Raw genomic sequence first — 57,671 nt, 5'->3', positions numbered from 1 at the left:
TTCCCCTCACAACTTGCCAATACCAATACAAGTATTGCCAGGTATATCAGATTTGCTTTTCTTAGTAAACTAGTTCTCATCATAGCCTTTATTTTGCTTTAATAGGTTATTGCCAGCAATGGCAGAGCGTGGTATTGGCAGCGTTAACAGATTGTCGGACATCACATAATCTGGTGCAATGGTAAAGCCATCAATCATGTGATAACGCACCAAGTCGTACCATTCCTCATTATTTTCTGTATTGAGTTCGAGCCATTTGTGCTTTAAAATTTGTTCGAGCACCTGTGCGTCAGGAATGGCTGCAATAGCCTCTTCACTATAGCCTGCCCGCACACAAATCTGTGCTAACGCCATACGAGCTTCATTCCAGTGTGCCTGACGTGCTTCAGCTTCAGCCAGAATATAGTACATTTCAGCCAGTCTTATAAAAAAGTGTGTATTGGACGGCTCGCCTGAAGCATAATCGTTTTGAACATATTTGCTTGCTGCGTTTTGGTAGGCTTCAACGTAGCGGTTGTCGTAAACCATCTCGCCTTCAACCATCTCATCTGCAATACGTGTCAAGGTACTACCCACTTTAAGCGTTGTGGTATTCATGCTGGTTGGCTCATTAGGGTAGCTCGCAAAAATGGCAAAAAGTACTTCTGATGAGTTAAAACCATTTCGGAACACATCAAAATAGGCCGGCTCCAACATATAACCTGTTGCAGCACCTTCTGTAATTACCTCGGAAGCCAACTGAGCCGCCTGAGCATACTCGTTGAGGTACAGCTTAACACGGGCTAGAAGGGCCTTACCAGTGGTTTGACTCACATAGTAATTTGCTTTGGGATACACTGGTGCATCGCTCACAACAACATTCAAATCGTTCTCAATCAACTCGTAAGCTTTGGCAACCGCGGCTCTCGCCTTGGGCGTATTATCTCTTACAGGTACATCATAAGTCACAATTCCGTATTCAGATGTGATGTCCCAGAACTCACCAAACTGGCGAAGCAAGTGAAAATGAGCCATAGCGCGATGAAATTTGATTTCCGCAATCATTTCTGTCTTGCGCTCATCGGTCAATCCATCCACACTTTTGCCTTCTAGCTGAGCTAGCACCGAATTGGCCATATTAATGACCCGGTATAAAGTTGTGTAGTTTTTCTCGACAGCAATGTTATCCACTTTGATATCATTTTCAGCAAATCCCTGAAATCCACCAATGTAACGCATATCCTCTGTTCCTGTGCGCATAGACATTAAACTGGTGAACCAACCAATCTCTATAGATCGCCAGCTGGCGTACACGCCATTCAAAGCCGTCTCAGCCGAATTCTTATCCGTAACCAATGTTTCATCGGTCAGTACATTTTCAGGCTGAATATTTTCTATATCTCCCATTAAATCGCATGACGTGATTAAAATGAGCAATAGTCCCAATAGTATATATTTGTTATTCATTGTCTTTCAGTTTAAAGTTGAACTTTAATGCCAATCGAAAAAGTTTTGCTTAACGGATATGGGTCATCATTAACCGACATACTCGTTACTCCGCCCCCTAATAACTCTGGGTCTAAACCAGGCCATTCAGTAATGGTGAACAGGTTGGTAGCAGACGCAAATACTGAAGCATTTTTAATGCGCATATTCTTTAACAAACCGGCTGGCAACTGGTAAGATAGGGTGATGTTTTTCATCCGGATGTAAGAAGCATCAAACACATACTTATCTGAATAAGTGTAATTATAATACCCCATAGATGAGTTAATTAACTGTGCATACTCAGCATCCGTATTTTCTGGCGTCCAGGTCTTACCGAACATTTCGCGGTTAATTCCAAGCCCTAGGTTACCGCCGGCATCCGTCATCAGATTCGACCATAAGGCTTCAACACCTTGCGAAAACTGCATGATAAAGGAAAGCGAGAGGTTTTTGTGGGTGAGTGTATTACTCCAACCACCGAAGAAATCTGGTTCAGGATTAGTGATGACCACTTCATCAACTTTGGTAATACGACCATCACCATTTACATCTTCCATCAGGTAATCGCCAACTGCGGTACTTGACTCCTGGTAGTAATTATAACCATTCTCCATGGCTGTCATGTTTAATTCATCAATAACAGCCTGATCCTGTATAATTTCTTTCACTTTATACCCCCTCTTTGTTCCGGCTGGATGACCTTCCAAAAAAGAATCCTGCATGTAGGGGTTGATAGAGGCGCTATTCAGCTTTTCAATGTTATTGCGGTTAAATGCGATATTGAAATTACTGTTCCAAACAAAGCTATTGCTCCTGATAATGTCTCCACCAAGAGATAGTTCCATCCCTTTATTACTCACATCAATAATGTTGGCGTAGTAGTTTTTCATTCCCGACTCGAGAATGTGTGGCGCTGGAGCCAATGCCCCTTCGGTGTAACGGTAATAGGCATCGAAACTACCATACAGACGGTGCTTAAAGAACGAAAAGTCGAAACCACCATTGTATTCGGTTGTCATCTCCCACTTAATACCTTCGTTAGGTAATAAATCTTTGATATCAATGCTCAGCTCACCACCGTAATAGTCTGAACTATTGCGCAGGAAGTATTGTCTGTATGAAAAGTCGGCCACATTGGTTGAACCCGTTTGTCCGGCACTTAATCGTAATTTCAAATCATCAATTTCCGCCACGTCCTTTAAAAAGGATTCGTTATTGATGCGCCAGCCCAAAGATACAGCCGGGAAATAGCCCCATCGGTTATCAGGACCAAATTTTGAGGATTCATCAGCACGGATGGCTGCTTCAACCAGGTAACGGTGATCATAGCTATAAGTGAAACGACCGTAAATAGAATTCAGACCAGTGTTTAGCTCATCGTCGCCAAACATAGTAATTTGACGGGCCGAACCGGGATTATGCATGTAGCGGTCGCTTGGGAAGCCCTCGTAAGAGATATAGCCACTTTTGCTAAAAGTACGATCGGCACTGTAACCAAGCATGGCGGTTAATTTGTGCTCATCAAAATCCTTCTTATAATCCAAGCGGAAGTTTAAAGCCGTGCTGGTTGTATTACTGTTATTAACATCTAAAGATGAATAAGTTGGAATACCAAACATGATATCTTTACTCACAAGAGGAGAAAAATACTCATTATTAAACAGGTAGTTAGCTACATTGACATCCGTATGAAAGCCCAAGTCCTCTGTTAATTCAATATCCAAATAGGCATTACCCATAAACTGGTTATTGTTAAAAACTGACTCTTTTTCTCTCAATGCCACCGGGTTGGCCATATCATTTGGCATACCATAGTATAGGATAGAACCATCAATGCGCTGGAAATCGCCTGTTTCGTTATAAACGGGCACATCCGGACGAATTAACCAAGGCTTGTAAAGCGACGCCATGTAATCCACTTCATCTGCGCTATTACGCTCAGACACCGAATAGTTCATCATGGCTCCCATCTTCACCCGATCACTCAATTCTGTATCAACTGATAAACGAGCTCCATAACGATTCATTTGGTCATTTATAAAAAGGCCCTCCTGATTGATGCCGTTGAAAGAAAAGGAGTAATTAGTACGCTCTGTACCGCCACGCATGGCGAAATTATACTGGTGCGTTGCCGCATTTTTATTTTTCACTTCATCCACCCAATTGGTGTTCTCTGTTCCAAAGGCTTCTTCTTTCAATCCGTTATAAGCGTATTGCCAGGTTTCCCAGTCCAACTCTACATTTCCCAGTTTTCCTAAGGTATATTCATCAGCAAAACTGCGCCACTCATTCATGGCCGTTACCGTACTGCTGAGTATCATGTCCTGCAGCTCCTTAAACTCCTCGTTGTTCAGAGGTTCATACTCTTTCACCGGATTACCAATAGAGAAGGTATAGCCCGCATCGATATTTACGTTATCGCCTTTATGGCCATTTTTGGTATTAATGATAATTACACCATTGGCACCACGAGACCCGTAAATTGCAGTTGCGGCCGCATCTTTCAATACATCAATTGATTCGATATCGTTAGGCGCCAGCGCCAACAGAGGGTTCATGGCATTAGACTGTACAAACATTGGAATACCATCGATAACGAATAGAGGAATGTTATTCGCCTGACCAGAGGTCATGTTCGGATAAGGCGTTGTGATACCACGGATATTTATACGTGGTGTAGCTCCTGGTTCACCACTGTTTTGTGTCATCATCACCCCTTTCATGGTACCACCCAACATGTTGTCCACGCTGGTGCTTGTGGTAGCCAATCGCTCCATCTCTTCCTTGTCCATCGACACAATCGAACTTGTTAAGCTCTTTTTGTCCTTACGACCAAAACCTATGACCACCACCTCGTTTAGATCAGTCGCTTCTTCGTAAAGTGTTACATTAAGCATTGTTTGGCCATTTACAGGCTGCTCCTGTATATCAAATCCGATAAACGAGAAAGTAAGCACTGCTTGTGCTGAGCTAACCTCAATGGAATAATGCCCGTCAACATTGGAAATTACCCCATTGGTTGGATTCGTTTTCTCAAAAATATTGGCCCCTGGTATCGGAATCCCTTTACTATCGGTTACACGCCCCGTAACAGTTACTCTTTGCTGCTGCAATTGATGCTGCCTGTCGCGCGCTGCTTTACCGGGTGAAGGACTAACAATAATCACGTCATTAACAACCTTAAAGTCCAGATCCTTACCCACCAGGGCTTCCTGCATTACTTCCGCAATGGAAGTTGACTCCAGATGCAAATCTAAATCATTAGCCACTGCAATCTCTTCGAGGTTATACAGAAAACGGTAATCACTCTGCTTTTTGATCTGCTGAATCATCTGCTCAAGCGACCCGCCGTTAATATTAATGACTAATTTTTGGTTTTGTGAATGAGTAAGTGCACTCGCCTGAACAGCAAAGAAGATACTGAGTACAACGTAAAGCTTCATAAACAAGTACATTTTTTTGCGGAAACGTATAGGTATACGCCACCCATCAATTCGATTTTTTTTCATACTTTTGATTGATTATAAGTTGGTACAACAAACTGATAATTACAGAAACGGGAAATGTTGGTCGCATTTTCCGTTTCGCTTTTCCTTATCTCACATATACGATATGGTTTTTAATTTCAAATTGAACATTGGTGGTCAGGCTAATCATATCCAGATGCGTGTTAATTTCGGCATAACGCTTTAAGTCGCCAGTAAAACGTTTGGTCTTCATAGCCTGGTTTTCATATACAATCTCTACATCGTACCACCTTTGCAGACTCTCTAAAATCTCTTCCAGTGGTTTATTCTCAAATCTGAATTCACCGTCCTTCCAAGCCGCATAAAGAAGTGGGTCCACCTGATTAATAACTATTTTTTCCTGCTCAGAAATAATGCTTTGCATGCCGGGCTGAAGAATAACCTCCTGGTGGGCCTTATTTAATTGCGACTCCAACATTACTTTACCAGTCACTAAAGTGGTTGTAACAGTATTTTCCTTCCCATAAGCCTGCACATTAAAAGAGGTACCCAACACTTTCACGGCTACCCCCTTAACATTAACGATAAAGGGACGTGCAGCATCTTTTGTTACCTCGAAAAAAGCTTCTCCGGTTAAATTGACTTCTCGTTTATCGGCACCAAATTGTGTCGGATACTCCAAAGTTGTTTCGGAATTCAACCACACTTTAGTGCCATCCGCCAGCGTTAAGGTAAACTCCCCTTTTCGAGGTATAAATATGGTATTTTTCAGACTGGAGCCCTGAGCGGCCGTTTGGCCCCCGGCTTCATTGTATTTAATTTCCTGGTTGGTTGTTTCTATGAGCGTTCCATCGTCTTCCTCAATTACTTGATTGCCCACCATGTCCAGTTCAATTTGGTTGCCATTGGCCAAATACAGGACTGCTTTGCTGCCTCCGGGTTGAATGCCGGACTGCTCTAGCGCAACACCACCTTCAATTGGGGCCTTGTTTGACCAATTATAAGCACTCCAAACAAGTAATAATGGTAAAACTATGGCAGCAGCATAGGCCACCCAACGCATTACAACGCGTTTGCCGGAGGGTTTATTTGCTGAGCGGCTGTACACACTATTCAAGGCCTGCTCAACATTTATCTTCTCAGTTTTTGCTAAGTACGCATCGAACTCTGCCGAATTCTTTAACTGTTCAAACAACAATTCATTTGCTTGATCACTTGAAATCCAATCGTTAAACCGTTTCTCTTCGTCATCGTTTAACGTTTGTCCTTTCAGCAATTTTGCTACAATATCCGCAACTTCAAATGGTGTGCTATTTTTCATGTAATAATGCTTTCATATACTTAGACGCTCAAGAATGAAAAAGTGGGTAATAAAAAATTAACTTTTTTTCTCTAAGCCTAGGCGCCCATAAAAAGAAGTGAGAACAAATTTTTCAACTGCTCTTTCAGAATTTTTTTTGCCCGCTTGCGGTGAGTCTTAACCGTTTCGACTGAGATTCCCAAATCTTCGGCAATTTCAATAGATTTCAAGCCTTCCAGCGAAAGCTTATACACTGTTCGGCATTGCTGAGGCAGATGATTAAGGGCTTGTGCCAATTGCCTATACACCTCTGCACTAATCAGGTCGCTGAAGAAATCCTTTTCCTCCTGATTGTAATGAATAATTTTTTCCTGATGCTTTTGCTTCACCTTTTGATGCCGAATATCATTGAGGCATTGATTTCTAACGGCCTGGTACAAGTATGAACGAATATCTTTATACCGATCCAGGGTTTCGTCTTTTTGAAGTAACTGATAAAACACCTCCTGCACAGCGTCTTCGGCCTGGTATTGATCCTGCAGATACTTTTGGGCATACAAACACAATGCTGAGTAGTAGGTTTTGAAAATATGGTCAAAACTTTCATTTCTAACAACACCGGATTTAATATCTGCTTTTTTCTCTGTCATGAGATGCCGAAAATAAGATAAAACGCCTTAATTAACCAAATTCAGGTTTAAGAAGTGGATAAACAATGCAAAAAAGTTCAACTGACCAGCCTGCAATCACGAAGCTATAATCAGTTGAACTTATTAACTAAACCTTTAATTAATTATTGTGTGGCACGCCAATACAAAAAACGCTGCCTATAGTCAATCGTGACTATCTCTCATCTTTCATTCGTTCCAAAGTCTGCAAACAATAGAGCAAACCACGCGGAACATGAAAACATCCTTTCCACTTGCCTCCTTTTAACGGCAGCAAAACTTTTCCTTCGCGGTTAAGGTAACCAAACCACTCGCCATGCTCCGGATCCGAAAAATGCTTCCAGGCATAATCATGTACTTTTTCGAACCATTCCCAGCATGCCTCATTGCCCGTATGGTAGTAGCCTTTAAGCAGGGCCACCAAAGTTTCCAGGTGCACCCACCATAGCTTTTGATCCCATTCGAGCTGTTGAGTTGGGTGGCCTTTAATATCCATAAAGTAAAAAATACCACCATGCTCCTTGTCCCAGCCATATTCGAGCGTATCTAAGGTGATTTTTACAGCTTTCTCAATTAATTCAGGCCGGTTTAACTTTTCGCCTAAATCCATCATGAACCACATGGCTTCTATCGCGTGCCCCGGATTCAATAAACGCCCTTCAAAACAATCGACAAACTGCCCATCAGGACTCACGTTTTCCAAAACTAATCCTTCCTCAGGAAAATAGAATACCTCCATTACCTCATGGATGATTTTATCCAAGGTTTCCTGAATGAGCTCCTGTGGCAGTAAAGATTCGATCTCCAAAGCCAGATTAGACAAAATCATAGGCAATGCGAAATTCTTTAGCGCCCTTGAGCCCGGATACGCCTTATTATAAACCCCTTTTGGATTATCCTGACGCTCAAGAATTGAATAGAAGGTAGAACGGGCCAACTGACCATACTCTTCTTTACCGGTTGCCTTATATAACTGACCGAAGGCCATGGTCGCAAAGCAGTCGGAGAAAATATTGTATGGCTGGATCAATGGTTCTCCTTTTTGATTTAGAGAAAAATACCATTGCCCCTGATCATCAGCCCCATGCTTTTGTAAAAATGCGGCTCCATGCTCAGCCATTTCAAGCCATTCGGCCTTTTGCTCATAGGTATTGTACAGTTTAGCAAACTGCCACACTTCCCTGGCTTGCAACCAGATGAATTTATCAGTATCGTACACCTCACCCTTGCGCGACAGGCAGGTGAAATAACCGCCGTGTTCCGTGTCTTTGGAATGTTTCATCCAAAATGGAATAACATGGTCGTCGAGCTCCTTCTGGTACTGACTGATTAATTGATTAATGCGTTCTTTGTTTGCTTTTACATTTTTCATTCTTTAGGTTTTTTTCTGATTAGATTTGATTCCTTCATAAACTAGCTCATCGTTTACTGATTTTGAGGGCCATATAAAACTCAACAACCACCCCACACATACGCTTACTGATATGCCGGCAACTCCATAAAGTAAAAAGGACATATCGGAGGTATTACGCAAGTAGCTTAACACCACCAGGCCAACTCCAACACCTATTAAGGCAGCCACTCCCGAAATGCGCTTAAAGAAGATACCCATCATAAAGAAAGCAGCTAATCCGCCTGTTAAAAGCCCCAGGAATGTATTGAACTGATCCCATAAAGAAGCAATGTCCCAGGTAGCCAGCACCAAAGCCATTGCGATGCCGAAAACACCAACAATAATGCCCGACCAACGTGCCACCAGCAAAGTGCTCTGAGCGGACACATTCGCCTTCAATACCTTGTAAAAATCAGAAGTAATAACAGCAGCTACTGAATTGATGTTAGAAGAAAGGGTTGACATGGCTGCAGCAAATACAGCTGCTATCAACAAACCTGCCAGACCTGCCGGCATCTCACTCACTATAAAATGCGGAAACACGGCATCCAGATTTGGAATAGTAATAGATATAGCTCCCGGATTGGAGGTATAAAAAGCATACAAGCCTGTTCCTAAAAGGAAAAAGATTATGGATACCGGCACACTGATAATACCGTTTAACCAGATGCTTCGGGCGGTCGCACGTTCATCTTTGGTCGTCATATATCGCTGTACCACCGATTGGTCGCTGGTGTAGGCAATCAGGCTATTGGCAAAACCTCCTAAAAGCACTACCCACATAACCGGCTTGGACCAATCGAGGCTGGAATCAAATAAGAAGAGTTTATCCTGATCGAGCGATAACTGAATGAAACCACCCAATCCACCATCGACGCCGGCCACCATAAATACCAGCGCAAACAAAGCTCCAGCGAACAAGATGAATCCCTGAATAACATCGCCCCAAACAACGGCTTCGATGCCGCCACTGGTGCAATACACAATGGTTACTACGCCCATGATGATGATGGACCAGTAAACACTAAAACCTGTTACCGTATGCAGAGCCAGCGACGGTAAAAACAGGACAATGGCAATGCGGGTAATCATAAACAGGATAAACAGCACTGAAGCGACCCAGCGCACGGTTCTATTGAACCGCATCTCCAGATACTCATAGGCTGTTCCAATATTTAAACGCCTGAAAAATGGCAGGTAATAACGAATAATTACCGGCACCACCATGATGATGGTAAAGTTAAAAAGCAGCATGCGCCAGTCGGTTGCATAGGCTTTAGCCGGAATAGCAATAAATGTTATGGCACTTAAGGTAGTGGCAAAGATACTGATACCTGCCGCCCACCAAGGAATACGTCCGCCTGCTTTGAAAAAGTCCTGCTCATCGCCTTCGCGCTTCATAAAATAGAACCCTAACAACAACATGGCTATAAAATAGAGCACCAATACCACGTAGTTCAACCACCCAAATCCACCATTTGATTGAAAATCGAGTGCAATAACCTGGTTGGTGCGCACTCCTGGGCTAACCTCACCAGATGGCACCACCACTTTATTTTGCCAAAACACTGCTGAAGTAACTGCCGGCGCATTGCTATTCAGTTTACCCGGACTGAACCAGCTATCGGTAATGGTATTATACACCAATATATCCTTATTAAAGCCCGGATGGTTTAACCACAGCTCATTGCGCTGCGCCTTTGCCTGCTGGCGCACAACTTCATCGTCCGATGTCATTTCACCAATGGCCTTTTCTACACGGTTAAAGACATGACCGGTATCGCCCCCCACCAGAACAATGTGTGAGGCACCAATTTTAACACCTGCGGCAGCAGCTAATGCCAGACTGTTTTTGTTACTTAACTGAATCGCATTTTTTTTCGTCCACTGTTGTTGAGATGGCGTAAACTTCCATACTTCGTTACTAAAAGTAGTAACAGAGTTACCATTTTGCTTATACCGACCTCCAATCACGTATAAACACTGTTCGCTTCCATCCATTTGGCTTTCCACCACCGCATTGGTAATACCGTGAGGCAATCCGGCGAGCATCTGCCAACCATTTTCCGGGTTATCCAGGTTGTATACCAACAAATGGGAATTATACCCTTGTGGTGTAACACCGCCGGCTATATACACATCGCGACCAATTACAGCAATCCCATGGTCTTTCAACGGAAATGGGAGGCTGGCAAAAGGTATTATTTCAGAGGTCTGGTTTGCTACCTTAATGAGCCAGGCATCGGCTAATACCTCCTGAGCATTGGCCCCTCCTGTACACAAAATTCCTTCTGGCAAGGAGACAGCAGCACCTCCGGCAACCATTTTGGGCAACTGTGCTTTATCTTTGTGCCAGGTGAATTGTCCATTTTCTTCCCATCCCAGTAACAGTTCGTTCGTAAATTTCTTTTGACCATCTTCCCATGGTTTAGCGCCAGGAAAGGCAGAGCCTCCGGCCATAACGACCACCTCGTTATGTTGCCCGATAAACGCCCCAGCCCAGCCATGATGCGTCTCTCCTTGCCCGGAGGCAGGCAGAACATCAAGTAAGGCTTGAGATAGCTGCTGCTGAGCTCTTAACGGACCCAGCAGAGCTGATAATATGAATAGTACAATTAGTGTAGTACGTCTCATGTTACTCTCCTTTTGAAAACAGCGCCTCCATGTCCAACGCTTTCACATCCTTAACAAATTCCTGATAGGCTTCCTGCGACATAGCTTTAACCGGTAAACGGAAGCTTCCACATTCAATACCTACGTAGCGCATAAAGGCCTTACCGGTTCCAATACCTCCGTATTTTCCAAGTAAACGAATCATGTCAATGGATTGCTGCTGCAGCTGGCGAGCCGCCTTAAAATCACCTCTTTCGTAGGCAGCCATCAACTCCAGATAAAGTGGCGCTGCATAATTGAAAGTACTTCCCACACTACCTTCGGCTCCTAAAACTAAAGCAGACAACATGTTTTCATCACGTCCCCACAGCATATCATACTGTCCATCGGCAAAGTTTAAGCACGACAAGAAATCCATAAAATCCTCATGAGTATATTTGATACCCGCAAAGTTTGGCATCTGCCCATGTAATTCTTTCATTAAATCAATCATGGCAAATCCTACGCCTGTAAGTACCGGAATATGGTAAAAATACACGGGCAATTCAGGCACTGCCTGCCCGATTGTTTTAACAAATTCGGCCAACTCCTTAACGCTTGGCGGCTTAAAGTAGAAAGGAGCCAAAATGGCGATAGCATCAGCACCAATAGCTTGTGAGTGTCGGGCCAGCTCAATGCATTCTTCGTAGGACGTTCCGCCCACCAGATTAATAAGCTTCATGGGGGAAGCATCCTGCTTAATTTCTTTGGCCCAGGCCTCTGCCACCTGCTTTCGCTCCTGTGTTGTTTGCGACACCCCTTCACCGGTGCTGCCGTTAATAAACGCACCAGCTACCCCATTATTTTTCAAGAATTGGTAGTAAGAAGGGATAATATTCAAATTAATGGCACCATCCGCCGTCATTGGCGTAAAAGGCGCTGCTACAAGTCCTTTAATCTTTTCCATTTTAAATGTCTATCTGTTCGTGTTATCGTTCTTTTTCTAAAAAAAATAGATTCTTTGTTATAAATAGGGTCTGATAATGTTGGCCCAGTGTAAATAGCCCTTACCAGTCAAATGCAGCCCATCATTGGTAAATGAAGGATTCATATGGTTGTTAGTCGTATTTTTAAAGTGTAAAAACAGGTCAATAAATTCGGCCGGCTTATGCTTACACCATTGGGCCAGCTGCTTATTTATCCACAGAATATCTTCGGTTTTGGAGCAATGTCCCGTAAATTTTCCAAAATCAGGATTGACAGGTAGTATGCTCTGAATATACACTGTTGTTTTAGGCGATTGCTCAAATATAAGACTTGCAATGCGGCAGATATTGGCATAAACAGTATCGTTAGAAATACCACGGGCTAAATCATTAACTCCAATCAGTATAAACACTTTGGCCGGCTTTGATTCGGTTACTTCCTCCAATCGATACAACACGCCTTCTGTAATATCTCCGCTTATTCCACGGTTTTTAACATGCCTATTTTGAAATAGCTCACTCCACTCGCCACCGTCAGTAATACTATTCCCTAAAAAAATGATTTCATTTTTAGTATTGGGCATCAATTCAAACAATGTTTTTCGTTGCTGGTAATATGTTCCGAAACGTTGCTCCTGAGACAACGCCTGCATGGTTGACAGTAAAATTAACAGGCCCATCATGCTGAACCACCGACTATTTTTTGTGCTAGGTATCATGGTCATTATTTAGTTTTAAGATTAAATGGCGCATCTACTCGAAAAGTAGAAACAGGTATGCCGTCTTCATTAGTCAGGTTAGCTTGCGAATAGGGCTGCCAACCATAACGAATAGCCTGAACATTTTGAGGATCAGTTTTTATCAGCAGCGAATTATTATTTATGACCCCATCAACGGGAAGAAAAATACCATCCTGCCCGGCTAACTCTAGTTCTCTCACCCTATTCCCATCTGATGTTTGAAGCTTTTTGGTGTGGCTAAACACAATCTCCACATTGCTGCTGTGCAATTTCACGTTTTCAATATCTACATATCCATAGGGCACGGAAGATTTTCCATAAACATCACGAAGAGCTGCATAGGCCAAACGCTCAGCTACCGGATACTTATGAATGGGATGGACGTCTGTTTCGTTGCCATAATCACTGGTGACCACCATGGAAACCCGCGGCAACTGCCTGGCCATTACTCGCTGACTATTCCGAAAATGAGGCCAAGTGGGACGATTTAAAGATGATAATTGAGCAAAAACAACTGGCAAGTCCGGCTGTTTAAAGGCTGCTCGCCAAGCCCGTATCATGGTGGGAAACAGGACCTCATGCAGTTCCACATTATGCGCATTGGATTCCCCCTGATACCACACTACGCCCTTGATGGCCATACCTTCGATCTTTTTCACTCCTGCCTCATATAAATAGGCAGGCTGATACGGATGCCGTTGATGGGAGGATGCAGCCCTCTGCGTATTTAGAGCTGCCCGTTGGCGGCACCACTGCATCGTATGATCGTTGTTATGCCAGTTATACAGCATATCCACCAATTGCGGATGGTGCTCGAGTGTTTGACGATCCACCCAGGCCTCTGTCGGGCTTCCTCCAACAGCCATTTGAATCACACCAATGGGGATGTTCAGCTCTCGCTCCAGCTTGGTTCCAAAATACCAGCCAATGGCCGAAAAATCACTCACATACTCACTGTTAGCCAACTTCCAATTCCCACTCAGATACTCCAGTCGATTTACCCTTTGTAAAATAGTTGTATCCCACACAACCTGATCCGTTGGCGCTAAAGGTTGGAAGTGCAAAAGCCTGATCGCACCGTATTTTTTCTGAGCCAAGGCCTGTTGCCCGCTAGCCGATTGCTTCACACTGAAAGCCATGTTAGATTGCCCGGCACATAACCATACATCACCCACCAGCACGTCGTTTATGACGATTATTTCAGACCTGCTGGCAATGGTGAGCTGATAAGGACCACCAGCTGGCATGGCCGGTAATTCCAACCGCCATTGACCATTAAAGCCTGCATGGGTTACCACCTTAACGCCATTCAGATCCACAGAAACAGGCTCACTCCGGTTCGCGGTGCCCCAAACGGAAATTAGCGTGTCGCGTTGTAAAACCATGTGATCACTAAACAGCTCTGCCACCTGCAAACCGCCAAAATCGCCGGTAAGGTGTTGGTAGGCCAACTGTGCCATAATAGTGGCGCCTTCTTTCGTTGGGTGCAAAGCATCCGGAAAAAGATCGGGGCGGGCATGAAGGGGCGTATGCCAATCAATCAACTGAGCATCCCAATTAAAAGCCACTTGTTCAATGGCTTTCTGAATCTGCCAAAACCAATCACGTGTGCCGGATTTAAATCGTGGATGGGCATGAAAAATCGGTGTCATGCGGCCCAGCCATATTTCGGGCATGGAGCCATCCGCATTTTCAAAGCTTTTTAACAAAGCCCCGTAATCTTCTATGAATTCATCCCGGTAGTTGGGCCAGTTGCGCGGATCGGTATCATTCAAACCCAATGAAACAATTACGATATCGGGCTGAAAAGCCACGGCCTGCTCAAACTCCTCTTGTTGCATATAGGGACGATGCCCTTTACGCAGCAATGTTGCACCACTCTTACCAAAATTACCCACTTCGTAGCTATCGCCCAGTAAGGCCTGAAGCTGCGCCGGATAGCTATTTTTACCCGGTTCATCAATCCCGTAGCCAAATGTCACACTGTTTCCCACACAAGCCACTTTCTTTTTTTGCGCATAGCACTGTGGGCTCTGCACACCCAGGCACAACACCAGCATGGCGATTTTAAAAAGCCAGGTGGTTTTAATCAATCTGCTCCTACTCATTTTCAGTTGTTTCCCGGATCTTATCCGGCGAATAAACAATATTTTGAAGTGCCTGTTTGCCATCGGGCGTCACCAGCACTGCATTAAACATCCACTTCACCAGTCGCACTTCCCGACTTGAAAACGCGCCAACCGGCAATTTCAGCAACAACTTGTTCCAGCCCTTCTGTAACTCAACTGGTATTGGCAAGCGCCCTTCCCAATTCTCATTGCGTAAGGGTATTTCGTTAGACCTAATAGAATGGGTATTTTCCCAAACAGGCGGCTTAATCTCTTCTTCGTTTAGCCAAATGCGGCTAAATTTATAATCCCACTGCCCTTGAGGAGGGGGCAAATCTTTTTCGGAGCGGCTGTAGTTTTGGAACCGCACATAAATACCGGCCTTTTGTGGTAAGGGTGAATACACCCAGGTATAGGCATAGGCGGTATGATTGGCTTGAGGGTTGGCATACAGGCCTGGGATTAAGGTGCCCCAAACATGGCGCAAGTATATGCCGGCTCCTGTGGCCTTATGGGTTGCGTATTGCTTACCCTGATAGGTATAGCTCTTTTGTAAGTTCTTTTCGGGAGGAAAGGTTTGGGTTAAATTCCCATGATTAGGGAAAGCATCAGTGACGCGCCATTTGACATTGGTTTGCTGCACATAGGCAAAAGGCTCCTGATTAAAAACATCCTTTTTAAAGTGGAGCATACGTTGTTCAAAATCTTTGAATGCACTGAACGACTTGCTGGTATCAGCACCGAGCATTGTTCCCTGCTCATAAAAATACGTATCGCGTCCACCTTGCCAGGTTGATTCGGCCAAAGCCAGCATAGCCGGATAAAATCCATTTTCGCCAAGAATTTGTTGGATGCCATCAACATGGCGGTCGTTCCAGATGGCCACAATGGCGCCGGCCACATCAGCATTTCCTTCACTAACACCCGCTACATTACTGTGATACAAGGCTACAATATCAGCAAAGGTATCGAAATGATTGATGTAATGCAGACGCGAGTCAATGGCCGGAATACCCCGATGCAATTTTCCGCGCGAGCTCCACATCTGTATCATATCAATTTCACCCGGTTTATAGTGCCAGCCAGGATTCCAGCTAATGACTTTTTTTCCCTTACTGCGCACATAAGCTACCATTTGCGGCACAAAATCAGGGTTGGTAAATCTGACCTCATCCGTTCCAATGTGCAGATATGGTACATCTGCAAACACTTCACACACCTCATCCAATAATTGTTTAAGCAGTTGCATGCCTCTTTCAGACTGCATGTCGTGCCCTAAAGCACGGGTAAAAGCTGCACTGTGGCCTGGCATGTCAATTTCGGGGATCAATAATACATGGTGTTCATGACAGAATCGCACCAGTTCTCTGGCTTCTTCAATGGTATAAAAGCTTCCTGAGAGGCGTTCAAAATTGGCACTATCGGTTAACTGCGGAAAAACTTTACTTTCCAGTCGCCAGGCAATGTCCTCGGTGAGGTGCCAGTGAAAAACATTGATTTTAAACTGCGACAGCAAGGCAATTTGTTGCTTTAACTCGCTTAGCGGGATGTAACCACGACCGACATCGTGCATGAATCCGCGCACTTTAAAAGCTGGCCAGTCAACAATGGAGCAAGCAGGCACAAGTACCTCATTACCCTGCTTAAAGGCCAGCTGATTTAATGTTTGTAAGGCTCTGTAAACACCTGTTGTTGTGACGGCCTTAATGGCGGCCCCATTGGCATCAACCAACAAGTGATAGGCCTCATTAAAATTAGAAGAGACGCATTTTAACGAATCACTCATCACAACCTTAAGCCGTGCGTTGCTTTCCGATTCCAACACGCATCCCAGGTTTGTCAGCTGCTGTAGCACCATATTCTGCAGTGTGTCTGGCACATTCAATGTAACAGTCGACAGGTTGGCAAATCCATCCTTCCACTCTACTTTTTGAGGCAAAGGCAGTAATACCGATCGCTCATATTGTGCATAAGCAATGTGCAGCAGCAAACAATTTAAAGTGACTAAAAATGCTCTCTTCATATTCAGAAAATTATTTATCCAGTGAATCCTCGCCGTCGGTCAACCATTCTAATGAGAAGCTGACAAAGCGATTTTCTGTGTAATCATCTTTTTCATAGAATACACCTATGTCACCATTTTTAAGTACTGTTAATGATGAGTAGGCAGAACCGCCAGGATAGATTGTTTTTCCATTTGTCCAGGTTTTTCCTTCATCGTAACTTACTTTTACTGTCAGGTTAACACGCCCTTCCTTGCTGTTTGCATTGCAGAAAAGCAGACGATTCTTATCATCTCCTTTGCTAATAGATGTATAGCGGATAATTGAGGCGTTACAAGCTGGATCAATTAGGGTCGTGTCGGGATAACTTTCCCAAGACTGGCCTTCATCGTCAGATACATGAACATAGCGGTGCCCTAATTTCTGAACACGGCTATTAATCATCCAGCGACCATCAGCCAATTGTACAATTTTTGATTCATCAAACGGTTCAATAGCGTTATCAATTACAAACCAGGATTTGCCATGATCTTTTGAACCGAAAACATGACCACCTTTTTGAATGTTAACAATGGTGTGTAACAACGTTCCATCGGCGGTTTGAATGCCGCGGCCAGAAGTGATGAATTTAAAGTCTTGTTCCCATCCGTCCAATGCGATCTGCGAAGTAATATCTTCGGGCTCGCTCCATGTTTTACCGTTGTCTGAACTTTTTACAACATGAAAATAGTAAACGTCTTTCGCCTTATCTAAATCCATAAAGTTATAGAACAGGAAAATCTCACCTGTTACCTCATCAAGAATCATCGAAGGGTCAGAGGCTGACTGTCCCAATGGAAAATCAACGACCGTTTCAATGTCCGACCAGGTTTGTCCGTTATCGGCGCTGCGGCGAAGAACAATATTGATATCGCGGCTCCATTTGAGGTCGCCGCAAGAAGGCACCCGTTCATCAATGGCTGCGATAAGATCGCCGTTGGGTGCAGTAATCAATGCCGGAATACGGTAGCATGCCACCCCTTCGTTATTTGTTGCATTAAACAAGTCAACGTTGTTAATAATGCTGCTATGAGTCGATTCTTTGGCATTATGCTTACACGCCATCGCACCCATCAGAATCATTCCAATTACAAGTAGTTTGTGCATTTTATTCATTTTTAGAGAGTATAATTGATTGTTATTAATTCAAATTACGGTTAAATAACTCATGGCAAGATAATAAGATAAAGTGGCAAAGAACATAGTAAAAAACCGCCTGTAAGTCTAGCTTTTTGACCTACAGGCAGTCATCTCACAAAAATTTATTAGTTATACCCTTCGGTTTGTTTCAGCTGATCATCGGCAGCCAACATACTCTCCGAAATTGAGTAATAGATTTTATAGGCTTCAGAGGCATCCAACGAAGCAACCTCGTCAAACACATAGGTTTCGCCGGCTCTCACCAAATCCCACCAACGCTTGCCTTCACCAATAAACTCTTTATAGCGCTCATCTAAAATGGCTTTGGCATTTTCGGCCTTGGTACCATTCACATACTCGTGTCCGCTATAGTTATCGCCATAAGCACGCTCACGCACCAGGTTAATTTCCGCTGAAGGATCTTCACCCAGGTTGTTCTTCGCTTCGGCCAGCAAGAGAATTACATCGGCATAACGATATAGTGGCACATTATTGTTATTAAAACGCGAACCATCTTCACCTATCACACCAAGAAATTTATTCAGAATAGATGTTTGATAACTCGGATTATTAGCAGTGAACGGGATGTAGTTGGCACTATCGCTATAAAGCCGGATAAAGGTTCCTCTGCGCATGTCATCCAAATCTTCCAAAATAAGATTGGTTTTATCGGATGGGCCGAAACGGCTGGCACCATTCACCACGAAATCCTCCATCGAAGTGGCTGTTTCATCAAACAGGCTTTTTATATCCAGCATGCGACCTGTAAAGTCCCCATAGAAGTTACCGGCCTGATCCTGCTGGTAGTCGAAAGCGAAAATAAACTCGTTGTTATCTTCATTTGATTCGCCCCACAACTCTTCATAAGCAACTAGTTGATGTCCTGAAATTTGTGTCAGGGCTGCTTTGGCTGTTTCAAAATCAGCATTGCCACCCCCAAGTACTTTACCGGCCCAAAGGTAAACATCGCCTTTAAGAGCAAGAGTGGCAGCCTTTGACCAATACACATTTTTGCCATTCCACTTGCTATTATCGCTACCAAAATACTCCAGAGAAGTTTCTATGTCGTCTTTTATCAAACTCATCACTTCGGCCTTTGGCGCGCGTGGCTTCTTCAGTTCTTCCAGGTTCACCTCCAATAATGGTTCGGTACTAATGGGTACATCGCCCCAGGCTTTAAGCATGGTGTAATACACTTGTGCTCTTAAGCCATACACCTGTCCCAGCAGATGATTCAGTTCTGCCTCATCTTTGAAAGGAGCCTTAGGTGCGTTGGCGATAAAATCGTTGATGTAATGAATCAAACCATAAAAGTTGGCCCACTCATCGAAGTGTACAATGGTAGAACTGATGTTGTTGTCAATCAGGGACTGGCCAAATGGCGATTCGATGGTTTTTCCGCCCCACACATCAGAACGCAATTCCCCCATTTGCCAGAGTGTATAGGCATAATCTCTGAATTTAGACTGAATACCTATGTGAGCAGCCCGTGCCGCTTCTTCTGTGTCCCAAAACCCATTGTAGGTTAATTCACTTTCGGGCTGCATATCCAACTCACACGAGCTTAGGATTGTTGCCACCAGTAAGAGTGCTATATATTTTATTTTTTTCATTTTACGCTGTATTAAAAGTTAAAAAGTAACATTTAAACCCAATGTGTAGGTGCGTGGCAGAGGAAAGCGTCCTCTATCCTGTCCTCTGTACATCCCTCTAGCCGGATCGTTAATTGCTTCCTCAGGCGAACTACCAGAGAATCCGCTAAAATAGGCTAAGTTTGTACCGGTAAGGTAGATACGCACATTCTTAAAGGCATTGTTAGCAATTGCCCCACTCAGATTATAGCTTAAGGTTACTTCTCTTAAGGCCAGGTAGTCTCCTTTTTCCCACATGCGTGAACTGCTGTTATCGATCGAACCCTGATCAAAACCAGCTGCCAGGTGGTTGCGCTGACGATCCACTAACGTAAAAATTGGAATATTGGAGGTTGGATTATCGGGCGTCCAAGAGTCACGTATCTCAAGAGGTCCGTTTTGGTTACCTTGAGTTTGCGATATCCCTTTCACACGACGACCGTTAATGATATGGTGCCCAATGGCAAAGTCAGTTTTTACAAACAGATCAAAGTTTTTATAACTTAAGCTGGAAGTAACACCTCCAACAAAATCAGGCGTTGTGCGACCAATTACCTGACGATCAAGGTAGTTAATAACTCCATCGTTATTTAAATCTTTCCATCGTGTATCGCCCAGATAGCGTGTATCTTCATCGTGTGCAAACTCCACTACCCGACCGGCATGCTCATCAATATCGGCCTGAGTTTGATAAACACCGTCAAACACATAAGCTGTAATCACATCGTAACCAACCCGCTCACCTTCTTGTAATCCGCCAACATACTTGGTTTGACCAGTGGCTGCATCATAAATCTCTGTTCCACCTTGACGGTTTTTATCCACTCCATTGGCCGGAAGCTTGTGCGCATAGTTCCTAACAGAATAGTAGTTTACGCCAAGGTTCCAGTTTAAGTCATTCTTTCTAATGATATCTGCATTCAGCTGCACCTCCAGCCCTTTGTTACGCAAGGTACCATTATTGGTAGTTATGGATGAGAAACCTGTCCATAATGGCAGTGTTAAACCAGCCAGCTTATCCTTTACATCTCTTATAAAGTAATCGGCAATCAGCGTAATGCGATTATTTAAGAAGCCTGCATCTAAGCCCATATTAAAAGTGGTGGAACGCTCCCATTTCAAGTCAAGCAAAGGCAAACGGCTGTTAACATAGCCCGATTGCGTATCATATACTAATTTATTACCATATGTTTCATTTGCATAGGTTCCAAACACCCCAAAGTTAGACAGCACTTCAATGTTACCATTCACCCCGTAGCTTAAACGTGGTTTCAAGCTGCTTACGATGGATTTCATTTTTGAGTCTTTATAGAACTCTTCGTTGTGCACGTTCCATCCTACCGATACACCCGGGAAAAAGTCAAATTGATTATTGCCTAACCTGCTGGTTCCATCTCTACGAAATGTTAAACCTAAAAGGTACTTGTAATCGTAGTCGTAGTTTACCTGCCCAAAAAATGAAGCAATTTCATATCCGGTGCGATAAGAATAAGGCGTGTCTGCTGCTTCAGAACCCACATTCATCGTATAAATGAGATCGGTTGGCGACAAACGAGTAGCCGCGTTAAAGTCAAATTCATGTTCCTTGAAATACTCCAAACCGACCAATGCATTGATGTTATGCACATTGTTAATTCGCTTGCGATACGACAACATGGAAGTTACCTGGTTGCGCATCATTCTATCGTGCGAAACTGATGATTTACGCTCAGTATTCAAACGACCTGAAGATAAGTAGGCCTTATTAAAAGCTTCATCAGAATTATTGATGGTAAAGTGGCTACCTCTCAGCGTTAAAGTGAAGTCATTTAAGAACTTATAATCCAACTGAACGGATGCTGTCAAGCGCTGCTCCAGATTGGTACGAACAAACTTATCTCTGTAATACAGTGGGTTACCAAAGCCTAAATAAGTACCCGGCTGATACTCATCTGACAGACTACCATCTGGATTGTTGTTATAGATACGCGACGTTGGCGCTAAACCAGCGGTGCGCTGAAAGAGGTTGTATTCGCTATCGTAAGGTAAATTTTGACTAGAGTGCGAATAAATAATGTTCGATGACACCTTAAAGGCCTCTGAAATATTGTAAGACGCATTAAACGTGCCCGAGTAACGTTTAAAGGCTGAGCCAAATACCAATCCCTTATCATCCAGCATTCCCAGTCCCAGATAGTAAGTTCCTTTGTCGTTACCTCCATCAAACGACAAGCTGTAATCCTGACCATAGCTCTCCTGGTAAAACAATTCATTCATCTTATTGTCCTGGAAAATTAAAGTCGTACCAGGATTAATAGGATCCTCCATGGTTTGCCAACCATCGTAATTTAATAAATAACGGTTAGCATCAGACAACACCATAGTGGTGTAAATGGAGTTGGTGGTGTTATTACCAACAGACGCGGAATTGGCGCCCTTGTCGTTAACAAACTGATCCAACCAGTCGTAACCCATTACCTCCTGAGCAGCTCTCACGCCCAGTCGGTTAAATTTCACATAGTCAGCGGCTCCCAAATACTCCATCGGATCTTCACGCCGCTTATTGGTGGTGAATTTAGAACGGAATGTAACATTGGACTTTCCTTTTTTCCCTTTTTTAGTCGTCACTAATATTACACCATTGGCCGCTCTGGCCCCGTAAACAGCTGTAGAAGCCGCATCTTTTAACACTTCCATCGATTCAATGTCATCTGAGTTCAGTGCATAGAAAGAGCCCGGTACTCCATCAATCAAAATAAGTGGTGTGCCTTTACCTTCGAAGCTGGTACCTCCCCGTAATACCATACTGGGTGTGGAGCCCGGCTGTCCGGTTGTTTGCGTCACCTGCAAGCCGGCTATGGTTCCCTGTAAAGCCGTAGCTGCATTGGAGCGCGGTGCACTTTCCAGCACCTTGGTATCCAATTTAGCAATGGAGGTGGTCATCTCGGCTCTGGACTGAGTTGTGTAACCCGTTACCACCACTTCATCGAGCTTTCTCAGCTCTTCCATAAGTGTCACATCAATTCGTTCCTGGTCCCCTACTTCGATTACTTGAGTTTGAAAACCGATAAATGAAAACACCAATGACGCACCCGTGTTCATTGATATCTGATACGAACCATCGATACCCGTAATTGTACCATTTGTTGTACCTTCAACATACACAGAAACACCCGGCAGTAACTCTCCTCCCGCATCTTTGACCACTCCAGTAATCAAAGCCTGTGCTACCACACTACTTCCTATCAACCAAGGAAGTAGCAGGATTAATCCCAATCTTTGTTTTAACAGTTTCTTTTTCATACATTTTAAATTTAGTGCATTATGTCATACATAATCCCGGTTCAAATGTAGAAGATTTAATTTTTTTTTCAAAAATTTTTGTTAAAATTTGTGCAATAAGATTTAGACCACATGATGTCGGACAAAAACAAGAACAACACACTTAATATCGCTGCAGTGGACTCCAGCAGTCTTGTAGATAAAGTTGAACAAACACTGATAGACCTTTTAATTTCGGAAGAATTAAATCCGGGCGATCAAATTCCAAAAGAATTGGAACTCACCGAAATGCTGGGTGTTTCGAGAACAGTCATTCGCGAAGCGCTCAACAGACTGAAGACCATTGGCTTAATTGAGTCTACCAAGCGAAAAGGCTCCACTATTAAGAGCCCTGACCTGCTTTTTTTATTGAAGAAAAGCCTTATCCCAAATATCCTTGACAGTGCCACCTTAAAAGATATTTTTGAGCTCAGACTGGTTATAGAAATAGGGATGAGCGATCTAATTTTTAGGCGAGCCACACCTGAGTACATTCAAGAATTGGAAGAAATTGTGGCCTTAGAGCCTGAATCTTCAAAAGATGTATTGTTTGACATTGACCACGAAGTGAAATTTCATGGTAAACTGTACCAGATTTCGGGCAACCAAACTCTAATGGACTTCCAGACCATCCTTTTACCCGCCTTCAGGTACGTTTATGATTCAGGATTGGTAAAAAGTCCTGATCATGATTCCAAATGGGTGTCGCATCAGGATTTAGTGAAGATACTTAAGGAAGGAAGTCCCAATAAATTTCGAAATGCCATGCGTAAGCATTTAGACCGTCATTTTAAGGGCTATTTTAAGTAAGAAGCCCGACATGTTAAAAAATTCAAAGGCTGCCAGGCAACATCGCTGGCAGCCTTTGCTTTATATTTATTACGTATTTATAAAGAGCGATTAAAACGTGGCTCAGAGTCCATTTCCAACTCCAGCTTACCGCCTTTCAGCAGTTCAGCGGCAGGAAATTTGAAATCGTTCAATACTTCGCCGTTCAACTTAGCCGACTGCACGTATTTATTCAATCGCGAGGCATTTTTGGCCTCAATTGTAAAGGTATTACCACGGCCGTATCGACCGCCCAGGTCAATCACCACCTTCTCGTACAAGGGGCTGGCAATTTCGTACACGGGGTCAATACTGCAACCTCCATCGGTTTGGAACAGTCCCATGGCCGCCATCACAAACCAGGCGCTCATCTGCCCCTGATCTTCGTCGCCCAAATAGGCATTTGATACGCCATAGCCATAGTATCGATCCATAATGGCGCGGCTCCATTTTTGTGTTAGCCAGGGTTGGCCCACCCAGTTAAACAGAAAGGCAAAATGCATCGACTGCTGGTTGCCCTGCACCACCGGATAATCCCAATATTGGTCGTTAATGCCATTGTAGCGTGTTTTATCACTCTCTTCGAAGCCCCAATTCAGGCGCTCAATAAAGCGATCCTGACCAATCATTTCGGCCAGTGCAGGCACATCCTGCGGCACAAAATAGGTGAGCTGCCAGGCATTGCCTTCCACATAATGGTGGTTGGCACCCGATTTATACGGATCAAAATCGTCCTTCCAATTGCCTTTGGCATCGCGCATACGCGCATAGCCCAATTCCTGATCAATCACATTTCGCCAGTTATTCCCCCGCTCAAAAAAGTATTGGTAATCGGCTTCTTTACCCAATGCCTTGGCCAGCTGCGACACGGTCCAGTCGTCGTAGGCATACTCCAGCGAGTTAGAGAAACGTCCCTCATCGTAAGGCACGTAGCCGTGCTCAAGGTAAGTCACCAGGTCGCGGTTGCCGGCATAGCCACCGCCTACCTCCTGCCCCGGTGTGGTCTGCATCTTCTTCACGGCTTCATAGGCCTTCTCCACATCATAATCACGTATGCCCATCTGATAGGCCCCCACAATCATGGGGATCTCATGCTCAGCTACCATCACCGGAATGTACTCCATCCCTGCCGGTCCTTTGGCCAGCCAGCCACCGGCATCGTACATGGCCAGCTGCGATTTCACCCAGCGGTTGCTCCACTCCGGCGTCACCAGGTTCCAAAACTGGTTAAGGTTCCAGAAAGTGTTCCAAAAGGCATCACAGCCCAATGCCGGCGATGAGGGATCATCCAGCTGACAGATATTCTCATCGGCATCGCGCCACTGGCCATTCACATCACTGTAGGTGTTACGGCTGCACAACGAGCGATACATACTGTTGTAAAAGCGCATCTTCTCCATGCTGTTGGAGGTGGATATGGTGACGCGATTCAGCAGCTTGTTCCATTCCTGCACATGATTGTTGCGCACAGCTTCAAAATCCCAGCCGAACGGCTTAGTGATTTCGGTCTGCAGATTTTCGGCTGCATTGGCAATACTCACATAAGAGATGCCAGTGCGTGCCTGCACCTGCTTGTTATCTTGTGTGTCAAACTCCACAAAACAGCCGGCCTCATCAGGTCGCTCATAGCTCATACTATTGACATCCAGCACCTCATCGTTAATCCAGCCACCCATCTTAGCGATGGGCTGATCAAACTCAATCACAAAGAAAATGGTGTACTCCTGATCGATACCGCCTGCCCAGGTGTTTTCTGTCAGCTGATGACTAAAGCCCTCGATGCGGTAATCGCTTACCTGCTTCCATTCCACTGCCAGGTTCTGGTACCAATATTCGGCCGGTATGTGCAAATCAATCAGCACGCGCGAATAATCGTTATCAGGAAACGTATAACGCTGAAACCCACAACGTGTGGTGGAGGTTAACTCCGCTTTGATATTATAATCAGTCAGTTGAACGCCATAATAACCAATGGGTGCCTCTTCGGTGGTTTTATCAATGCGCGAGCGATAGCCACTGTCAGGGTCGCGCTCGTCACCTACCTTAATCTGCAGTGGTCCGTTGGTGGGCATCATCCCCAGTCCGGCCAGTGTCCACTCATGGATATGGCTAAAGCACCCGATGGATTCAAAATTAGGCTCGTAGCCTCCTTGCCAAGCTGCATTCTGGTTGTCGGGACTCAGCTTCACCATGCTGAAAGGCATCCACGGCCCAGGAGCTATCATCCAGCGCGAGTGGCCGGTTCCCATCTTGGTATCCACGTATTCGGCCGGTGTAATAAGCGATTGAGGCCGGCGAACTACTTTGCCTGACTCTATTTCCTGCCCATCCGCACGGATGGAATAGGTACTTACCTGCTTTTTACTCACGGCCGGCATAGGCGCTTCAAAAACATAGCGTCCCTTCTCCACCACCTCCTGAAAGATAAGGGTGTTATCCACCAGTACTTCGAACATTGGCAGGTCGTTGAGATGCTCCACATCCACCAGCAAAGGCTGATAAGTATTGCCTTCCAGCTCTACCTCATAAGCAGCCGGATTAACCTGCCGCAAATGGATGCCTTTATCGGCGCGCAACTTCACCCCTTTGGACCCTTCCAGTCGGATTTGCCCGTACTTCACCCACGAGCCTTCAAGCGTGGTCATATTAATTTCGTTACCGCCTGTACGCAACAATTGACGAGCTACGGGTATTTCTATTGTATAACCGTCTCCCGCTATAGGCAACTCATCTATTGAACTGATGGCTTTGGCAGGCAACTGATATTTCCACTCCTTACCATTAATGGTAACCTTGAACAAGGGCAGGTCTTCGGCGTTATAGTCGATTAAATTTACCACCAATGTCCATTGGCCTTTTCCGGGCAGCTTATCTACCCCGAACAAAACTGTCAGGGTACTGGAGCGCCACCCCGACGTACCCCAGGTACCACCCCAGGTGTCGCTGATACCCGGCATGATGTATGGCCAATCGGTTTTAGCATCGGATGTTCCCACCAAATAGTAGGTATCTTCCCAACCAAAATCATTAGCAATGTAATCGTTATACCCATCCGGATACAAAGCAAAATCGGCTCCTGCACTATTGCCTTCGCCTATCTGCCAGATAACAGTTTGAGCGTTACTCCCAAAGACCAATAAAGACAGGAACGAGAGGATTACAAATATCTTCATAACTATGCTTTTTAAAAATCAAGACTATGACTGCTTCGCTAAAAAAAACTACGCATCGTTTGACTAAATCGCTAAAAGTCGAGCTCTCAAACAGGCACGCTTTCACCTCACAACAAACTTGTTTTTATGCTCAGCAGTCAAGGTCTGTCAATGAACAACCTTTAACACCTTCATTTCATCCTTACTTCATGTAGGCTTTTACTACCTTGGCCTCATCACCCCCTTCGTTGATGATTTTATATGAACCGGCAGCAGCTGGTATAACAAAGGTTTCGAGATAATTAAAGCGCTGACGCATGCCGTTTTGTGTTTCCACAATAATGCTGCTTCCTTCCACAAGCGACAATACATTACACTTATTCTCCGTATCAATCTTAATGCTTGAGTTAAAGTGGTAACGCTCCACATCGTAGCTATGCTTTTCATGCGTTGCCAGGTGGTAATGTTGCCAGTCATCGCCTTCGGCCAATAAAGCAGGCTTAGCCACCAGCTTCTCGGTCACATATTTGCCTTTGCGGTCGAAACACAGATTTTCCATGCCGCGCTCCACGTTAATTGGTCGTGGCTGGCCATCTAAATCCACGCGCAACCAGTCGTACATTTTAAAGGTAAAAATGTAAGGCGTCGTGCTGATTTCCAGCACCAGATTATCGGTACCAGAGCCATGAATTGTGCCAGGAGGAATCAGGAACAAATCGTGCTTATGACTGTCGAGCACCTGCACATGCCTGGTGATATCGATAGGCTCTTTATTTTCGAAACTACTCTTCAAATCGGCCTCAAAAGCCTGAGGGTCGATTCCCTCCTGAAACCCAAGGTAGCACTTGGCGTCCTTCCCTGCATCCAGAATGTAATAGGTTTCTTCCTGCGTCATCGTTTCGCCAAAGTGCTTCTGAATATAATCGAGCTGCGGATGGCATTGAATGGACAAGTTGCCTCCATCGAAGGTATCCAGAAAATCGAAGCGAATAGGAAACTCGTACTTATACTGCCCGGCATGTTGTCCCATCACGGCCTGATAGTCGTGATACATGATACTGTCGAAGGATACCTCCAGCATCAGGCCCTCGCTTTCGAACAACAGGCCATTTTCAGGGACAATCAGTTCAAAGGACCAGGCGTAATTAATCACATCCGGATTCAATTGTTTGATTTTATCCTTAATCCACTGACCGCCCCAGGCACCGGGTTCAAACCACGGACGCACGCGAAATACATTCCTGGCCATTTGGTGCAGGCCCTCACGCAGTTTATCGCCGCTCATCCATACCAGTTCATCGATTTGTTGCCCGTCAATCACAACATCAATGGCTGGCAGTAACCCGGCTTTATGACTATTCAGCACCACCCAATCGACAAAGTAGAAGTGCTTGTACATCTTTTTGATTCCCTCGGGCCGACTGGCGCCCAGGTTAGTTACCGCTTGAGCACGGGCTCTGAACTGCAGCTCATTCTTAGGCAGATCCACATAAACCAGCAGTCCATCCTGAGCAATCAGTGAGGCACCTGGCCCAATGATAATAGTTATATCCTCCTTGTCGGCAAGCGGTTCTTTCGGAAATTTTTCCGTATCAAAAAAGTCGATGAGTTGTAGACTTGTGCGCGTCCCAAAAATCGGATCATCACCTCCTAAAAAAGGATGAACCAGCTCATCAATTACTTCTGGTGCTTTTAAAAATGCTTCTGTATTGATAAAGATTACCGACTTACCGAGTTTTTTCAACTCTTGTGTGAGCTCATCTTGCAGACGATCAAAAAACACGCCCACATAACCATCGATGATGACTGAGGAATGTTGGGCAAGCTGTTGAGCTAAGTCACTCACGCCGGTCTGTATACTTCCCTTATCCAATTTCATTGTTGGATACAGGTCATAATTACCTTTGTTAAGGTTCTCCTTTTGCAATGGCAGCAAAAACTGCTTTGTCTCTCTTATCTTACTCATTATTTCTGTGTTAACTCTTCTAACATTTCAATTGCTTTATACAGCACGCCTGCCGAGCCACGGAAAGTGCCTGAACCGGTTGGCTCATTATCTTTCGTGTACCATTCATAAAAGCCATCATTTTTCACTACACGCTCGGTCATTGGCAATAGCTGCTCATAGGCTTCCTGATAGAAACCATAGTTGATCAATTGCTGTATCATCCGCGCACCAAACCAGGTCCAGTCGCCACCATTCTGATAGCCATATGGATACATACCTTTATTCTCAAAGAATCCTTCAGGATACGTTGGATACATGGTTAAGCCAATGGAGCCGGCACCCGAAGCTTTGACATTGGCAATCATTTTATCCAGCGATAGTTTGATTTGCTCCTTGCTTAATAAGCCTGCCTCAATGGCAACGGCTGTTCCACCATGGTAGTAAATCTCGTTCTCGTTAAAGTCGGCCGGAAAAGGTGAACCATCGAGGTACACGTGCGGGATGAATTTGTTATTCTCTTTATCCCACAGGTGAAGCATGGTATTTTTTACCAGCCCGTCGCGTACAGGTGCCCATTTGGCTTTTGATTCAGGCACTATCTCCATCATGTTATTCAATGCAATGATAAACATGGCATTGTCGTAAATATCAAGGGCGAATTTGGTATCCTCATCGATGAAAACGCCCCAGGGATGACTCTGCTGCACATCGCCCCAATCGGCGGTAGTGGCGCCCCAAATCAAGCCATACTCATTACTCCAACGGTGGTTAAGGAGAAACTCCATCGACCATTCCATGCGCTCAGCCACTGTTTTATCACCAATCTTTTCCTTTAAGAACGCAGTATCACCTGTTTTGATAACGTACTTGTAAACGGCCTGTACCAATGATGTTTCATGATCGGTCTCCACATCGTTTTTATGCCCACAATAGGTTGGCTCCAAATCGCTGTAATAGTATTTGTAACCGCCTTCGGATTGCACGGCCTTACTTTGTGGAATAAACCCATCGAGGATATTGCCATCATCACCCTGCAAACGGAAGAAGACACGCAGGTTTTCCTTCAACTCATCGTAAGGATATACTTCGGCCGACAGTTCGATAAACGTATTGTAATCTCGAATCCACACCTCTCCATAACCATCGCCGGCATTGAAACCTGTTTTGACCACTTCAAGGGCTTTGGTTTTAACAAACTGAAAACTCTCATTCGTCTGAATGGCTGTTTTTAACTCTTCACTCACTTTTGGAGCTTTTGCACAGCCCATGAATGCAAGGGCCATGAGGCCAATCATTAGTCTACTTCTCATTTTTGTATAACGTTTTTGATGTTGTTTTTTCTAATTCAATGGTGGCACCATTTACCAGCTCTTCAAAGGCTACTTCATACCTGTCAAGCTCATTACCATTGAGCTTGGCCGACTGCAGCAATTTATTGCTTGGTGCATTATTCTTTGATTTAATCACGATTTGTTTCCCAGGGTAATAATCCGAATTTAGGCTGATGCGTACCTCATCAAAAGCCGGACTACCAATCTGCATGGTTGGTTCTTCGTTGGTTAGACCAGCCACATCGAACAAACCGATGGATGCCATCACGTACCAGGCACCCAGCTGTCCCTGGTCTTCATCCTGCCCGTAGCCATAGCCATGAATCGGATTGGTACCGTAAAACTCATCGCAGATGGTGCGTGTCCAATACTGTGTTTTCTCTGGCTGGCCTGTGAAATTGTAAAGCCACGAGATGTGCAGGCTGGGCTGGTTACCATGGTTATAGATGGTTTCCACACCTGCAAAGGCATCAATTTCGGTACCACCACCAAAGTTATCGGCACGCGACGAGAGAAAAAGGGTATCGAGCCGTTCCACAAACTCAGTTTCGCCCATCTTATCCACCAATTGGTTGACATGATGCGGTATGTAAAAACTATACTGCCACGAGTTGCCTTCCTGAAATCCTCTCCAGGCCTGAAAGGGCTTAAAATCGGAAATGAAGTTACCCACACTGTCCCTGGGATGAATAAAGCCACTCTCGTCATTAAAAATGTACTCCCAGGCTGATGACAACTCTTTCAGTTGCTCATATTCTTTTTGCCGGCCCAGTGATTTGGCCATTTGTGCTACGGCATGCGCGCTAAACGAATACTCCAGCATGTGAGAGGCACAAAAAGCGGTGGCTTCGGGTATATCCCCCCAATCGTCGGTATGGGCGATGTACCCATTTTTCACAAACTGTTCCACATCGAGTTTGCCCGCTCCCAAGGGTCGGTTCTTCCATTCCAGCTCGTTTTTGAGAGCCGCCTCAAGGGCCAAATCCACATCGTAATTACGGATGCCACAATTGTAGGCCGCTGCAATAATGAGTCCCACAAAGTTGGTGCCCACCCCCGATACATAACGGCTGTTTGCCAGACCATCACCCAACCAGCCGGTATCTTCATAAACCAGCAGGTGCGACTGTACATAGTCGTTGTAATACTCGGGCCATGCCAATGCCCAAAGCTGCGTCAGGTTCCAGAAAGCCCCCCAGATAGCATCGGTATTGTAAAAGTTATATTCCGGCACACCAGCAGTATTCAGGGGAATTTGCCCCACCGAACCATCGTTCTTAGGGTAGGCCCCATTCACATCACTTGCTAAACCGCGCCCCAACAAAGCATGATACAAGCCCGTGTAGAACTTGGTTTTTTCAGCCTCGGTACCGCCCAACACCTTAATTTTATTGAGCTCGTTGGCCCATAATTGAGTGGCGGCCTCTTTGGCATCATTAAAACGTTTCCCTTCACTAGTGCGATTCAGGCGGGCATTGTCAATGGACGTGTACGATAAGCCAACCTGTATTTCCACTTGCTCGTTTGCGCCAGTTTTGAATGTTACATAGGCCCCGGCTCCTTCACCCTTAATGAAATCGGCACCTGCATAAACCGTATCGCCCCGGAACATGCCATACTCATCAATGGCTCTGTCAAGTTCAGCCGAGAAATAAATATCGATGAAAGCGCCACTTTGGTACTTCTTCACATACTCTGGCTCCGTTCTCACCCATCCTTCAATGGTGTTGGTACCGGCTTTGCGCACCATGGCATCGACGACCTTCCCGCTTTCGCCCTGTCGACGACCAATATCAAACAAAATGTGCGCCTGCTCACTCTCAGGAAAGGTATAGCGATGAACAGCCACCCGTTTAGTAGAGGTCAGCTCGGCTTTAATATCGTAATCATCCAGAACCACACTGTAATAGCCTGGCTGGGCCACTTCGTTTTCCTTGGTAAAACGTGAGCGATAGCCGGCATCCGGCTCTTCCAGTAAGCCTGGTTGAGTCCGCAGCTGCCCAACGGTAGGCATCATGGCAATTCCACCTATCTGGAACTCATGCACATTAACAAAGCTCTCAATGGAAGCATGCCGATCATCGTAACCCACAGCTTCCCAGCCCCACTTATTACCATAGTGTCCGTTGGTAGAAGGGGCAGGCTTCGCCATACCAAAGGGCTGTGCTGCCGGCGTGTAAAAAAACCAGCGACTGTGTGCCGTACCTATGTTCGGATCGACATGATCATACGGTTCACTCTGTGAACTGCACGACACAAAGACCACGACAAGTAGCAAAAGCATGAGTCGTGATACGCTTGTCTGTATGTTTGAACATACTAAAGGTTGCATTTTTTCTCCTTTCATAAATAATAACAAGTTACGATGGTTTTACGCGTGTTAAAAACAGGACGAAAGCAAGCAGGCCGAAAATAATCCATAAACCGCCATTCAAATGTATCCCCATAGCTAATCTAACGACCAGGGGAAAGACGGCTCCACCAGAAATGGCCATCATCATCAAACCTGATATTTCGTCGCTTCGCTGCGGATAGTGACCAACAGTGATGGAATAGATGAGTGGAAAAATATTGGCGACACCAAGGCTTATTAATCCAACCAGTAGCCACGCTACTATAGAATTGTCTGCGAAAGTGAGCACCATCACAACAACCATGGCAAACAAGGCCGAATACTTTAGGAAAGTTTTAGGCTCTCCCCTCATCAGTAATATACCTCCCAGCAGGGTACCGATCATCTTGGCAAAAAAGTAAACAGTTTTTCCATATTTGGCTGTTTCACCGTCCACCCCAATTTTGAGTTGCAAAAAGGTACCAATATTGGAATTGATGGCCACATCGACGCCCACAATGGCAAAGATGCCAAGTACCATCAGTGCAATGTATCGGTTCCCTAATAGGGCTAAGCACGAGGTAAAGGTGACCTGTGAATCTTCTTTTTTTTGTTCCTCAATAGGCGTCATCCTCAGCCACAACCAAGCCAATAGGGCAACAATACCGAACAAATATAGGCCAAACCGCCAACTACCAGCTCCATCAAAACCAATGGCACTTGCTACAAAGGGGCCAACTACAGCCGCCACATAGGGGCCAATCATCGAGCCCACAGACTTAATAAACTGAGAAAGACTCAGGTAGCCAGATGCCCGTTCAGCTGGCACCACACTCATTAAAAGCGGATTGGCAGCCACCTGCATAATGGTATTTCCAATGCCAAGTAAAGCAAAAGACCCCAATATAACAGGTAACGAATTTCCCAAAACAGGCACAAATAGGCCAAATGCAGTAACCAGAATAGCCATGTTGAGGACTTTCTTTTTTCCATAACGTGCCTGCCAGATACCAGCCGGAACAGATATAAGAAAAAACCAGATAAAGGCTACAAATGGGATTAACTGTAATAAATAATCAGGCGTGTTAGCACTTTGCTTTAACTCATCCACACCAGTACCCACCAGGTCGACAAAACTGACCACAAAAAAGGAGAACAGAATTGGTAAAATTGTTTTTGCTCTTTCCATGGCCTACATGTGTTGTAATTGGTCTTTAATGGAGGTGAAAAAGTCATCGTTGAGCAATGCAGCGGCTCCGACAAAGGCAGCATTTTCGAGCAAATGGGATTCAAGTACCAGCGTACGAACACCCATACTGTGCAAATGACTGACAAGGGGCGTTTTAAATAAACCAAAAGCGTTAGATATATTTCCCCCTATGAGCAGTTTATCGGCTTCAAAGCGTTTAAGCCAAGGCCCCATAAAAACTGCCAATTGCTTCCCAAAATCAGCAAATACTTCTTGTGCCGCTGGTTCTTCCTCAAACAAATCTGCAATCTCTTTCACGCCAGCCACCTTGCGTTGCGATAAGCGCTCAAAACGCGCTATGAGCCCGCGGGTTGAAAAATAGTCATCAGCAATCCCCTCTTCAAAAGGCAGATACCATAAGCAACCACCTTTTGGCACCCGCTCGTCGACCAATACCGGAATGCCATTTGATAAGAAAGCAGCGCCAAAACCTGTCCCAAGCGTTATTGCAATGGCATTGTGTGCCTCCTTCAATTCCCCACTAAAGTACTCCCCTATTGCAAAGGCTGTTGCATCATTTATAAAGCGTATATCAGTGGGGGCCATACCTAACCGCTGGCTTAGTTCGCCGCGCACATCCACATTTTTTAGCTGAACATACTTGGCATTTTCGCCAGAGAACAAGCCAATGCCTTTGTCATAATCAAAAGGCCCGGGCATAGCGATGCCTACACCGGCTAATTCCTCATTTTTGTACTTCTGAATAGTTGGCTGAATAAGGGCTTCGAAGGTATCCAACAGTTCCTGCTTACTGCCCTCATTGTTAATGGCCAGGTGCCTGCCACTATCTTCCACCAATTTATTTAGCCGAAGATCAAACACCCTACTGCTGATGTGGCTACCACCCACATCAACACCAATTGCATATCGTTTCGTTTTCATTGTTACAGCTTATCTAGTAATCGTAATTGAATAGGTAAATTTCTCCGCGTTGTAAAATCCGATGTTATACTCGATGGGCCGTCCGCCCGGGTCTGCCACAAAACGTTCGCGCACCAACACCGGTTCGCCTGCCTTAATGGCCAAACGACCAGCGGTTATTTTGGAAGACGATCGGGCTTTTATCCGCTCCTTGGATGTCGTGGGGATAACATGGTAGTCATTTTCCAAAATATCGTACAAAGGTCGCGAAAAATCTTCCTTGCCCGTCAGGTTAATACGTGGGTGAAAGTAACTCTCAAAATAAACAAAAGGCCCATCCTGTCCGCCTCTTAGGCGACTTAAGCAAAGCACCTCCTCCCCCTCAGCAACCTCAAAAAAGGCCGCAATCTTTGCATCGGCTTTCACCCATTTTACTTCTGAAGCGTAATTAGTAAAGCCAACGCCCTGCTCCGACATTTCCTGCGTAAAGCTCATCCAGTTATCCAGACTGGTAGTGATGCTCTTTTCTGCCACTTTGGTACCAATCCCCTTTTTACGAATCAGCAGGCCCTCATACTCGAGCTTATTAGTGGCTTGTCTTAATGTATTTCTCGAAATCCCCAGGCGTTTCGCCAAATCCACTTCGCGCGGAAGCAAGCCCCCGTTCTTGTATTCCGGCAGCTCAATCATCTGCCGCAGCAATATTTCGACTTGTGCATGCAAGGGCACCGGACTATTATGATCAATTTTCAACTCCATTTGTACCTATGTTTGAACATGCAAATATAGATATCAGTCGCCAAATTTACAATGCCACCACGAAAAATTGCTCAACCAGCTGCTACTGGTACAATTGAAGAATGAATCTCAGGAAAGTAATCGCTCAGCAATGAGCGGCAGTAAGTTAGCTGAAGCGAGAACCACTCGACAACAACAGCGCTCGACCATTTAATGTAAGTCTACTGTTTTTTAGGCAATTAGTTAAAATTGAGTAATAATAGGCAATATTTCTTAAATTTATTAACATATTTTTTTACGCATTTTATAGTAATCTGTTGCCATACAATGTTTAGTATTTTATTTTTTAGTTAGTTATATAACAAAAGAAACTGTTTGTTATTAACAGTATTTTTATTCGATGGTTTTATGTAGTACATTTGTACAAAGTCAAACAAGCAGACATTGTGTCACGATAAAATTTTAAAGGTGAAGAATTCACACCTATGTTTGAATTCATTGTCAATAATTAATAATCATGTCACTTAAAAGAAATTTTGATGGCTTTTGCTGGGAGTTATTTCAGGATGAAACCAATCATTTCAAATGGAAAAAATCATCAATTGAAGATAACGACGCATTTGAGGTAGCAAAAGAAGGGTTTCTTAAAAAGAAAGAATGCATCGCTGATGCTGAAAAAGCAGGATGTCCGCCAAAGGTGAGCATTTTCTGGAAAACAACGCCATTTAACTAGAAACATCAGCCTATTAGTTTGAATTTTTGAGGTTCTAATCAACCTCCATACGTAAGCTATCTCATCAGATAGGTCAATAGCATATCTATTTATTAAAAAAGGGGGAATTGCATCTCCCTTTTTTTATTGAAGACACCGCACATTTGGGTTTACAGCATAAACTGTCAAATTTGTAAAAGTATTTCCATAATCCCCTATATACAAACACGTTTGAAAGAATAAAATATTCAGAAAAACTTTAGGCGAACGTTTATCTGCAGACAAATTCGACAAAGTCGCTAAACATTTGTGACATTTATCTTTTCTATGCTGTAAAATACTACTATTTTAAATAAATTTGTTGCGATTATTATAAACGAATACTACTTGGGATTACCTAAATGAAGAACACGTATTTTGATTTGATTGAGCAAAGTTTTTACTTTCCTCAGGAGGGCTTCGACCTTAAGAATGATTATCTCACTTTTCATGGTGTTTCACTAAAATACCTAATTGATAAGTATGGTACCCCCTTCCGGTTTATTTATCTGCCAAAAATTGGTGACCAAATCAAAAAGGCACGCAACCTGTTTAATCGTGCTATTAAAAACAATGCCTATAAAGGCAAATACCATTTTTGCTATTGCACGAAGTGCAACCACTTTCACCATGTGATTAACGAAGCCTTAAAACACAATGTTAACATCGAAACGTCATCTTCGTTCGACATTGATCTGGTACGTTATCTGCATAAAAAAGGTAAAATCAATAAGGATATTATAACCGTACACAACGGCTATAAAACAGATGAATACCTGAAGAAAATCATTAAACTCCAGGAGGCGGGCTTTACCAACTCTATTATTGTGCTGGACAGTATCAATGAGTTTGAGCGTTTAATGAAGATCAAGTCGAAGCAAAAAATCAAAATTGGCCTTCGAATGGCCATTAATGAGGAAGCGCAGTCGGCCTATTATACATCTCGTTTGGGCATTCAGAACAATAAAATACTTGATTTCTTCAAAGAGAAGATTAAAACCAATGAAAAGGTTGAGCTCAAGATGCTTCACTTTTTTGTGGATTCGGGTATTAAAGACACGCCCTATTACTGGGGCGAATTTCAAAAAGCCCTTAAGCTTTATGTAGAGCTTAAAAAGGAATGTAACGAACTGGAGGCATTTAACTTAGGTGGTGGCTTTCCTATTCGCAACCATTTAGGCTTTGAGTACAACTACGAGTACATGATTCACGAAATCATCTCGAACATTAAAACAGCCTGTACCAAAGAAAATGTGATGGAACCCGATATTTTCACCGAGTTTGGAAAGTACACCGTTGGTGAAGCAGGCGCCATTATTTTTGAAGTGCTGGAACAGAAGCAGCAAAATGATACGGAAAACTGGTACATCATCAATAACAGTTTGATGAACACTATTCCGGATGCCTGGTCGATTCAGGAAAAATTTATTTTGCTGCCCATCAACAAGTGGAATAATGAGTATGGACGGGTGAATATTGGTGGTATTAGCTGCGATCACTCCGACTACTATAACTCCGAAGACTTTAACCAGGAAGTATTGCTGCCAAGTTATAAAGATAGCGACGAAGAGCCGCTCTATCTGGGATTCTTCCACACTGGTGCCTATCAGGACTCGGTGAGCGGTTATGGCGGTATTAAACACTGCCTGATACCTGCACCCAAGCACGTGATAGTGGATCGCGACGATACAGGAAATATTGTAGATACGGTTTATCGCGACGAACAATCTGTACGCGAAATGTTGGATATATTAGGCTACCTGGAAGATGAATAGAATTTTTGGCGACATAGATGATAAATACATCGAATTGGAAGAGGCTGAAATACTGCTTCAATCCATTCCGTATGATGGCACCAGCACCTGGGGCAAAGGCGCTGACAAAGGTTTTGAAGTATTTATGGATACCACTCCCAACCTGGAGTTCTATGATATTGAAACAGACTCGGAGGTATATCAAAAAGGCATCCATATACTGCCGGCCATTGACGAAAACCGTTCGCCTGAACATGTCTATGAGGCTGTTCTTGCTAAAACACGGGATTTATTAAACCTCAATAAGTTTCTTACTTTTTTTGGAGGCGAGCATTCCGTGAGTATCGGGACTATTGAAGCCTACAGAGAGCGTTACAACAACCTCACTGTACTCCAGCTAGATGCCCATTCGGACCTGCGTCCGTCGTACATGGGCAGTGCCTGCAACCATGCCTGTGCCTTGCATAAGGCCTCTCAAAATACGAACCTCATTCAGGTGGGTATTCGAAGTATGGATGTAGTTGAAAAACCATTTCTGGATAAGAACAAATGCTTCTTTGCAGAGGAAATATATGGCAACGAGGAGTGGATGGACAAAAGTATTGACTTAATGACTGATGAAGTGTACCTTACCATCGACTTAGATGTTTTTGACCCGTCAATAATGCCATCGACAGGTACACCTGAGCCAGGCGGCTTAACATGGGATACAACCATGCGCTACCTCAAAAAAGTTTTTGAACGCAAAAATGTGGTTGGTTTTGACATTGTTGAGTTTGCACCTATTGACGGCTTGCATGCCCCCGATTTCCTGGTGGCTAAACTATATTATAAGCTATTGTCCTACAAGTTTTTTGCAAAGCAATCATAATCATCCAATCTGGATGATTGACAATATAAAAATGCCACAGTTCGTATTGAGCTGTGGCATTTTCTTTTACTAATATTCAAAGTTATTTGGTTGACACCATTAGTTTTGATTGCTCAATATTCTGGATGACTTGGTTATACAAAACCCCATTTTCACTCTTGCTCAATACTAAGGTATTGTCATCATTCAGGCTTCCTGATACAAAATCAATGCCCTCAAACCATTGTGTTAATGGAAATTCCATAACAATATCAACGGCCGTTCCTTCAATCACTTCAAACAAATAAGCTTGCCCGTCCTCTTCTGCTTCCGCTTCAAATTCTATCTCTTCATCACACTTAAATACAAAGGGTATCGTTGTCGACTCATCTACACTAACAATGCCACTAATCAGCATATTGGGCGAGACATCGTCATTTAGCTCCAACTCAACTTCTTCATACTTAGCCGGAAACAGGAAAGAAGAAGGAATGTCTGGCGTACTGGCACCAGATAACAAATCAATTGTAAAAGGTCCATCAAAATCTACTTCAATGTCGTCGTCATCCACCTCGATTGATTCAAACTCAACTTCCTCCACCTGAATGATGGCTTCTGAAAAACTAATTGTTTCTGCAGACTTAAGACTAAGGTCAGCCGTGCGAAGCTCCAGAGTTGCATTTGTTAGTTCCGGCATGTCATTTTCGTCGCTCGAACAGGCCACAGCTGCCATTCCTAATACAGCTGCAAGGCTTAAATTGATAATTCTAGTATTCATAGTACACATCAATTTTAATTTTTACGAGAACCGGATTTCAAAGCACATGCCAAACTCAGCTACATCTGACTGGATTATAGTTTTTTAATAATTCCATCTGAATTTTAATTCCTTTTCTTCTCATCCAGACTCTCTCCCAGTCGCTCCATGTCGTTCAGATGCAAATCTAAAGCACGCACAGAGATTTTTATTTCCCAACCTGATAAGAGCAGTGAAATAATTAAAAGTAACAGGCCTAAACCAAAGGCGTAAGCAGCAGGTTCGAACACCTCAATGTAGATCAGGAACATGGATAAAACACAAAACATGAGGCTGGCCACACCAAGCAATTGCATGTTTTTAATCAGGTATAAACGCTTCCGGAGGTTCATAATCTGCCCCAGCAGCACTTCATCCTGATTGATTTTAAGCTTTTCATACAGTTGGCGCACCAGACTGGCATACCCCAAAAACCGATTGGTATAGGCTAATAAGATTAAGGACACTGCTGAAAACAGCAATGCCGGCGTTGTTAATGTTAAGGCTTGCATATTGATAAATTTTTAGTGCTAAACCAATGCTCAGCACCTTTTGTTCTTTTCTTACGGGTAATTTAACAAAGTTTATAAAACCAAGGCAGGCAGTTCGCTGATGCTGGTTAATTCGAAAAATCGGTCGGAGACCACTTCATCGGTCACTAACTCATGGTGCCAGGTAGTATGAAATGGAATGTGAACACTCCAGCCACCACAATCCAGCACCGGCAGTACATCCGACTTGAGCGAATTGCCCACCATTAATACTTCTGCCGGTTCCACATCGAGGTGGCCTATTAATGATTGGTAGGCGGCAGTGTTCTTGTCACTCATCACTTCTATATGGTGGAAGTACTTTAACAATCCAGATGTTTTGAGCTTTCGCTCTTGATCGAGCAAATCTCCTTTGGTCGCCACAATCAACTTATAATGCCCTTGCAATTGCTTTAATACATCTTCCACTCCATCGAGCAGCACCACCGGTTTATTGAGCATGTCTTTTGCAAGCTCCAGCAACTCGTTGGTTTCTCGGGCCGTTATTTTATACCCCGATAGCAAGTGTGCCGTTTCAATTAAGGATAGAATGAAGCCTTTAATGCCGTAACCATAAACAGGCATATTGGCGAGCTCCACGTCGTACAACATCCTGTAAACCTCTTCTTCCGGGGCATACACGTGTATCAATTTGGCAAATTGCCGTTCGGCCTCTCTGAAAAAAGTCTCATTCTCCCACAAGGTATCATCTGCGTCAAACGCAATTACTTTTATATCTTTTAATTTAGTCATAAGCTTTGCCTAAGATTGATTGATGCGTATTCTCGCATTTTTTTACTTTGTTATTACATTTGTAAAAACACAGTACAAAGATGGCAAAGAAAAAAAAGTGGAAAAACCTGGATGGGGTTGTTTTTTCAACCAATCAGGATTTTGAATACCAATATGAGGCAGATGAGAAGGAAGAAACACTACCTCCCCAACAACAGGATTTAAGAGTGATGCTGGATAAAAAACAGCGAGGTGGGAAAAAAGTCACACTCATTACCGGGTTTATTGGCTCTGACGATGACCTGAAAAACTTGGGTAAGCAGCTAAAAAGCAAGTGTGGCGTAGGCGGTTCCACAAAAGATGGAGAAATATTAATTCAGGGAGACTTTAGAGATAAAGTGGTTGAACTGCTTGGAAAAGATGGCTATAAAGTCAAAAAATCAGGCGGTTAGCCGATTACAAACCAAATAAAAAATCGCTCCTGCTAAGTTTTAACTTGCAGGAACGATTTTCTCCAAGAGCCCGATCAGTTCAAATGAAATGCCTTCAGTTGAGCCACACTCAGGTGGTATTCCAGCTCTGCATTGAGCGCATTTTCTATGGCTTCGTAGTAAATACCTACCTCCATCATGTACTCAAGAATATTGATTTCGCCAGCATCAAGGGCCATTTGCAGCAGGTCAGTATTATTCAAAGTTGAAAGTGAGCGACGGTAATCATTCGCCACTGTTTGCATATTATTAGCTTTCAGATACAATGCTTTCAAGCCATGATACAGCTGCAAACGGGTGCCGGCCATTTGACTTTCAATTGCCAGGGTACTTAACTTGGCCTGCTTTACGGTATTTTTATTTTCCCATAACGGAATGCTTATTCCCACACTAAACCCCTTGAATTTATCTACAGCACCTGTTTCTGCACTATAGCCACCAGTAATTTTTGGCAACGACAGCGCTTTGTTTAGCTTCTCATTGTAACGATTGGCTTCAACGCCTTCTTGCAGACTGGCCAACTCCGGAATGATATCTGCATTGGCATTGAACCAGTCATCATAACTCAATGGCAGTTGATCCAATGGCCATTCTTTCGAATTTAACTCTAACGAATTACCGCCATTAATTTGCACCAGCTGCTCCTCCAGCAATTGCTTCTCCGACTGTATTTGAGCCAAAGCATTGCGCGCATTTAGCAGATTAATATCGGCCTTATTACGTTCCAGAATATTTGCAGCTCCTTCGTCAAACTTGGTATGATAGGCTGCTGCAATCTGTTCAGCATGTCCTAATCGTTTTTGATATTCAGCCTGAAGAATGTTGTGCGCTATCAAGCGGTAGATTATCTGCTGTGCCGAAAGCATCACCTGATTATAGGCATGTAAATACTGTCGTTCGGCCTGCTCATTCTGGTGCTCATGCATCATTTTGCGGTACCGATATGCACTAGGAAAATCGAAGCTCTGACGGATGTGAAACTCCTGCTTATTGCCCAACTCACTGGTATTTCCCCATTGATAAGAGTACTCCACCTCTGGGTTAGCAGGATTTAAACCTGTTTTATTAGCCATGATTTGGGCATCTGCTTGAGCTCTCAACGATTTTAACATCAGATTATTAGTTTCAATCGCCTCGAGTATTTGCGGAATGCTGTTTTGTCCAGCCACATTAATGGCCATCATTAGTACACCTAATATTGTCAGTCGTTTCATTGCTGCTCTCCTTTCTTAACACTAGCTTGTTTTCTTTTCTGAAACAAATAGTACACAATTGGGATAACGTACATATTTAGCAGAGTTGAAGTCAATAAACCTCCGAGAATCACTTGGGCCATCGGACTCTGTATTTCGTTGCCGGGCTGATCGCCATTCAATGCCAGGGGAATCAGGGCCAAAGCAGCTGTCAGAGCCGTCATCAATATTGGGTTTAACCGGTCTACCGATCCATGCACCACCCTATCGGTTAATCCCTGCTTTTCCCCTTCCATTTGCTGATAATTGGATATCAATAGAATCCCATTGCGCGTGGCAATACCAAACAAGGTAATAAAGCCGATAATGGCCGGTATACTAATGATGCCTGATGTTACTTGAATAGCAAATACACCCCCTATTAGAGCCAAGGGCAAATTTAAAAGAATGATACCGGCCAGCTGCATATTTTTAAACTCCTGATACAGCAGCATAAAAATGATACAGATAGCCACCAGGGAAGTGAACAGCAGCGTTTGCGAGGCTTTTGCTTCACTCTCAAACTGCCCTCCATATTCAATCCGGTAGCCATCGGGCAGGCTAAGGTCCTGCTTTACCACCTTACGAACTTCATTCACCACACTCCTTAAATCGCGCTCTGCCACATTAGCCGAAACCACCAGTTTTCGCTGCACATTCTCCCTGGTAATAATGCCAGGGCCAGCAGTCGAACGAATGTGGGCAACTTCTTCAAGGGGCACTTTTTTGTCATCTTCTGTGTCAATCAATGCCTTCTTAAGCCCCTCCAGCGAGTTGGTATAGTCGTGGTTGAAGCGCAATAACAGATCGAAACTACGCTGTCCTTCATAAATATCAGCCAGTTTCTCGCCAGCAAAAGCCCTCTCAATAAATGCATTGAATTCGTTCAAGGTGATGCCATACATCGCCAGCTTACCACGGTCGGTTATCACCTGTATCTGTGGCACTTCTGTCTGCTGCTCCACATTTACATCCACCAACCCATCCACATGGCTGATAGCCGCTTTAAGTTGATTGCCCAACACAAACAGCTGATTCAAATCCTGCCCGAATATTTTTATGGCAATATTAGCCCTTGTCCCCGATAGCATATGATCAATGCGATGCCCCAAGGGTTGGCCCACAGTAGTGGCCACACCAGGAATATTAGCCAGTTTATGCCTCACATCTGCCATAAAGGCCTCTTGCCCCCGCTCACCAACCACAAAGTTGACATCAATCTCCGCACTGTTAGTCGTCTGTGAGTGTTCATCCAGCTCTCCCCGCCCTGTTCGGCGCGCCGTACTGGTCACTTCAGGTATCGCCAACAACTCGTTTTCAATGAGATTCCCCAGCCGGTTGCTCTCTTCCAGTGAAACACCGGGTTGACTCACCGCCGAAATTGTTAATGCTCCCTCGTTAAACTCCGGTAAAAAACTGCGTCCCATGGAACCAAGCACTCCCATTGCAACTATAAACAGAAATAATGAAGCTGCTAGGAAACCTGTTTTATGACGCAAGGCCCAGCGCAAGGTTTTCTGATAGCCATTTTGCAAAGTTCGAATTAGTCGGCTGTCTTTTTCCTTACGATCCAAGTAGGTATCTCCTGTCAAAAGCATTCGACAGAGCAAAGGCGTAATGGTCATTGCAATAATGAGCGACATGAACAAGGAAACGATGTACGCAATACCCAATGGTCGTAACATGCGCCCTTCCATGCCTGATAAGAAGAATAAAGGCACAAAGGCCACCATAATAATGAGGGTTGCATTTAAGATGGACGCCCTTATCTCTCGGGAAGCTTCATAAACTATAGTCAGCGTTGACAACCGTTCCTCTTTTGGCCGCTGGTGATTCTGTCGCAGTCGCTTATACACATTCTCAACGTCAATAATGGCATCGTCGACCAGTGAACCAATAGCAATCGCCATTCCGCCAAGACTCATTGTATTAATATTCAGGTTCAGATATTTAAGGGTAATGACGGCTCCCAATAATGACAGTGGAATGGCCAGAAGCGATATTACGGTTGTACGAAAACTGCCCAAGAACAAAAAGAGGATAATTACTACAAATAAACCTCCCTCGATCAGCGCCCGCTGCACATTATTGACCGATGTTTCAATAAAATCGGCCTGACGGAATATTTTGGTATCCAGTTTTACATCTTCGGGCAGTGTTTCGGCCAGTGCATTTAAATTGGCCTCAATTCGTTGTGTCAGTTCCAGTGTATTCGTATTTGGCTGTTTCGAAATTGATATGATAACTGCAGGTGTTGCATTTTGCGAGGCATAGCCCATCTTCACTGCCGGCTCAACTACCACATCTGCAACATCGCTAACATACACTGCTTGTCCGTTGTTTTGGCGGATAAGTGCATTGCCCAATACATCCAGATCAGCACTGCGGCCAATACCACGTACCACATACTCGTTTCCATACTCGCGAATAACGCCACCTGTACTGTTCTCACTCAGGCCCCGGCAAACATCGGCCAACTCCTCCAGCTTAACCTTGTAGTGCATCATCTTGTGGGGATCGGCCAGTACTTTATATTGCTTATAATCTCCGCCAATAATCGTGACCTGTGATACGCCGCCGGTAGCAAGCAGCAGTGGTTTAACCTGCCAGTCAGCAATGGTACGCAAGGTCATCATATCCGTACTGTCGGATTGTAATCCGATAAACAATATCTCACCCATCACACTTGACTGTGGGGCTAAAATGGGTTGTCCGATGCCCAGCGGCAATTGTCCGGCCAAGGTCACCAGTTTTTCACTTACAATTTGCCGGGCCAAAAACACATCCGTGCCCCAATCAAATTCAACCCACACAAAAGAAAAACCGTGCGAACTGGCAGAGCGTACCCGCCGCACATCGGTGGCTCCATTCACTGCCGTTTCAATTGGAAAGGTTACCAGGCGCTCCACCTCTTCGGCGGCCATGCCATGTGCATCCGTCATTACCACCACAGTTGGGGCCGTAAGATCTGGAAACACATCCACATCCATATTATTGGCCGTATATAAACCGCCCAGCATTAATATCGTTGCTCCCAATAAAACAATTAGCTTATTGTGGAGTGAAAATTTAATTATTCTATCCAGCATAACTCTTCCTCCTAATGAACATGACCTGCATGGGCATCAATTGTATTAGACACTGCGGCCAGTTTTACCAGAATCGCTCCTTTTGTCACCACCCGGTCATGCTCCCTGAGACCAGACAGAATAACGCGTTGAACACCATTACTAGCGCCCACCTTTACTTGCTGGCGTTCAAACATTTCAGGTGTCAACTGGAGGTAAACGAAATACAGCCCCTGTATTTCCACCAAAGCTGTTTCAGGCACAACCAAAGCCGGCACAGTCTCTGCCCTCTTGAGGTACACGTTTACAAAACCTCCGCTCACCAGTCGTTCATCGTAATCCACTTCAATGGTAACAGGCAGCAAATAGGCCTCCTCATTAACCGTTTGGGCAACGGCCTTAATGGTTCCATTTAACTCTTTGAGTTCAAATACTTCACCGGAATTGAGCTCTATAGTTGCATCGGTAATAGCTGCTAAGGCAGGCAGCTGGCTCTGTCTAACCATCGCCTGAAGCACCAGACGCTTATTCTCGACAATTGAGTATAAGGGAGTTCCCGTGGTGATAAACTCACCATTTGATACGCAGACTGAATGGACTAAGCCCATTTGTGGGGCCAGCACATTTTCACCTGATTGTCCAACCGATTTTTGCAGATTGTTCCAGAGAGCCCCGGCCTTTTCAAAGCGGGTTTTGGATTCAAGCAATGCTCGCTCCGATACAATTTGTTGCTCAAACAATCGTTTATCCCGATTGTAATCGGATTTAGCAGCATCATATTCTGCACGTGCCTCTTGCAAACGCACCACGGCATTATTTTCGGTTAAACCCTCTCCTGCAATAGTCATGGTCCAATCACCTTTTGAGAGACTTTGCCCTGGATATAAGCTGCCAGCTGAAAACTGAACAACACCAGACGTTTTTGCCACTACCAGGGTTTGATTATCCTGAGCGGCTTCCACTTTAGCAGGGGCCTTAATGATCTGATTAAACGGTAAGCGTTGAACAGGCCGGGTTTCAAACTCCACCTTCCACGATTGTTCTTTAGTAAAGCCTATGGCATTGGGTGAAGATGGTAAGTCTTCCTCTGCCAAATGCATTGCCTGATGCGCATCTTCATAAACTAGCACATTATTTACCACAACAGCCTGCTCTCTTCCATCTTTGTTAAAGGTGAACTGCAACTGTCCACTACCTGCCAAAACCGGCTGCAGGCTTATTATAAATATACCTTTCTGCACTGGTGAATCACTCACTACCCGCACTCCTTTAGACCCTACAACTAACGAAACAGTTAACTGTTGAATATCGATCGGTTTGAAAGTGGCTAAATCAGTCAAGTGAACAATCAAATCTGAGTTGGTTCCTGTTGCTAAAGGTTCCACATCGGCGAATACCTCAACCTCACTGGAGTAACCGGTATAAGGAATCGTGATATCGTTGTGAGCATGTGCTTCTTTTGACGAATGGGAACTATTACATGCCCAAAAAAACGACAGTAACAAGCACCCCATTATATTATAAAATTTCATGTTTATTGTTTTTAATCCATTCTTTAACAGCTAGAATTGACTCAAGCAGAGAATATTTCTCTACTTGAGTCAGTTGCAAGTTTACTCGTGCGAATGATCTTGATTATGCTCATGGGCATGATCATGGTCATGCACTTCTTCGCTGGGCTTAAGCGAATCACAACTATCTTTTGCACATTCATGAGCACACACAGCTTCTTTCACTTCAAATACTTCTTGTTTTGAAGCTGAGTGATCGTGTCCTTCATGAACAGTTCCATCAGAATGCACATGTGCACCTTCTTGCTGCTTAGTGTTTTTCGTTCCACACGCTGATAGCGTTAAAGCCAACATAGCCATGACTAGCAATAATTTTTGCATGATAAAAAATGAATTAGTTAGTATATAAAATGGTCCTTCTGTCCTGTTAATAAGCAGAACAGAGGTAAAATCCTATGCTAAACTATCATACAAAGGTGGTGCCCTTAGGGGCACGGCATAATTGTAGCCTTCCGGAAATTTAGGAGGTGTACGATCGATTTCGTACTGAGGGAGTTCGTTTTTTAACAGTGGCAGCAGGAAGTCGGCATTAACGACCAGAAATGGCGAGAAGTCGACCAGTTTGGCTGCTACCGGCCGTACATCAAAATGGCAGGCGTCATGATGTTCGCTACCCTGCTGATGCGATACGCAATCGTGCCCGCTATACTCCAGGTTATCAAACCAATGGGAATGGTCATCTTGTGAACCATGGTGATCATGTCCGGTCTTTTCCTGACAAAAAACAGCGCTCATCTTCACCCCAATATCCATGTGATGATGGTGAGGTATTACGTTGTGGGCAAATACAATACCGTAAATAGCCAACAGTAAAAATGCGATATTTGAACGCCATTTGTACATCATTACAAGTATACAAATTTTAAAAAAAGGAAAGCGACTAATTAGGAACTTTTTAACAGCGCGTTTGTCGATTAAGCACTTCTTAAAAACGAGTATTATCAGTAAATGCGCTGCTAATTTGAAAAAGAAAAGTTATTTTCGGCCCAAATGAAATAATTATGGACTTTTTGCAATCTCTCATCAATTTAGATAAGGAGCTCCTCCTATTTTTGAACAGTTTTCATAACGGCTACTGGGATAACTTCTTTTGGATGTTTACCAGCAAAGAAGTGTGGATTCCACTATACTTGACGATGGCCTATGTCATATTCAAGAACCATGGAGCCAGAGGTTTAGTTACTGTATTGGCAATTGGGCTTTTAATTGTTTTATGCGATCAAATATCAACCAACATATTTAAGCATGGTTTTGAGCGCTTTCGTCCCTCGCACGACAGCGACCTTAAATACCTGGTTCACCTGATTAATGGGAAAAGAGGCGGTTCTTATGGCTTTGTATCTTCCCATGCTACCAATTCATTTGGTTTGGCAATGTTTACCTCTCTTTTATTCAGGAACAAAACATTTAGCTTTTTTATATTCCTATGGGCATCAGTCAATGCCTATTCACGCATTTATATGGGCGTCCATTTCCCCGGTGATATTTTGGGGGGCTTTTTGTTAGGCATTCTGCTGGGCCGCTTGGTTTACGAATTCTATCTGCGTGTTATTCCGCGCTTTGTCGTTATTTCGCATCACAACAAACGTCTCCTAAAATCAGGATTAGCCAAGTCATTTAATGATGATTCGCGCGTGATCTTTTTCGCGCTCCTCATCATGACGGGGACGCTGCTGGTTGCTGCGAAGGTTATGCTCAAAATAACCGGTTAAAAGGAGAACAACAGCACAACACCCAGCACAGCTAAAACCGCACCAGCCAACTCTTTTAAAGTCACTCTTTCTTTAAAAATAAGGATTGCCGGTGGTATAATTAATACCGGTACAATGGCCATAATGGTAGAAGCTACACCGGTTGTGGTATACTTCACTGCTAATAGCGAAAAGGAAACCCCAAGAAAAGGCCCAAAGAAAGCACCGATTGAAATACGGGCCATGGCCGCCCCATAACTGAGGGCTTTAATTACTTTTGGCCAATGGCCGGTAAAAACAAACAGGACAGCAAAGCCTACCGTTCCGGCAATCACACGTATCATGGTGGCCGATGCCGGATCGTACTCACCCATGCCGAGCTTACTCAATACCAGCCCCAACCCTTGTCCGGTTGCTCCACCAAATGCCAGTAAAATGCCGCTTACAGGGTATTTAACCTCAAGGCGCTTTCCTTTCCCTGGCCGGCCAAGTATCACCAACGAAATACCTGTAATGGTGACAATCATTCCTACAATGTGGCTTAGCTCCAATTGCTCGCCCAGCAACAGCCATCCGAAAAAAGCGGCTAATGGTGGCGAGAGGGACATCACCAGCATCGAAATGCGAGCGCCCACAACCACAAAAGCCTGAAACAAAAGCATATCCCCTATCACAAAACCGACTAAACCACTCACCGACAGCCAAAACCATTGATAACTTGTTGCGTGAGCCGGAAAAAAATAGCCAAAACGAATATATTGCAAAGTGCCTAACAGAACGATAGCCATTAACAGCCTGATCAGGTTTACCGACATAGAACCGACCTTTTTACCGGCCGATTCGAAAGAGAGTGATGTAAAAGTCCAGCAAACGGCAGTAACTAAAGCCGCCAATTCGCCCAGGTGAGATGAAATAAACTGTCCCATATTTTGGATTAGATTGTAAAAGTAAGCAGTTTTTGTTTTAAAAATGAAAAAAGGAGCGCCAACGACACCCCCTTTTCTTCTTAGCTCATTTTCCGCTTATCTGGTGGTACGCGGACTATTTTCTTCATCCTTCTTTAGCGAATACTTCAACAGATAAAAACCTAAAAGACCTGCAATGATCGAACCAACAAAAATACCGATCTTAGCTTGATTCAGCAGTTCCGGATTATCTTTAAAGCCCAGACTGGCAATAAATATCGACATGGTAAAGCCGATACCACCTAATAAGCCAAGCCCCAGGAATGATAACCATGAAGAACGCTTTGGTTTAACTGCAAAACCCAATCGCACTGCCAACCATGAAAAGACGGTGATTCCGATTCCTTTTCCAGCTATCAGGCTGATGGCTATGGCAAATGAAAGTGTGGTGAACACTTCTCCGCCTCCCTCACCATGATGTATCAAGGTTACACCGGCATTAGCCAACGCAAATAATGGTAACACAAACAAACTGATGAAGCCGTGAAACTGGTGCTCGATGTACTGCAACGGACTCTGTACTCGTTTAACACTGTATTCGACTTCGTTAATGGCATACAGCTGATCATCCGTTAACACTCGTTCGCTTTCACTTTTGGGAACAGAATCAAAACGGGTAAGGCCTGATTTAATGCGTGCCAAAAACTCATTAATATGCACTTTGGGGCGGGCGGGTATAGTAAAGGCAATTAACACACCGGCAATGGTGGCGTGCAGTCCCGAACCAGGTCCGTCAACTCCTGATTGTAAAAACAGGTACCAAATAATGAAGCCCAGGAAGGTATAAAGTTTCAAATCCTGAATATTTCTCAAGTTGGCAACAGTTAGAACTAATAAAAGGATTCCGGCAATTAATAAATACGTCCAGTTAAGGTCACCTCCGTAAAAAAGGGCGATAACCAAAACAGCTCCCAAGTCGTCCACAATGGCCAATGCCGTTAAAAATACTTTTAATGCCAGTGGTACGCGCTTCCCTAAAATGGAGAGTATTCCTAAAGAAAAAGCAATGTCGGTAGCCATGGGGATTCCCCAGCCTTTTGCTGCTGTTCCCTCAAAACCAAACATAAAATAAAAGATAATTGGCATGATAATCCCCCCCATTGCTGCAAAAATCGGTAAGGATGCCTGTTTAAATGAACTCAATTCACCAGCCAGAAACTCCCGCTTAATTTCGAGTCCGACAACGAAGAAGAAGATGGCCATTAGCCCATCATTAATCCAGTGTGTCAGTCCCATCTCCACGCTGAATAACCCGGAAGAAATACCAAAGGTACTATGCCAGAAGTGATGATAACTTTCATGGTCAACATTGGCCCAAATAACTGCAACTGCAGTGGCCATCATAAGCAAGGCGCTTCCGTTGGTGAAAAATCTAATAAATTGCTGAAGCGGGTCACCTAACAGGCCTCTCCCGGTTCCACTTTGAATTTCATTCATCTTAAAAAACTATTTTTCCCTGATTTATAATATAATTCTGCTTTTTTCAATTTCTCAATTGTACCAACATCAAACCACAAATCACTTTCTGCTACTTCATACCCAATAATTCGATTATTTTGAGCCAACTCTAAATAGGCCTTTATTATAGAAAAAGGACGTACCTCGCCCAATTGATCCAGCAGGTGAGGTTCAATAATATGAATTCCGCTAAAGGCCAACTCTTGTTTATTGTCTACTGGAAATATTTCTATGGCTTCATGGGTTTTGGTATTTCTCCAACCACAAAGCTGCATAGAACGGTCAAATTGTAAATATCGCGATGTGCTGCGTTTCTTCACCATCAGAGTTGCATCATTTCCATTTTGTTGATGCGAATATATGAAACTTTCTACATTTGTAGATGTCACAATATCCACATTTCTAATCAGTATTGACTTATTTGGAATGAATAAAGATTGTGCTTTTAATAAACCTCCTCCGGTATCCATTAGTTGCTCTGACTCATCGGAAACAACCACTTCGGTCCACCAGGTTTCGCTGTTTAGGTAATCGATAATTTGGCAGGCATAGTGGTGCACATTAACAACAATCCGCTCAACACCGGTTCCTTTTAAGCCATTAATAGCATGCCATAATAAAGGCTTGCCATCGAGTGGCGCCAGGGCTTTGGGTAATTGATTAGTAAGTGGTTTCAGGCGGGTGCCAAGTCCGGCTGCAAATATTAAGGCATTCATTATCGTTTTATTTTTTGGGGCTTACACAATTTGTCCTCCTTTTTTGAACCAGCCCCACACTTTTTACACTCGTATTTATGACTCTCCTTCACTACAGGGGGATTTCCCTTCCCGCCTTCTTTACACTTCTTCTTTCCCATGTGCAAACTACCTCCTTTTCATTTCCTGCTCAACATGTTTAATTACCACATTTAGCTTATACTTATGCTGAAGGTGAGAGGCCAGTTGCTCAGCACTGTATACCGAACGGTGCTGACCGCCTGTACACCCAAAATTAACCATCAGGTTTTTAAAGCCTCTGGATATATATTTCTCTACCGACTTATCTACAATCGAAAACACATCGCTCAAAAAATCGGCCATTTCGGGCTCTTTGCCAAAAAAAGCAATAACCTCCTCATCTTTTCCTGTCTTATCAGCGTACTCCGGGTATCTGCCAGGATTATGAACAGCCCGGCAATCAAACACAAAACCGCCTCCATTGCCTGATACATCAACCGGTATACCACGTTTATAGGAGAAACTATTGATACTCACCGTTAACATGGAACTGCGCTGCCCGATAGTCATCAACTCCTCCGATTCTGTTACATTGGTCAATGCGGCAAACAAGGTGGGCAGTTCAATACCCAAATCAATTGTATCGATCAGGTATTTTAGGTTGTTGATGGCGTAAGGTATACTTTTCAGGAAATGCTCCTTTTTTTCGTAAAAGCCTCTAAAACCATATGCGCCCATGGCTTGCATAATACGAATAAGTACGTACCCGTAATAGTGACGCTTAAAATCATCCGGATCAACGGCTTTATGCTGACTAAGTTCTTCGATGTAATAGTTTAACAATTCTTCCCGTATTTCAAGTGGGATATCGGCTTTAGCATCGTATAACAGCGATGCCAAATCGTATTGCAAGGCACCCTTTCTTCCACCCTGGTAATCAATAAACCAAGGGTCGTCATTCACCACCATTACATTGCGCGACTGAAAATCGCGATAAAGGAAATAGTCGTGCTCTACTTCCAGCAAGAAATTAATGAGGTGATGATAATCGTCTTCCAGCGCCTGTTCATCAAAAGGAACCCTGGCCAGCTTCAAAAAATAGTACTTGAAATAATGCAGATCCCAAAGCATCGACTGACGGTCGAAAGCCTGACGCGGATAGCATTTAGAATAATCCAGTCCTTCACCTCCTTTTATCTGAAAAGCAACTAACTTTTTAAGCGTTTTTTTATAAAATGCAACCAGCTCATCCGGAAACCCCTTTCCTTTTCTCATTCCTTGCAAAAACCCGTACAAGGTTACATCCCCTAGATCTTCCTGCAGATAAATATTGTTATCCAAATCCACATCATAAATGGCCGGAACCGGTAGGCCTTTCTGTTTAAAATGCTTCGAAAATTCCAGAAAAGCCAGATTTTCCTTTAAATCGGCATTGAAAGCGCCCATGGCCGATTTCGTGCGGCCAGTAATCCTATAATATTCACGATATGAGCCAGATGGCGGTTGCATAACAAATGAACGGGCCTCTTCCCCAGCCCATTTTTCAAACATTGTGATAAGTACTGCTTTTGTTTCTTTTTCCAATGTACTCTAATTTTATATTTCAGTTAAAAGTAGGCCACAAGCCACATCAAAGCCACCACCACAAGTAGAGACGGAAGCATATTCATAATTCGTATTTTCTTTATATCTAATATATTTATCCCTAAACCTACCAATAAAACACCGCCTACAGCGCTAAGTTCAGTAACAATTGTTGTGTCGATAAAGTCACCCAGCAAATATGCCAAAAGTGTAATTCCTCCTTGAAAAAGAAAAAGTGGCACCACCGACATACTAACACCAACGCCAAAAGCTGCGGCCAATGCAATGGAAGAAAAGCCATCCATTAAAGCTTTTGTCATTAATATTTCGGAACCATTGCCCATCCCTTCATCAATCGCTCCCAAAATGGTCATTGAACCAACACAATACAGCAGAAAAGCCGTTAGCATCCCTTCCGTAAATTTTGGATTGGACAAGCGCAAGTGCTGCTTCAGCAATTTCGATAAGCCATCTACTCGGGCATCTAAACTGGCCAACTCACCAATGATGGTACCAATGATTAAACTAAAAACAAGGACCAGTAGCGCCTCACCTTTTATGGCCATACCCACACCTAAAACAATTGTAAACAAGCCAATGGCTTGAAAAACCCCTTTTGTAATCCGCTGAGGAATGCGATTCCCAATAAATATCCCTATCGCACTACCTATAAGGACTGTCAAAACATTAACTAAGGTTCCAGCAAGCAACATTGAATAAGTTTTATAGAATAATCCGATAAAAATAAATTAATATCGACGAAATGCGAAATTGTTTTTTCAAAAGCGGTATTCTTTCTATCCGGCCCATTACAAACATGATAAAACTCAGCTTATAGCATCCTGATTTTCTCACTAATTCTTCTATTTTTGCTTGCAGCCTAAAATATTAGAAAATAATAACCTTTTTAAATCTTTTTTATGACCGATAAAAAAATGACACCAGCAGATTATATTGCTCGTGAAGATAAGTACGGTGCACATAATTACCATCCCCTACCTGTTGTTCTCGAAAAGGGAGAAGGCATCTTTGTTTGGGATGTTGAAGGGAAACGTTACTATGACTTCCTCTCGGCCTATTCAGCAGTTAACCAAGGGCACTGCCACCCAAAAATTATTAATGCCCTCACCGAACAGGCAAAACAACTCACTCTAACATCACGTGCTTTTCACAGCAGTGTTTTAGGAGAGTTCGAAGAGTACATGGCAAAATACTTTGGCTATGATAAAGTATTGCCCATGAATACAGGTGCCGAGGCCGATGAAACAGCCCTCAAATTATGCCGCCGCTGGGGTTACGACAAAAAAGGAATTCCTGAAAATCAGGCAAAAATAATTGTTTGCGCCGATAATTTCCATGGTCGCACCATTACCATCATTTCGATGTCGACCGATCCGGATTCATATAAAGGATTTGGTCCTTACACCCCAGGTTTTGTGACTGTCCCATACAACGATTTAGCTGCTCTTGAAAAAGAACTTGAAGACCCAAATGTTGCCGGCTTTCTTGTGGAGCCTATTCAGGGTGAAGCAGGGGTATTTGTGCCCGATGAGGGCTATTTGAAAAAGGCCTATGAAATGTGTAAAGCCAAAAATGTGCTATTCATGGCTGATGAAGTACAAACCGGTATTGCACGCACCGGTAAACTACTTGCCTGCGATCACGAAGGCGTAAAACCTGATGTTTTAATACTTGGCAAGGCAATTTCTGGAGGTGTGTTCCCGGTTTCGGCTGTATTGGCTAACGATGACGTAATGTTGGTTATTAAGCCAGGAGAGCACGGTTCAACATATGGCGGTAATCCACTTGGCTGTAAGGTGGCAATCGCAGCTTTGGATGTGGTTAAAGATGAAAAACTGGCCGAAAATGCTGAACGGCTCGGAAAAATCTTCCGTGAAGAAATGCAAAGCATTGATTCTGACATGATTGAATTAGTGCGTGGTAAAGGCTTGCTGAATGCTGTAGCAATTAAGCCTAAAAACGGTAAAACAGCCTGGGATGTTTGTATGGCCATGAAAGAGAATGGTCTGATTGCCAAACCAACACACCAGCATATTATCCGCTTTGCACCTCCTTTGGTCATTAATGAGGAACAACTACGGGAAGCCATTGAGATTATTAAAAAAACACTTGCTCAATTTGCTTAACTCACTTCAAAAGCCGACCTGAACTGGTCGGCTTTTAAAAAATAATTGCTTTACGCTCATCACCATCACTTCATTTTTTGGGCTTTAAAGGGAATTGAGTGCAACGGATAATCCCGAGCGTCTTCATCTCTCGTCCTTGTTTTATTAGCTGTCACCCGGAATTTAACGACCATCATCAAAAACAATGATAGGTTTAAATACTTCAGCTGTTTATTTCTTATTTTTAAATCACACTACATTGTATTAAAAGATATGATTATGAGTACGGCTGCCACATATTTAGAATTGCTACAGCAACAGCTTCAAAAAATAGATACGCGCGATTTTGATTTGGTTTCATGGAAGAAGGCAACCATTTTGCTGGTTACCTCCTGCTTTGGAAGCAATTCCCCCCAGGTGGCTGCACTTGAAAAAATTGACTATGCGTATAGCAGTTGGGCATTACGTGATGAATCGGGCACTTCAGATCCGGTAAAAACAGACTGTAAAACTACCCTTTCGACCATTATAGATGAACTCAAAATAAAATCAGAAAATTCTACTGATGAGAAGCCAGCAAGCAAGGCGAACAACCTTAACTTTATGTGGTTACCTTTTGAAGATGAACTGACAGGTGCCTCCCTTAAAAAACTGAAAGCCTTATTAACCAAGGCCAACGTGACAGATGAGGAAGTACAAATGTTCCTGAAAGACCTGCCCAGCCAAACGCTTGTTGACATTATAAAACACATGCTTTTATCAAAAGAGTTTAAGCAATGGATAACACAGTAGAATCAATACTTATAAACCGCCACATGATATCATTTGCATTTATAGATAACATATTACACGTTTCGATAGAAGGTCCCTCAACATTGCACGATTTATATGATTTTTTAGAGGAATTAGGCAGCCTGCAAAACATGCCAAAAGACCTGAAAGTGTTTTATGACCTCAGAAACGCTTCTTTGGATTTGCGCTTGGATGAGATTAACCTATTATCGAAGAAAGCGGAAGAAAAAACGCTCCATTGCCATTCTGTTAAAACAGCATTTTGTGTTAGCGACCCAAAAATAACGGCCTATGCCATGCTCTTTTCCTGGTTACCCGAAAACGCAAAAATAAAACGCGAACAATTCTCAACAAAAGAAGCTGCTTTAAACTGGCTGGAGGCTGATTAAAAGTTGCTTAACGATTCTTAAGACAAAAAGAATTCGAAAACTTAATAGCATTGTTAACTTTGTGCAAATTTTTTGACAATTCAGCATGAAGTTTTTTAGCAAAAAAGATACAGAATCAAACGAATACCTCGTTCTTTTATACAGGCTATTACTGATAATGGCCTTTTACAGTGCATTCCGCATTCTGTTCTATCTATTTAATACAGAACTCTTTCCAAACGTTACTTTTAGCTCATTTTTAACGATAATGAAGGGCGGCCTGGCATTTGACTTAAGCGCCATGCTATACCTCAATGGGCTTTATGCTTTGCTGTACCTTTTACCATTGCCGTTTAAGTTTAACAATGCTTACCAATACTTTTTAAAAGTCATATTTTTGATAGTTAATGGCCTTGGCATTGCTCTTAACAGCATCGACCTTATCTATTATCGCTTCATTTTAAAGCGAACCACTTATAACGTTATAAACATACTTGAGAATGAAACCAACATGACAAAGTTGTGGGGGCAATTCATTTTGGACTATTGGTATGTGGCCATAATATTTTTAGTATCACTTTTTTTACTGGCTTACAGTTATTCACTGCTGCAACCCAAAAAAATTAAGTTCTCCAATCGCTGGTTCTATCCGGCTCTATCATTGGTGGCCCTCACGTTGTTTACAGGCTTTTCCATTGTTGGTATGCGCGGTGGCTACCGTCATTCAACCCGCCCGATTAACATGGCCAATGCCGGAAAATATGTCAACTCCCCCGATGAAATGGCGATTGTTCTCAATACACCTTTTTGTGTCATTCGCACCTGGGGCAAAAAAAGCTATACCGCTTATAATTATTTTGCCAGCGAAAAGGAACTTGAAGCAGCATATAACCCGGTGATATCAGTAAATAACGCCCCTGATA

The 57,671-nt window shown here is 43.7% G+C and carries 44 protein-coding genes (2 of these 44 cut by a window edge); 10 read left to right on the top strand and 34 right to left on the bottom strand.

Annotated features, from left to right (window positions below; translation table 11 throughout):
• From ACSX1H_RS08015 to ACSX1H_RS07950, 14 genes are all read right to left on the bottom strand, one after another.
• On the bottom strand, positions 1–83 hold the 5' portion of the coding sequence (locus ACSX1H_RS08015; RefSeq protein WP_439183328.1) for a redoxin domain-containing protein. 1,138 nt of this gene lie to the left of the window's left edge; only the first 83 of its 1,221 coding nucleotides appear in the window; the start codon lies at positions 81–83; its stop codon lies off the left edge, out of view.
• Entirely contained in the window at positions 70–1,446 is a 1,377-nt protein-coding gene (locus ACSX1H_RS08010) for a RagB/SusD family nutrient uptake outer membrane protein (RefSeq protein WP_439183327.1), read from the bottom strand. Before ACSX1H_RS08010 ends, ACSX1H_RS08015 begins: the two co-directional genes overlap by 14 nt.
• Before the next feature lie 11 nt (positions 1,447–1,457).
• Complete coding sequence (locus ACSX1H_RS08005; protein ID WP_439183326.1) at positions 1,458–4,910, bottom strand: SusC/RagA family TonB-linked outer membrane protein; 3,453 nt, start codon at positions 4,908–4,910, stop codon at positions 1,458–1,460.
• Positions 4,911–5,061: 151 nt separating this feature from the next.
• On the bottom strand, positions 5,062–6,255 hold the full coding sequence (locus ACSX1H_RS08000) for a FecR family protein (RefSeq protein WP_439183325.1): 1,194 nt from the start codon (positions 6,253–6,255) through the stop codon (positions 5,062–5,064).
• 77 nt (positions 6,256–6,332) lie between these two features.
• A complete protein-coding gene (locus ACSX1H_RS07995) occupies positions 6,333–6,884 on the bottom strand; it encodes an RNA polymerase sigma-70 factor (RefSeq protein WP_439183324.1) in 552 nt (183 codons plus the stop codon).
• Between the two features lie 193 nt (positions 6,885–7,077).
• A complete protein-coding gene (locus ACSX1H_RS07990; RefSeq protein ID WP_439183323.1) occupies positions 7,078–8,274 on the bottom strand; it encodes a n-acyl-d-glucosamine 2-epimerase in 1,197 nt (398 codons plus the stop codon).
• 3 nt (positions 8,275–8,277) lie between these two features.
• Complete coding sequence (locus ACSX1H_RS07985) at positions 8,278–10,929, bottom strand: sodium:solute symporter family transporter (RefSeq protein ID WP_439183322.1); 2,652 nt, start codon at positions 10,927–10,929, stop codon at positions 8,278–8,280.
• 1 nt (position 10,930) lies between these two features.
• Positions 10,931–11,854: a dihydrodipicolinate synthase family protein gene (locus ACSX1H_RS07980; RefSeq protein WP_439183320.1), complete on the bottom strand. Its 924-nt coding sequence runs from the start codon at positions 11,852–11,854 to the stop codon at positions 10,931–10,933.
• A gap of 57 nt (positions 11,855–11,911) precedes the next feature.
• On the bottom strand, positions 11,912–12,598 hold the full coding sequence (locus tag ACSX1H_RS07975) for a GDSL-type esterase/lipase family protein (protein WP_439183319.1): 687 nt from the start codon (positions 12,596–12,598) through the stop codon (positions 11,912–11,914).
• Complete coding sequence (locus ACSX1H_RS07970; protein ID WP_439183318.1) at positions 12,598–14,721, bottom strand: GDSL-type esterase/lipase family protein; 2,124 nt, start codon at positions 14,719–14,721, stop codon at positions 12,598–12,600. Before ACSX1H_RS07970 ends, ACSX1H_RS07975 begins: the two co-directional genes overlap by 1 nt.
• Positions 14,714–16,744: a family 20 glycosylhydrolase gene (locus ACSX1H_RS07965; protein WP_439183317.1), complete on the bottom strand. Its 2,031-nt coding sequence runs from the start codon at positions 16,742–16,744 to the stop codon at positions 14,714–14,716. The genes ACSX1H_RS07970 and ACSX1H_RS07965 overlap by 8 nt, the downstream gene beginning before the upstream one ends.
• 10 nt (positions 16,745–16,754) lie before the next feature.
• On the bottom strand, positions 16,755–17,870 hold the full coding sequence (locus tag ACSX1H_RS07960) for a sialidase family protein (RefSeq protein ID WP_439183316.1): 1,116 nt from the start codon (positions 17,868–17,870) through the stop codon (positions 16,755–16,757).
• 158 nt (positions 17,871–18,028) lie between these two features.
• Positions 18,029–19,516 (bottom strand): RagB/SusD family nutrient uptake outer membrane protein, encoded by a 1,488-nt coding sequence (locus ACSX1H_RS07955; RefSeq protein WP_439183315.1) that lies wholly within the window; start codon positions 19,514–19,516, stop codon positions 18,029–18,031.
• Positions 19,517–19,534: 18 nt separating this feature from the next.
• Complete coding sequence (locus tag ACSX1H_RS07950) at positions 19,535–22,816, bottom strand: SusC/RagA family TonB-linked outer membrane protein (RefSeq protein WP_439183314.1); 3,282 nt, start codon at positions 22,814–22,816, stop codon at positions 19,535–19,537.
• Positions 22,817–22,927: 111 nt separating this feature from the next.
• Between ACSX1H_RS07950 and ACSX1H_RS07945 the strand changes: the two genes are divergently transcribed.
• Positions 22,928–23,644, top strand: coding sequence for a FadR/GntR family transcriptional regulator (locus ACSX1H_RS07945; protein ID WP_439183313.1), 717 nt, complete (start codon positions 22,928–22,930; stop codon positions 23,642–23,644).
• A gap of 77 nt (positions 23,645–23,721) precedes the next feature.
• On the opposite strand, the gene ACSX1H_RS07940 is transcribed toward ACSX1H_RS07945, so the two are convergent.
• From ACSX1H_RS07940 to ACSX1H_RS07910, 7 genes are all read right to left on the bottom strand, one after another.
• On the bottom strand, positions 23,722–26,835 hold the full coding sequence (locus ACSX1H_RS07940) for a GH92 family glycosyl hydrolase (protein WP_439183312.1): 3,114 nt from the start codon (positions 26,833–26,835) through the stop codon (positions 23,722–23,724).
• Positions 26,836–27,016: 181 nt separating this feature from the next.
• Positions 27,017–28,780 carry a class I mannose-6-phosphate isomerase gene (locus ACSX1H_RS07935; RefSeq protein ID WP_439183311.1) on the bottom strand — a complete coding sequence of 588 codons (1,764 nt, stop codon included), beginning with the start codon at positions 28,778–28,780 and terminating at the stop codon, positions 27,017–27,019.
• Positions 28,780–30,072, bottom strand: a complete 1,293-nt coding sequence (locus ACSX1H_RS07930) for a GH36-type glycosyl hydrolase domain-containing protein (RefSeq protein ID WP_439183310.1) — start codon at positions 30,070–30,072, stop codon at positions 28,780–28,782. The genes ACSX1H_RS07935 and ACSX1H_RS07930 overlap by 1 nt, the downstream gene beginning before the upstream one ends.
• Positions 30,062–32,440, bottom strand: a complete 2,379-nt coding sequence (locus ACSX1H_RS07925; RefSeq protein ID WP_439183309.1) for a GH92 family glycosyl hydrolase — start codon at positions 32,438–32,440, stop codon at positions 30,062–30,064. The genes ACSX1H_RS07930 and ACSX1H_RS07925 overlap by 11 nt, the downstream gene beginning before the upstream one ends.
• 13 nt (positions 32,441–32,453) lie before the next feature.
• Positions 32,454–33,614, bottom strand: a complete 1,161-nt coding sequence (locus tag ACSX1H_RS07920) for an MFS transporter (protein WP_439183308.1) — start codon at positions 33,612–33,614, stop codon at positions 32,454–32,456.
• Between the two features lie 3 nt (positions 33,615–33,617).
• Entirely contained in the window at positions 33,618–34,556 is a 939-nt protein-coding gene (locus ACSX1H_RS07915; protein WP_439183307.1) for an ROK family protein, read from the bottom strand.
• Positions 34,557–34,565: 9 nt separating this feature from the next.
• Entirely contained in the window at positions 34,566–35,294 is a 729-nt protein-coding gene (locus ACSX1H_RS07910) for a GntR family transcriptional regulator (protein ID WP_439183306.1), read from the bottom strand.
• Between the two features lie 496 nt (positions 35,295–35,790).
• On the opposite strand from ACSX1H_RS07910, the gene ACSX1H_RS07905 reads away from it, so the two are divergent.
• The 3 genes from ACSX1H_RS07905 to speB all read left to right on the top strand — a co-directional run bounded on the left by ACSX1H_RS07905 (position 35,791) and on the right by speB (position 38,649).
• A complete protein-coding gene (locus ACSX1H_RS07905; RefSeq protein ID WP_439183305.1) occupies positions 35,791–36,006 on the top strand; it encodes a hypothetical protein in 216 nt (71 codons plus the stop codon).
• 380 nt (positions 36,007–36,386) lie between these two features.
• Positions 36,387–37,799, top strand: coding sequence for a type III PLP-dependent enzyme domain-containing protein (locus tag ACSX1H_RS07900; protein WP_439183304.1), 1,413 nt, complete (start codon positions 36,387–36,389; stop codon positions 37,797–37,799).
• Positions 37,792–38,649, top strand: coding sequence for an agmatinase (gene speB, locus ACSX1H_RS07895; RefSeq protein WP_439183303.1), 858 nt, complete (start codon positions 37,792–37,794; stop codon positions 38,647–38,649). Before ACSX1H_RS07900 ends, speB begins: the two co-directional genes overlap by 8 nt.
• An 82-nt stretch (positions 38,650–38,731) precedes the next feature.
• On the opposite strand, the gene ACSX1H_RS07890 is transcribed toward speB, so the two are convergent.
• From ACSX1H_RS07890 to ACSX1H_RS07880, 3 genes are all read right to left on the bottom strand, one after another.
• Positions 38,732–39,406 carry a DUF4382 domain-containing protein gene (locus ACSX1H_RS07890; protein ID WP_439183302.1) on the bottom strand — a complete coding sequence of 225 codons (675 nt, stop codon included), beginning with the start codon at positions 39,404–39,406 and terminating at the stop codon, positions 38,732–38,734.
• Positions 39,407–39,510: 104 nt separating this feature from the next.
• Positions 39,511–39,936, bottom strand: a complete 426-nt coding sequence (locus ACSX1H_RS07885; RefSeq protein ID WP_439183301.1) for a DUF2721 domain-containing protein — start codon at positions 39,934–39,936, stop codon at positions 39,511–39,513.
• Between the two features lie 72 nt (positions 39,937–40,008).
• The gene (locus ACSX1H_RS07880) at positions 40,009–40,707 is read right to left on the bottom strand and encodes an HAD family hydrolase (protein ID WP_439183300.1); all 699 of its coding nucleotides are present in this window, start codon (positions 40,705–40,707) and stop codon (positions 40,009–40,011) included.
• 80 nt (positions 40,708–40,787) lie between these two features.
• On the opposite strand from ACSX1H_RS07880, the gene ACSX1H_RS07875 reads away from it, so the two are divergent.
• Positions 40,788–41,138 carry a translation initiation factor gene (locus ACSX1H_RS07875; RefSeq protein ID WP_439183299.1) on the top strand — a complete coding sequence of 117 codons (351 nt, stop codon included), beginning with the start codon at positions 40,788–40,790 and terminating at the stop codon, positions 41,136–41,138.
• Between the two features lie 74 nt (positions 41,139–41,212).
• Here the strand turns inward: ACSX1H_RS07875 and ACSX1H_RS07870 are convergent, their stop codons facing one another.
• From ACSX1H_RS07870 to ACSX1H_RS07850, 5 genes are all read right to left on the bottom strand, one after another.
• Positions 41,213–42,391, bottom strand: a complete 1,179-nt coding sequence (locus ACSX1H_RS07870; RefSeq protein WP_439183298.1) for a TolC family protein — start codon at positions 42,389–42,391, stop codon at positions 41,213–41,215.
• A complete protein-coding gene (locus ACSX1H_RS07865; RefSeq protein WP_439183297.1) occupies positions 42,388–45,498 on the bottom strand; it encodes an efflux RND transporter permease subunit in 3,111 nt (1,036 codons plus the stop codon). The genes ACSX1H_RS07870 and ACSX1H_RS07865 overlap by 4 nt, the downstream gene beginning before the upstream one ends.
• An 11-nt stretch (positions 45,499–45,509) precedes the next feature.
• Complete coding sequence (locus ACSX1H_RS07860; protein WP_439183296.1) at positions 45,510–47,009, bottom strand: efflux RND transporter periplasmic adaptor subunit; 1,500 nt, start codon at positions 47,007–47,009, stop codon at positions 45,510–45,512.
• Between the two features lie 81 nt (positions 47,010–47,090).
• Positions 47,091–47,369: a hypothetical protein gene (locus tag ACSX1H_RS07855; RefSeq protein WP_439183295.1), complete on the bottom strand. Its 279-nt coding sequence runs from the start codon at positions 47,367–47,369 to the stop codon at positions 47,091–47,093.
• Positions 47,370–47,441: 72 nt separating this feature from the next.
• Positions 47,442–47,894 carry a DUF6769 family protein gene (locus tag ACSX1H_RS07850; protein WP_439183294.1) on the bottom strand — a complete coding sequence of 151 codons (453 nt, stop codon included), beginning with the start codon at positions 47,892–47,894 and terminating at the stop codon, positions 47,442–47,444.
• 155 nt (positions 47,895–48,049) lie between these two features.
• Here ACSX1H_RS07850 and ACSX1H_RS07845 point away from each other — a divergent pair, with 155 nt between their 5' ends.
• Positions 48,050–48,760, top strand: a complete 711-nt coding sequence (locus tag ACSX1H_RS07845; RefSeq protein ID WP_439183293.1) for a phosphatase PAP2 family protein — start codon at positions 48,050–48,052, stop codon at positions 48,758–48,760.
• Here the strand turns inward: ACSX1H_RS07845 and ACSX1H_RS07840 are convergent.
• The 5 genes from ACSX1H_RS07840 to ACSX1H_RS07820 form a co-directional block, all read right to left on the bottom strand.
• Positions 48,757–49,665, bottom strand: a complete 909-nt coding sequence (locus ACSX1H_RS07840) for a DMT family transporter (RefSeq protein WP_439183292.1) — start codon at positions 49,663–49,665, stop codon at positions 48,757–48,759. The two genes, ACSX1H_RS07845 and ACSX1H_RS07840, sit on opposite strands and share 4 nt — an antisense overlap.
• A gap of 96 nt (positions 49,666–49,761) precedes the next feature.
• Positions 49,762–51,141 (bottom strand): Na+/H+ antiporter NhaA, encoded by a 1,380-nt coding sequence (nhaA, locus tag ACSX1H_RS07835; protein ID WP_439183291.1) that lies wholly within the window; start codon positions 51,139–51,141, stop codon positions 49,762–49,764.
• The gene (locus tag ACSX1H_RS07830) at positions 51,138–51,878 is read right to left on the bottom strand and encodes a nucleotidyltransferase family protein (RefSeq protein WP_439183290.1); all 741 of its coding nucleotides are present in this window, start codon (positions 51,876–51,878) and stop codon (positions 51,138–51,140) included. The genes nhaA and ACSX1H_RS07830 overlap by 4 nt, the downstream gene beginning before the upstream one ends.
• Positions 51,879–52,025: 147 nt before the next feature.
• On the bottom strand, positions 52,026–53,462 hold the full coding sequence (locus ACSX1H_RS07825) for a RapZ C-terminal domain-containing protein (protein ID WP_439183289.1): 1,437 nt from the start codon (positions 53,460–53,462) through the stop codon (positions 52,026–52,028).
• A gap of 23 nt (positions 53,463–53,485) precedes the next feature.
• The gene (locus ACSX1H_RS07820) at positions 53,486–54,175 is read right to left on the bottom strand and encodes a DUF554 domain-containing protein (protein ID WP_439183288.1); all 690 of its coding nucleotides are present in this window, start codon (positions 54,173–54,175) and stop codon (positions 53,486–53,488) included.
• 207 nt (positions 54,176–54,382) lie between these two features.
• Here ACSX1H_RS07820 and rocD point away from each other — a divergent pair, with 207 nt between their 5' ends.
• The 4 genes from rocD to ACSX1H_RS07800 form a co-directional block, all read left to right on the top strand.
• Positions 54,383–55,609, top strand: coding sequence for an ornithine--oxo-acid transaminase (gene rocD, locus ACSX1H_RS07815; protein ID WP_439183287.1), 1,227 nt, complete (start codon positions 54,383–54,385; stop codon positions 55,607–55,609).
• Between the two features lie 258 nt (positions 55,610–55,867).
• Positions 55,868–56,380 (top strand): hypothetical protein, encoded by a 513-nt coding sequence (locus tag ACSX1H_RS07810; RefSeq protein WP_439183286.1) that lies wholly within the window; start codon positions 55,868–55,870, stop codon positions 56,378–56,380.
• The gene (locus ACSX1H_RS07805; protein ID WP_439183285.1) at positions 56,365–56,769 is read left to right on the top strand and encodes a hypothetical protein; all 405 of its coding nucleotides are present in this window, start codon (positions 56,365–56,367) and stop codon (positions 56,767–56,769) included. The genes ACSX1H_RS07810 and ACSX1H_RS07805 overlap by 16 nt, the downstream gene beginning before the upstream one ends.
• A gap of 85 nt (positions 56,770–56,854) precedes the next feature.
• Positions 56,855–57,671, top strand: the start of a protein-coding gene (locus ACSX1H_RS07800; protein WP_439183284.1) for an LTA synthase family protein. It continues 1,127 nt past the right edge of the window; only the first 817 of its 1,944 coding nucleotides appear in the window; it begins with the start codon at positions 56,855–56,857; its stop codon lies beyond the right edge, outside the window.

This window comes from Carboxylicivirga taeanensis, from assembly GCF_051851475.1.
Taxonomy (GTDB): Bacteria; Bacteroidota; Bacteroidia; order Bacteroidales; family Marinilabiliaceae; genus Carboxylicivirga; species Carboxylicivirga taeanensis.
Note: the sequence above shows the minus strand (reverse complement) of the source record. Positions and strands in the feature narration are given on the sequence as shown.

Excerpts from the sequence above, each read along its gene's own strand:
- ACSX1H_RS07805 (WP_439183285.1), top strand. The coding sequence starts at position 56,365 with ATGGATAACACAGTAGAATCAATACTTATAAACCGCCACATGATATCA.
- nhaA (WP_439183291.1), bottom strand. The coding sequence starts at position 51,141 with ATGAATGAAATTCAAAGTGGAACCGGGAGAGGCCTGTTAGGTGACCCG.
- ACSX1H_RS07950 (WP_439183314.1), bottom strand. The coding sequence starts at position 22,816 with ATGAAAAAGAAACTGTTAAAACAAAGATTGGGATTAATCCTGCTACTT.
- ACSX1H_RS07845 (WP_439183293.1), top strand. The coding sequence starts at position 48,050 with ATGGACTTTTTGCAATCTCTCATCAATTTAGATAAGGAGCTCCTCCTA.
- ACSX1H_RS07885 (WP_439183301.1), bottom strand. The coding sequence starts at position 39,936 with ATGCAAGCCTTAACATTAACAACGCCGGCATTGCTGTTTTCAGCAGTG.
- ACSX1H_RS07925 (WP_439183309.1), bottom strand. The coding sequence starts at position 32,440 with ATGAAAGGAGAAAAAATGCAACCTTTAGTATGTTCAAACATACAGACA.
- ACSX1H_RS07820 (WP_439183288.1), bottom strand. The coding sequence starts at position 54,175 with ATGTTGCTTGCTGGAACCTTAGTTAATGTTTTGACAGTCCTTATAGGT.
- ACSX1H_RS07855 (WP_439183295.1), bottom strand. The coding sequence starts at position 47,369 with ATGCAAAAATTATTGCTAGTCATGGCTATGTTGGCTTTAACGCTATCA.
- rocD (WP_439183287.1), top strand. The coding sequence starts at position 54,383 with ATGACCGATAAAAAAATGACACCAGCAGATTATATTGCTCGTGAAGAT.
- ACSX1H_RS07990 (WP_439183323.1), bottom strand. The coding sequence starts at position 8,274 with ATGAAAAATGTAAAAGCAAACAAAGAACGCATTAATCAATTAATCAGT.
- ACSX1H_RS07960 (WP_439183316.1), bottom strand. The coding sequence starts at position 17,870 with ATGCACAAACTACTTGTAATTGGAATGATTCTGATGGGTGCGATGGCG.
- ACSX1H_RS07955 (WP_439183315.1), bottom strand. The coding sequence starts at position 19,516 with ATGAAAAAAATAAAATATATAGCACTCTTACTGGTGGCAACAATCCTA.
- ACSX1H_RS08010 (WP_439183327.1), bottom strand. The coding sequence starts at position 1,446 with ATGAATAACAAATATATACTATTGGGACTATTGCTCATTTTAATCACG.
- ACSX1H_RS07890 (WP_439183302.1), bottom strand. The coding sequence starts at position 39,406 with ATGAATACTAGAATTATCAATTTAAGCCTTGCAGCTGTATTAGGAATG.
- ACSX1H_RS07980 (WP_439183320.1), bottom strand. The coding sequence starts at position 11,854 with ATGGAAAAGATTAAAGGACTTGTAGCAGCGCCTTTTACGCCAATGACG.
- ACSX1H_RS07920 (WP_439183308.1), bottom strand. The coding sequence starts at position 33,614 with ATGGAAAGAGCAAAAACAATTTTACCAATTCTGTTCTCCTTTTTTGTG.
- ACSX1H_RS07875 (WP_439183299.1), top strand. The coding sequence starts at position 40,788 with ATGGCAAAGAAAAAAAAGTGGAAAAACCTGGATGGGGTTGTTTTTTCA.
- ACSX1H_RS07965 (WP_439183317.1), bottom strand. The coding sequence starts at position 16,744 with ATGAAGAGAGCATTTTTAGTCACTTTAAATTGTTTGCTGCTGCACATT.
- ACSX1H_RS07860 (WP_439183296.1), bottom strand. The coding sequence starts at position 47,009 with ATGAAATTTTATAATATAATGGGGTGCTTGTTACTGTCGTTTTTTTGG.
- ACSX1H_RS07970 (WP_439183318.1), bottom strand. The coding sequence starts at position 14,721 with ATGAGTAGGAGCAGATTGATTAAAACCACCTGGCTTTTTAAAATCGCC.
- ACSX1H_RS07915 (WP_439183307.1), bottom strand. The coding sequence starts at position 34,556 with ATGAAAACGAAACGATATGCAATTGGTGTTGATGTGGGTGGTAGCCAC.
- ACSX1H_RS07905 (WP_439183305.1), top strand. The coding sequence starts at position 35,791 with ATGTCACTTAAAAGAAATTTTGATGGCTTTTGCTGGGAGTTATTTCAG.
- ACSX1H_RS07910 (WP_439183306.1), bottom strand. The coding sequence starts at position 35,294 with ATGGAGTTGAAAATTGATCATAATAGTCCGGTGCCCTTGCATGCACAA.
- ACSX1H_RS07865 (WP_439183297.1), bottom strand. The coding sequence starts at position 45,498 with ATGCTGGATAGAATAATTAAATTTTCACTCCACAATAAGCTAATTGTT.
- ACSX1H_RS07900 (WP_439183304.1), top strand. The coding sequence starts at position 36,387 with ATGAAGAACACGTATTTTGATTTGATTGAGCAAAGTTTTTACTTTCCT.
- ACSX1H_RS08005 (WP_439183326.1), bottom strand. The coding sequence starts at position 4,910 with ATGAAGCTTTACGTTGTACTCAGTATCTTCTTTGCTGTTCAGGCGAGT.
- ACSX1H_RS08000 (WP_439183325.1), bottom strand. The coding sequence starts at position 6,255 with ATGAAAAATAGCACACCATTTGAAGTTGCGGATATTGTAGCAAAATTG.
- ACSX1H_RS07985 (WP_439183322.1), bottom strand. The coding sequence starts at position 10,929 with ATGAGACGTACTACACTAATTGTACTATTCATATTATCAGCTCTGCTG.
- ACSX1H_RS07995 (WP_439183324.1), bottom strand. The coding sequence starts at position 6,884 with ATGACAGAGAAAAAAGCAGATATTAAATCCGGTGTTGTTAGAAATGAA.
- speB (WP_439183303.1), top strand. The coding sequence starts at position 37,792 with ATGAATAGAATTTTTGGCGACATAGATGATAAATACATCGAATTGGAA.
- ACSX1H_RS07880 (WP_439183300.1), bottom strand. The coding sequence starts at position 40,707 with ATGACTAAATTAAAAGATATAAAAGTAATTGCGTTTGACGCAGATGAT.
- ACSX1H_RS07810 (WP_439183286.1), top strand. The coding sequence starts at position 55,868 with ATGAGTACGGCTGCCACATATTTAGAATTGCTACAGCAACAGCTTCAA.
- ACSX1H_RS07940 (WP_439183312.1), bottom strand. The coding sequence starts at position 26,835 with ATGAAGATATTTGTAATCCTCTCGTTCCTGTCTTTATTGGTCTTTGGG.
- ACSX1H_RS07975 (WP_439183319.1), bottom strand. The coding sequence starts at position 12,598 with ATGACCATGATACCTAGCACAAAAAATAGTCGGTGGTTCAGCATGATG.
- ACSX1H_RS07930 (WP_439183310.1), bottom strand. The coding sequence starts at position 30,072 with ATGAGAAGTAGACTAATGATTGGCCTCATGGCCCTTGCATTCATGGGC.
- ACSX1H_RS07870 (WP_439183298.1), bottom strand. The coding sequence starts at position 42,391 with ATGAAACGACTGACAATATTAGGTGTACTAATGATGGCCATTAATGTG.
- ACSX1H_RS07830 (WP_439183290.1), bottom strand. The coding sequence starts at position 51,878 with ATGAATGCCTTAATATTTGCAGCCGGACTTGGCACCCGCCTGAAACCA.
- ACSX1H_RS07935 (WP_439183311.1), bottom strand. The coding sequence starts at position 28,780 with ATGAGTAAGATAAGAGAGACAAAGCAGTTTTTGCTGCCATTGCAAAAG.
- ACSX1H_RS07945 (WP_439183313.1), top strand. The coding sequence starts at position 22,928 with ATGATGTCGGACAAAAACAAGAACAACACACTTAATATCGCTGCAGTG.
- ACSX1H_RS07840 (WP_439183292.1), bottom strand. The coding sequence starts at position 49,665 with ATGGGACAGTTTATTTCATCTCACCTGGGCGAATTGGCGGCTTTAGTT.
- ACSX1H_RS07850 (WP_439183294.1), bottom strand. The coding sequence starts at position 47,894 with ATGATGTACAAATGGCGTTCAAATATCGCATTTTTACTGTTGGCTATT.